This is a genomic window from uncultured Erythrobacter sp. (assembly GCF_947502395.1).
In the GTDB taxonomy this organism is placed as follows: domain Bacteria; phylum Pseudomonadota; class Alphaproteobacteria; order Sphingomonadales; family Sphingomonadaceae; genus Erythrobacter.
On the sequence record NZ_CANMZM010000003.1, the window covers coordinates 398,096 to 455,766 of the forward strand.

Sequence of the window (57,671 nt, forward strand, 5' to 3'; positions counted from 1 at the left end):
TCCTTCACTGCGTTGATCATACTACAACTTGAGCAGGAAGGGCGATTGTCGATCAGCGATCCCGTCGTCCGACATATCCCCTACTTCAGAACTTCCGATGCAAAGATATCGAACAAGATAACGATACGGAACCTGATGAACCATCGTAGCGGCTTATCCACCCTGGACGGGAATCGGTATCAAACCTCACAGTATCGCGGCAAAGATGCGACCGAACGGGCTGTCAGATGGTTGAGTGAAGCTTATCTGGAAAGTGCTCCAGGAACAAACTTTAACTACTCCAACGCGAATTACGCAACCCTTGCCCACTTAATCGAGACTATTGAGCAAAAGCGGTATGAAGATGTTGTGCGCGAGCGGATATTTTCCGAGCTAGGTATGGAGAATAGCTATGTCCAATTGCCTGACCAAGCAGGAGTAAAGGAGGCGAAGGGACACCTTCTTTGGTTTGGCCATCCGTTTGAAGACCACTTCATCGCAAGTCGAATGATGGTAGCCTCCGGCGGCGTTACGACGAGCATTGAAGATCTTGCTATATATCTTATCGCGGTATCTGAAGGTGATCCACGGATTGTCCCACGATCATTGACCAGATCGTGGATTGAAAATCGCAAACGAGCTTATGAATTCGGATGGGAACATGAGATTATTGATGGCCAGCACATCATATTTCATGACGGGGCAAACCCCGGATTTAGAGCCTTGATGATGTACAATTTTGACGCGAGAAAGGGCGCCGTCTTTGCAATGAATGCATCGGGTGCATTGGACGGCAATCTGCATTATGGTGTTACGCGATTTGCGCTAGACTTACCGAGCGTAGATATATCTCCATCCAAGCTTTTTACATATCTGTTGTGGGGATCAACGGCGATGCTGATTGGTCTCTCTATTGCGTGTGGTTTCTCAATTCGCAGACTTCTGAGATTAGTTTCGCAGCCATGGCGACCGGGTCGCATTCTCAGATGGTCAACAATGATCATTCCCTCTTTGGCGTTGGCTGGATACGCGTTTGGCCTATGGTTCTATGTTCCGAGATCTTTTGGAGTGAACTTCAGCGCAGTTAACTTGTTTACACCGGACCTTGGGCTGTTGCTCATGCTTCAAATAGCCATTGCTTCGGCTTGGGCGGTCCTAAGGTTTGTGGCCCTGTTAAGGCGGCTCAAAACGCACAAAACTGAGACTTCTCCTATTCAAGACCGGCAAATCTCTTAAGTTTGCTTGCCCATTTGAACCGCTCTCGGATCAATTTCTTGGAGAGTCTATACGAGCAGCTCTTGGTGACCGAAAGTGGGCCGGTAGCCGACCAGCTGCTGTCCAACGATCACATCCATTCAGTTGCCAGCAATGGTCTTTCTTTAGTCACACGCAATGTATCCGGACTAACTAGGGAGAGGCATTTGCAACAAAAATACTGGCTGAGCATGGGACTTATGATGTCATTTGGCCTTGCGCCTTTGGCAAGCGCTGCCAATCCAGTTGAGAACGAATTCGAGACGTCGCTGAGTGGGTTCAGTTGCGATCGGCAGATTGTTGGTGATGCTATCAAAACGGCCAATGATGGCGGTGGGCGTATGAGCATCGGCATTGATAACGCCAGGATTGTCAATCAGGCGGGCGTCATCATTCGCCCACTCAGCTACGATGTTCGGCTCGAGCGTTACAAAGACCTGGTCTTCATCACCGACCAAAACCAGAAAATCGGCCTGCTCGACCTTTGCGATGACGCGATAGTAACCGCGCCGAAGTTCGATCAGATTTCGGGATTCTCGAGCGATGGCTTTGCTATCGCCTTCACGCCAACCGAATTCACAGCTCTCGATGCAAGTGGGGCTGAAATCCCGCCACGCCGGTTCAAGCATCAGTTCACCTTGAGCACGTTCAACGCCTTTCCCAAAGCTGGGTGGGGCGATAGCTGGAAGTCCCAACGAGGATTGATCCCGTTTTCATGGGACGGCGAAAGCTGGGGATTGTACGATCTTAACGGACGCACAATCCGCACGGAGCCACAATTCGAGGCGATTTACCCAGATCGCAGATATGGAGGCTTGCGCGATGATGATCCATTGTATTTCAAAGTAGTAGACGGCGACAAACAGTCATTTATTGACTCGTCTACCGGCACGTTGGCGCTCCCATTTATATTCGTAGAAATCGACAAGATCGTTGCGTTCGGCGGGAAAAGGTATGGGCTCGGTTCGCTCGGACCGAAAGTCGTTGGGCGCGGAAAGCGCATCAATGCCTATGATATCGCGAACAACCGCTTTCTGCTCCCTCTAGACAGCGAGTTTGACCAGATCAGGCCAATCGATTCCTATGGCCTTAGTCCTCGCTTGTGGGCGGTTGGACGGTACATTCAGGATCAAATGTCGCTCGGGCTGTTCGAAGAAGATTCAGGCAATTTTCTGATCCCGCCAGCAGCGTTTCAGGGTGATCGTATCCAATGGTTGAGAGATGATCTGTTCATCTTCAGCCGCATTAACGATCGCTCGAGTGCAGTCTTTAGCGCAACCGACGGCGCACAGCTTACCGGCTATGATCAAGGCAGTGGCTATCAGGGACTGAGCTTGGCGAAGAACGGAGCGAGCGTTCCCTTTCACGTCCTACATAATAAGATGCACAATACCTTTTGGATCTATGGATCTCAGCACACGCTGATACTTGAGGGCATTACGGGCGACGATCCGGAACCGCGCATCGAGAACGGTCTGTTTGTGTTTACCGAGCGCCCTTCCAGGAAAAGGTATGAGCAACGCACTACCTGCCTCAATTCTGATTACCAAATTGTCGGCAATCGATTTGACTGCAATCCAGAACTTGTCGGGACGAGCTCCGTCCCTCAGCCAGAGTTTGGTTGGGTCGCGTCGCTTCCATGCGATCACAAGATGTTCAACAGGAAAAAGAACATCGCTGCTCAAGCACATATTGACGTTTCGTCGACTTATTGTGATTCCACCGGCTGCTATGATGAGCGAAGTTTGGTCGATGGAGACCGTAGTGACGAAGTGGGTTTTGCAACCAGTTGGGCGAGTGATGGTCAAGATGGCGGGTTTGTCGAATTCAGTTGGCGGCGGCCATACCAAGGGATGGAACAGATCTATTTTGTAGGATCATGGCAAAAACGCGTCGAAAATTACAAAATCGAAGTAAGCACCGTATCGGGTTGGAAGACAGTCGCTGATGTACAGAAAAATGATGACAATAAGGTTTGCCATCGTTTCCCGCCAACAGACGTGAGTGTTGTCAGAATTTCTGGGACTGGTTCCGATGACGATTCCCGCCGGTTGCGATTGAATGAAGTGGTCATTCGGTAACCACAGAGCGAATAGTGAATTACTTGAGTAGTTAAGGGTCTAATATTATGAAGAAAAATTCAGTACTCGTCTTGGTAGGAGCCTCACTGTTGGTGTCAGGATGCCTATCAACCGCAGAGAGCATGTTTGATGGAATCGCAGGCGGAGTTGCCAATGTCGGATCGAGAACGCTCTTGAGCGTCAACGAAGACGATTGCGGAAACTACAGCACGCTCGCAGACAAAGGCATCAAACTGGATTTCAGCGAAGCGCGAACTTACGATCTAGTAAGCAACAAGTGCCAAGATCAGTTTGGTATTGCAATTGATCAAGAGAGCTTTTCGGATCGCTATGAATGGCGCCGCGATCTGTTTTGTCGGAAAGCGGCAGAAGAAGACGATTTTATTGCTCAACGGGAAGTCTGTCAGTAACTCTCGTGATCGCGACTCTATGTTGAGCTCGCAGTGTCGTGATCACAGGCTTATGCTCTATTTTGAACGTAGTTGAAGTTGAAGCCGTCCGCTTTCGCGCCCGAGAGCTGCTTTATCTCCGCCTAAGCAAGCGCACAGGTTGCGGGTTGGCAGCTCTTTCGGATACAAAGCGATTAGCACTCCAGCAAGAAGCGGCACAGTTTCCGAAGTATGCTTGGGCAGGATCAGATGTTGGGAATAGCTAGAAAATCAGTTGCTTGTTGATATAAACACTCTTGCGGGAAAGGCGTCCAATCTTACCTAAAAGCAATGCAGACAAAAATGATCCAATTCGTTCGTTTTGCACGCATCATTTCAGCTTGGCTCGTGACTGTTGCTCCCACAATCGCCGGAGCTGTCACTTTCAATTGTAACACCACTGGAAATCAGAACTCAAATTTGCAGTTTTCCATTCCCGATCAACCGGCAGTGTTGGAAGGGGTGATCAAACTTCGAAGGGCGGGAGAGGACAAAGAGTTTCCTGCATACGGCCTGATGGAGATATCTGCGGGGCCAACATCGCTCAGAATAACAATGCATCGAACTGAAGATACGGAAAAACAAAAATTAGATTTTTATTAGACCGCAGCGGGACCGTCAGCGAACTGGAAAGCCCCCATCTAAATTATCATTCAAAGTAACTTGGCTACGCAATTCTGCTCAAAAAGGATGCACCAATGGTGATCCACTTAGACAGGAAGACCGTAGTATTGGAAAATCCATTTTCCTCCACTGTTGACGTGACACTAAAGTGCGCAGGTTCGGGCAATTTTCGGATGTAGCAAGGCACCGTGTGGTTACGGGAGAATACGCAGCTGGGTTTTTGAGCGCACCGTATCCCTCGTTGGACGGTAGATGGAAAACCACCTTCGGCAGCCACTTTGAATCTGGGGAGTGATGCCACTTGCAAGCTGTGGTAGCCTGACTGGTTTGCTCTAGCTACGTCAAGATGAGATGATTAGAGATTAGACCGCTCATCTCTATCTATATTCGTAATCTGGCGATGTCCGTTCCCACCCCCAACAACCGTCATGACATGCTTCCGATGGTACGCTTAGTAGCGGACAAGTTGCGATCTGGCTTGCATCGCGCTGACTGGACTGAGTTTGCCCGGAGCAAACCAGCTCGGCTGTTCCCTCGTCTTGCAGGCTTTACAAACGCTCTCCCAAGCCTTCAATTGGAACTTAGGGAGAGCAAATAGATGACCAACCCACTCGATTTCACTGGCAAGCGCGTCGTCGTCATCGGCGGATCAAGCGGCATCGGCAATGGCATGGCGCAAGAGTTCCGCAAGGCCGGAGCCGATGTTCTGGTCACTGGAACACGGCCAGATAGTGGTGATTATCTGGAAGCCGAGGATAGCGATTTCACCAGTCTCTCCTATGCCCAGCTTGATCTGAATGATCGTGATGCTGCGGAGGGCTTGGCGGCAAAACTCGGGCCCGTAGACATCGTCATCCAAAGTCAAGGCACGGTACGCTATTCTCGCGGTGAATTTCAGCGCGAAGGCTGGGACGCGGTCGTTGATGTCAACCTCAATTCGGTGATGGATGTCGCGCGCGCCTTCCACCCAAAACTGACCGAAGCGGACGGGTCAATGATCGTCATTTCATCGGTCGCCGGGTTCAAAGCCAATATCGGTAACCCTGCCTATTCCGCCTCCAAAGCGGGCGCGGTGAGCCTTGTGAAAACGCTCGGCGCGGCATGGGCAAGAGACGGCATTCGCGTAAACGGTATCGCGCCGGGGCTCGTGCCAACCAAGCTCACCACCGTCACAACCGATCATCCCGAACGGCTGGAAGGCGCGTTGAGTCAAATTCCATTGCGCCGTCTAGGAACGGCTGAGGATATGGCGGGCGCAGCGATGTTCCTGGCCTCACCTCTCGCTTCCTACATGACTGGGCAGACGCTGGTGGTGGATGGCGGCCTTACGCTGTCCTAGGCGCGAGATTTCTTACCTCGGGTGCACTTGCTAAGTGTTCGAGGACATGCGAAAAATTGTTCAAACACGAGGTCTTTCGAGCCCGCAATTCTGGAAGTTGACACACGGCAACCTCGTTCTGTCGCATTTACGCGGATAGATCAGATATTTGCTGGTCTATCGTTTTTTGCCCAGAACAGCGGGTTCGTTGTGTCAAAAGGGAAGAGAACGCCATGAAATTTTCGCGCCTAGGAGACTCCGGCCTCACCGTTTCGAAGCTTTGCCTGGGCTGCATGAGTTATGGCGACAAATCGCGCGGGTGGCACGGCGATTGGCTGCTCGATGAGGGCGAAAGTCGGCCTTTTTTTCGCCAAGCGCTTGAGGCTGGCATAAATTTCTTTGACACCGCCAATGGCTATGCTGGCGGGTCATCGGAAGAGATCACTGGCAAACTGCTGAAGGAAATGGCGTTGCGCGACGAAACTGTCGTGGCGACCAAGGCCTTTATCCCGTGGCGCATGGCTCCCAACGCCGGGATGCTGTCGCGCAAAGCGCTGTTTCAGGCGATCGATGACAGCCTCACACGGCTCGGCATGGATTATGTCGACCTGTTTCAGATTCACCGCTGGGATGACGCAACTCCCATCGAAGAAACTATGGAGGCGCTTCACGATATCGTGAAGGCGGGTAAAGCGCGCTATATCGGGGCTTCTTCCATGTACGCGTGGCAATTCGCCAAGGCGCAGGAGACCGCGCGAGCCAATGGTTGGACGCGGTTCATCTCGATGCAAAATCAGCTCAATCTTCTCTACCGCGAGGAGGAGCGCGAAATGCTCCCTTTGTGTGAGGATCAAGGCGTGGGCGTGATACCGTGGAGCCCGCTGGCGCGCGGGCGGTTGGCAAGACCCCTGGGCGAGACGACTGTTCGCAGCGAGACCGATGGGGTCGGCAAATCGCTATACAGTGATGACGATGCGGCAGACGCAGCGACTATCAACGCGCTTGCCAAACTTGCTGAGGCGCGTGGTGTTTCGATGGCGACGCTTGGTCTTGCTTGGCACTACACCAAGCCGGGTGTTTCCGCCCCGATTATCGGCGCAACCAAGCCTCACCATATCGCCGACGCGGTGGCTGCAATCGATGTGGAATTGACCGCGGAGGAGGTCGCCACGCTGGAGGAGCCATACCGGCCCAAATGGCCCACAGGTCTCGCCATGCCGTTGCCACCAATGAATCAAGTATCCGTGCTGGGAGAGGGATGAATAGGATGCCAGCGTCCACTTAATGCAGCGTACACCAAGGGCAGGTCATCGTGTCCGCTTGCATCAGATAAAAGGCTGGGCTGTAACACGCTCGTCAATTACGCTAGACAATAGCTGTGTCTCTGGAGAGGGCAGGAATGATTCTCGTGGGTGCGAACCGAAATATGGTCGCCGTAATCTTGGCTGTGTTTGCAAGCACTTCGCTTGCGACCCCCGCTTTGGCCGATGTGCTTGAGGTGGGACCGGACGGTGCACGCTGGATCGCGGGCGGTCCGCAGCAACCGATGTCGCAGATCGAACAGTCAGCGAGCCAAGCGCCGGTCGAATTGGCTCGTCCTTTGGTGCCGGAGCAAATTGTAGGCAACACACAAGCGCATGCGGCTGGTATCCCACCTGAATATGTCGCCAAAATTAGCGAGCTCGCTCAACGCTTTGATCTCAGCCCCGCGCTGCTGGAGGCGGTGGTCTGGCAGGAAAGCCGCTGGCGCGAGGGTGCGGTGTCGCCTGCGGGCGCAAGGGGCCTTGCACAATTGATGCCGGGCACTGCGCGCGACCTTGGTGTGGACCCCGATGATCCCATGCAAAACCTTGAGGGCGGGGCGCGATACTTGCGCGCGCAACTCGACCGGTTTGATGGTGATCTTGAAAAAGCGCTCGCTGCCTATAACGCTGGGCCCGGTAGGGTCGAGCGCGCTGACGGTATTCCGAACATCCGCGAGACACAGCATTACGTTGCGGCTATCTTGGGCCGTCTCGCCAACCATTCGCGCCCAATCACGCGGCCTGCGCCTGTGAGCCCCATAAACCTGCCTGTGCAACGCTAGGGATCGCGGGAATGAATGAAGCGCATCGTCCAAAAGACATAAGGGATATGAGAAACAGAATGAAATCGCTCCTTCACTTGCCTGTCCATATGGCTGCTTTCCTGGCATTTTTTGTGATGCCAAGCGCGGCTTTCGCGCAAAGCACCAATCAAGGCGGTGACCCGATCACCAGTGCATTGCTCTTTATGCAGAGCATCCTGCTAGGCCCCATCGCGACCGCATTGGCTGTTATGGCTGTGGCGGGAGTGGGCTTTATGATGCTCACTGGCCGGATGAATTGGCGTTATGGCGCGACGGTTATCATCGGTGTTTTCATCATCTTTGGTGCGCCGCGTCTGGTGGCCACAATTGCTGGCGGGGCAGGGGTTTGATCCGTTGAGCGATCTAATCCGCCATCCTGTGCACCGCACGCTTACCCGCCCGCAGATGTTTGCGGGTGTGACCATGAACTTCTTCATCATTAACATGATGGTGACGACGATAGCTTTTCTGATCCTGGCGGATTTGATGACCAGCTTCTGGATGGTTCTCGTCTTTCTTCTGGTGCCGATCACCATGCATGTGATTGGCTATTTTGCATCTCTGCGCGAACCGCGCATTTTTGACCTTTGGATCACCAGCGTGTCAAAATGCCCGCGCGTCCCGAATTACAGGCGGTGGAGCTGCAACAGCTACGCGCCGTAACGGCTTGAATTTGAGGCCTTTGAAGGAGGGCCTACGCGAATGGTGAATTGGATCGGACCTGCTGCTTGGAGCGCCAAAGAAGCGCTGGCTGGCGATCGCCTGCCGTATGAGCGACTTATCGATGAGAGTACGGTTCTGCTTCGCGATGGCTCGGTGATGAGTGCGATTCAGGTGCCGGGCCTTCTGTTTGAAACCGAGGACTCAGATGCGCTCAATTCGCACGCAGCGACCCGCGAGGTGGTGCTGCGCTCGACGCTGGATGCGCGCTTTGTGCTCTATCATCATGTGATCCGCAGGCGGGTGGAGGTGGAGCTTGATGCAGAGTTTCCCGACGCGCTCTCCCGACACATCGATGCACGCTGGAAAGAGCGGCTCGCGGGTGGCGCACTGTTCATTAATGATCAGTTTGTGACCCTAATTCGCCGCCCGGCGCGCGGGAAAACGGGACTGCCAGAGCGGATCGCAAAGTTTTTCTCGCGTCATCGGCAAGAGGAATTGGAAGCCGATCCCAAAGATATTCGCAGCCTTAAGGCGGCGGTCACGGGATTAACGGCTTCACTGTCACCCTATGGCGCGAGCGTGTTGGGCGATTACAACGCGCCAGCTGGAGGCACCAATTCGGAAATGCTCGAGCTGCTGTCGGCGCTCTACAATGGCGAGATGCGACCGGTGCGTCGCCCAGCGGACGACACCGATATCGGCCATATGCTTCCCTATCGCCGGGCGAGCTTTGGGCTCGACGCTATGGAGCTGAAAGGCTCTGGTCAGCCGGAATTTGCGGCCATGCTAGGGCTCAAGGAATATCCTGAGGCGACCTCACCTGGCCTCCTCGATCCGCTCCTTCGCTTGCCGTTCGAGATGATCGTGACCGAAAGCTATGCACCCAATGAGCGTACCACGGCGCGCGAGAGGATTGACTTGGCGCTTCGCCGTTCGCGTTCGGTTGATGAAGAGGCTGCGGCTGAACGCTCTGATATGATGGCGGCGCGCGATGCTTTGGGGAACGGCGCGGTTGGCTTTGGCGATCATCACCTGACCGTGCTCGTGCGTGAGCGGGCGCTGGATCGGCTCGATGACGCGTGTGCGTCTGCCGCAGCAGCGCTGGCCGACACCGGCGCGATTGCGGTGCGCGAAGACACCAATCTGGAGCCAAGCTTCTGGGCGCAATTCCCCGGAAACGAGGATTATGTGGTGCGCCGCGCGCTGATCTCCTCTGCCAATATGGCAAGCTTTGGCAGCTATCATGGCTTTGCTCTGGGCCAGGCTGCGGGCAACCATTGGGGTGATGCGGTGACATTGCTGGAGACAACCAGCGCGACCCCGTTCTTCTTCAACTTCCACCACGGCGACCTTGGCAATTTCTCGGTCATCGGCCCATCTGGCTCGGGCAAGACCGTAGTGATGAACTTCCTCGCGGCTCAGGCGCAAAAGTTCAAACCGCGCACGATCCTGTTCGACAAGGATCGCGGCGCGGAGCTGTTCATTCGTGGGATCGGCGGGCGCTATGACAGGATCAATCCGGGTCAGCCTACGGGCTTCAACCCGCTCGCGCTGCCCGATACGGCGGCGAACAAGGCCTTTCTGCGCGATTGGCTTGGCGTGCTGCTCGATGCCAATGGACCAGAGGAATATGCGACGATTAGCGCAGCGGTGGATGCGACCTATTCCAATGATCCTTCGCTGCGCCGCCTGCGGCATTTCAAGGAGCTGCTAGCGGGTGCGCGCCGTCCGGAGCAGGGCGATCTTGCGGATCGGTTGAGTGCATGGATTGGGACCTCATCGGGTGAAGGTGGCGAGCACGCCTGGCTGTTTGACAATGAGGCTGATGCGCTCGACCTCGATAGCCGCGTGTTGGGCTTTGACATGACGCAGCTGCTCGAGAATCCGCGCCTTCGCACGCCAACAATGATGTATCTCTTCCACCGCATTGATGAACGGCTGGATGGCGAGCCCACCATGATCCTCATCGATGAAGGGTGGAAGGCCCTCGACGACGAGGTGTTCGCAGCGCGTATTCGCGATTGGCTGAAAACACTGCGGAAACGCAATGCGCTGGTTGGGTTCGCGACGCAGAGTGCCAAGGATGCGCTCGAAAGCCGTATCTCAACCGCACTGGTTGAGCAGACCGCAACAATGATCTTTATGCCAAACAGCCGTGCACGTCCTGAGGACTATTGCGACGGCTTTGGCCTGACTGACCATGAGCTCGCGCTGATCCGCTCGCTCCCGGCGCATTCGCGTTGTTTCCTTGTGCGTCAGCCCGATGCGTCTGTGGTGGTGCGTCTTGACCTCTCAGGGGCACCTGAAGTGCTGACTATCCTGTCGGGCCGGGAGGCAGCTGTGCGCCGTCTTGACCTCTTGCGTGAGGCCGTCGGCGATGCGCCTAGTGAGTGGTACCCGGCTCTGACCAACACAGTGTGGCCTGATGGGTCTGGTGAGATCAACCAAGACGGCACTCCCGTGTGGCAGGCGGCGGAATGACGACAGCTTGCGATCTTGCTGCCGAGGAGATGGGCTCGGGCGTTGCTGGGGCCCTCACGGCGGTTGACTGCATCGCCAGCGAGGTGAGCGAGCAAGCGTTCGAGCGGCTCGATGGCGAATTGGGTACGGCCTTGGTGATCGCGCTCACGCTCTACATCGCCTTCTTCGGGATTGGCGTCATGCTGGGCCGTTCAAACCTTTCGGTTCGAGCCGTCATCCCCAAGATGCTGACGATTGGCCTCGTCATGGCCTTCGCCACCAGCTTCGCTGTCTTTTCGACCGTGTTCTACAATCTGTTTGTGGCGACACCCGATTTTCTCGCCGGAGTGATCACCGATAGCGACGGCTCAGCCACCGCGACCTTTGCACTCAAACTCGATATTGTCTTCCTTGCGATTCAAGATGCGAGCACGGGGATTGAAGACATTAGCGCATTCTCACCGCCGGGCATGATGTGGATTGGAGCGATGTTGCTGCTGATTGGCACCGTGGGGCTTTTGGTCACGGCTCGCATTGGTTTGGCACTCTTGCTCGCCGTGGGTCCGATCTTTGTGGTCTTGGCATTGTTCAACGGTACGCGCGGACTGTTCGTCGGCTGGCTCAAGGGCATGGTGATGCTCGCACTCGCCCCGCTCTTCGCAGTGGTGGGTGGGTCGCTGATGTTGGAGATGGCAGTACCGATCCTATCGGCTTTGGTTGCTTCACCCGGACAGATCGATCAACAGGCAGCTATGGCGTTTTTCCTCGTGGGCTTTGTCCACTGCATGCTGATGCTCATGGTCCTTTACGTTGGCTCAAAAATGGTGAGCGGCTGGCAGGTCTTCGGCTTGGCGACGCCAGATGTTGCCACCGCACCCAATTCAGAAAATTACCGTGCAGGTGCTCCGGCTCCGCTCGCACCCATTCCCGTTCGCTCTGCGCAAACTGCGCAAACCGCATTCGCACAGGGCGGCCAGCGGCGTATCGATGTGACTGTGCCATCATCGGTTGCAGCCAATGATACGGGAAGCAATTCGGGTACAAACACAGTTCGTGAGACCAAGGTGTTCGCCACCAGTTCTGGCAACGGTCAAAGCTCGCCTGCGTCCCCTAGCGCCTCGCGGACCAGGGGCATTGGCAATCGCTTCCGTTCGGCCGCTTCGACAAGCGCTGCACCCAAATCGGAGACTCATTCATGATCCGTGCCGACACTCTTCGGCTCTCTCTTTTCGCTTGTGCGTTTGCGCTTGCAGCGCCGGTTGCCGCTCAGGATGATGAGCTCCAGCCCATTGCTGATCCGCGTCTTGTTACCCAGGTTTTTGATGAAACACAGGTTTACACGGTAAAGGGCCGAGTGAAGGTTCAGACCACTATCAAATTCGCTCCTGACGAGGTGATCCAGAACGTCGCAATCGGGGACAGTGGCGCTTGGCAGGTTCAACCCAATCAGGCGCAAACCCTGCTATTCGTCAAGCCGCTTGCGACCAATGCGCAGACCAATATGACGGTGGTGACAAGCCGCCGGACCTACCTGTTCGACCTTGATGCAAGTCCCCGGAACGCGCCGCTCTATGTGCTGCAATTCCGTTATCCGGCACTGGAGCGCGCAGCGGAGGAGGCCGAGATTGCTGCGGCCGCTCAGGCAGAGCGAGAAGCGGCCAGTGCCCTGGAGCTGGAAGCGGCGAATGATCCCTTTGCTGTGGTGGATCCTGCAAGGCTCAACTTTGAATGGGCGCCTGCGGGAGAGAGCGATCTGTTCCCGGCGCGTGCCTATGACGATGGCGAAGCCCTCTTCCTCACATGGCCAGCGGGCACGCCTATTCCCGCCATTTTGGTGACCAATGAAGAGGGCGATGAGGGGCCGGTCAACTTCACCGTGCGTGGCGAGACAGTTGTAGTCGACAACGTGCCCACGCAAATCATTCTGCGCTCAGGAAAAGAGCGCGCAACGCTCACCAATCTGGGCCCCACATCCTCACGCAGTGCCAGCGCCAATGGCGAACGCGCGCGCGGATCATAAGAGGGAGATGACATAATGCGTCTTGCAATGCGACTTCCGTCCAAACCCGGCGACAAAGCGGGATCAGATATCGACCCGCGCGAAGGCGAATCCGCCGAGGTTATCGATCTTGCAAGCCGCAATGGCTTCTCCGCTGTTGCGGAGCGCAAGACCGCAACGGAAGGGCTCGGTCTGGCTGCTGGTGTTGCGCTTGTTGGCCTGCTTGGAGCAGTAACGTTTTGGGCAATGAACGCGGCGCAGTTGCCCGAAGGCGAAACGGTCGCAACCACTGTGCCAGAGCCTGTGCCGGCGGCTGTTCCACCTGCTGGTCCGGTTCAGGTGACAGCACCGGTGCCCGTTGCCCCGCTAACCGATCCTGCACTGGCGCCTGTCCTCGCAAATCAGCCTGCGTCCGTCGTCGGGCCCGCGACCAATCCATACGCGAGTCCGTCGCTTGTGTTCGATGCAAGCGCGGCTGCGCGTCAGGCGACAGATGCAGCGGAAGCGGTGGCCGCGCCCACTGCTGCAACGGCAATCAACGCAAACGGCGCGGGAAGCGCTGCGGCTCAGTTCGCCAGCCGGATTGGAGGAGTGGGAGGTGCACCCGCTCAGGCTCGCGCAATGACCAACCCTTCAACCACTGTCACTGAAGGCACGATGATCCCCGCGATCCTTGAGACCGCGATCAACACCGACGTGCCCGGCTATGTCCGTGCAGTGGTGAGCCAGGACGTGCGCAGCTTTGATGGCACAAAGGTATTGGTCCCGCGTTCCTCGCGCCTGATCGGTCAGTATCAGTCCGGCGTGCAGCAAGGGCAAAAGCGCGCCTATGTCATTTGGACGCGGCTCATCAGGCCCGATGGCGCATCTGTGAATATTGCATCGCCTGCTGTCGGCTTCGACGGAACAACGGGCCTTGCAGGTGATGTGAACAATCACTTCTTCCGCCGCTTTGGTTCGGCCATGTTGCTTTCTGTGATCGGCGGGCTTGGCACGATCGCTTCTGGCGGAACCTCAGTGGTCCTTGGCGGAGCAGGGCAGAGCGCTGCCTCGATTGCTGCTCAGCAGGATGGTCAAATCGGCCCGACCATTCGCGTCCACATGGGTGAGCCGATCCGTGTCTTCACCGCGCGCGACCTGGACTTCACGGCTGTAAGCGAGTGAGTGCGGACATCCATCCTATAGCCTCCGGGGCGGGACCGGATGACGCAAATGCGGATGATGTGATCGCTCATGACAACCTCATCAGCGGTGAGCGTAGCGTCTATCTTGAGGCCTATCTCGCCCCTTTCAAGCGTTGGTTAGATCGCGACACGGTGACCGAGATTATGGTCAATCAACCTGGAGAGGTTTGGATCGAAGATGCCCTCGATCCCGGCATGAAGAAGATCGTCACGCCCGAGATCGACGATCGGCTTGTGCAGCGGCTGGCAGAACAGGTCGCACGGGTGAGCCATCAGGGCATCAACCGCGAGCACCCTCTTTTGGGCGCAACACTGCCTGCCAAAGGTAATGAGGGTGGCGCGCGCATTCAGTTTTGCGGTCCTCCGGCGAGCCGACAGCACTGGGTCATGGCGATCCGCCGTCACCGCAGATTGGACCTGCCGCTCGATGCTTATGACACCGGTCCTTTAACGGGCGAGGCATCGGTTTCGATGCCCGATGCCAATGAAGAACCTATCGCGTTTCTTCGCGCGGCGATCCAGCATCGTCGCACCATCCTGATCTCGGGCGGGACCAGCACGGGCAAAACCACCTTCCTCAACGCCATGCTGGGCGAAATCCCCCGCGAAGAGCGTGTGGTGATGGTGGAAGACACACCTGAGCTTAAGTTCCCGGGCGAAAACGCGGTCGGTCTTGTGGCCGTGAAAGGCGAACTGGGTGAAGCCAAGGTAACACCTAATGAGCTGCTTCAGGCTGCTTTGCGCCTACGGCCTGATCGGATCGTCTTGGGTGAGCTTCGCGGGGCGGAGAGCGTCTCATTCTTGCGTGCGATTAACACCGGTCATCCAGGCAGCTTCTCGACCATCCACGCCAACTCCTTGCGCGGTGCGCTTGAGCAATTGTCGCTGATGGTGATGCAGACTGGCATTGGTCTTACTCGCCAAGACACGATTGAGTATGCCGCGAGCGTGATCGACGTGATCGTGCAGTTAGGCCGGGATGAAACCGGGAAACGCGGAATCAGCGCCATTGCGGACAGCAAGTCTTTGCTTTGACTTTCCCGAGACAATCGCCATTTGGGGTTGTGCAATAGGTGAACAGCAAAGCGATGAGCAGTCCAGAGATCATTGATACGGATGTGGTGGGGTCAAGCGAGCACCCGTCTGTCTCTGCTGCGAGCCCACCCTCTGTCCCTCAACGTATCTCGGCCCCCGAGGGTGAAGCCTATTTTAACCGCGAGCTTTCCTGGCTGGCGTTTAATGAGCGTGTTCTCGCTGAGGCTTCGAACGAACGCTATCCGCTGCTTGAGCGGCTGCGCTTCCTTTCGATTTCTGGGAGCAATCTTGATGAGTTCATGATGATCCGCGTTGCGGGTCTTGTGGGTCAGGCCCAGCGCGGCATCGCCAGACCCGCCATCGATGGTCGCACCCCGACTCAGCAATTGGCGGCGATCCGCGAAAAGCTTGCAGCAATCTCTGCCAGGCAACAGAACATCTTTCGTGAGCTTCACGAACTGCTCGCTGATGCTGACATTCACATCGCCGATGAACAAAGGGTCAAACCGGCAGCGCATCAATGGCTAGAGGCGTTCTTCCTTGAAGAGATTTTGCCAGTTATCACCCCGCAGGCGCTCGATCCGGCGCATCCATTCCCCTTCGTGCACAATGAAGGCATGGGATTGCTCTTCACCCTCACGCGTGATGCAGATCAAGAACAGATCATTGAGATGATCCTGATCCCGACTGCTTTGCCGCGGTTCGTCCGCGTGCCGGGCGATATCGCCGGGGCAGGTGAGGCTCTGTATATCTCGATTGCGAGCCTGATTCAGCGCTATGCCAAGAAGCTCTTCCCCGGTTTCACCATTGAGGGCGACGGCCTTTTCCGGGTCCTGCGCGATAGCGATATTGAAATCGAGGAAGAGGCCGAAGATCTGGTCCGTACTTTCCGCAGCGCGATTCAGCGCAGACGCCGCGGCCAAGTGATCCAATTGGAACTTGAAGATGATTTCGATCCTCAGGCAGAAGGTATTCTGCTCGAGCAATTGGGCGTGCACGAAGCGGCCGTGATCAAAACCGATGGCATGATCGGGATCGATGGTCTTTCCGAGATTGTCGACGAAGACCGGCCTGACCTCAAATTTGACGCGTATTCTCCGCGCTATCCCGAACGTGTGCGCGAACACGATGGCGACGTTTTCTCTGCCATTCGCGAGAAGGACATCGTCGTTCATCACCCTTACGAAAGCTTCGAAGTGGTGGTCGATTTCATCCGTCAAGCTGCGGCCGATCCAGAGGTGGTGGCGATTAAGCAAACGCTCTATCGCGCAGGCGCTCAATCCGCCGTGATCAATGCTCTGATCGAAGCGGCAGAGAGCGGCAAGTCAGTCACTGCCGTGGTCGAGCTAAAGGCCCGCTTTGATGAAGAGCAAAACTTGAAATGGGCGACCAAGCTTGAACGGGCGGGCGTGCAGGTGATCTACGGCTTCACCGACTGGAAGACCCACGCAAAGATCGCAATGGTGATGCGCCGTGAGGACAATGGATTCCGCACCTATTGCCACTTTGGCACTGGCAATTACCACCCGGTCACAGCCAAAGTATACACTGATTTGAGCTTCTTTACCGCTGATCCGAAGCTGGGTCAGGATGCCGCGAAAATGATGAATTTCGTGACCGGCTATGTGGAGCCATCAGGGTTAGAGCGCATCGCAATCGCGCCTCTGAATCTGCGCGAAACCATCTACGAACGGATCGATGCCGAGATCGCCAATGCAGCCAGGGGTAAGCCCGCTGCAATCTGGATAAAGTGCAATCAGATCACCGATCAGGGAATGATCGATAGGCTCTACGCGGCAAGCGATGCGGGGGTCTCGGTCGAGCTGGTGGTGCGCGGGATTTGCTGTCTCAAACCCGGCGTTCCGGGACTGTCTGAGAATATCCGCGTCAAGTCGATTATTGGCCGCTTCCTAGAGCACAGCCGTATTTACGCCTTTGCTAATGGCGAACCGTTGCCCGGTCCCGGTGCGCGTGTTTACATCGGGTCGGCCGATTTGATGGGACGTAATCTTGATCGTAGGGTGGAATCGCTCATCCCCATCCTAAACCGCACTGTCCACGATCAGGTTCTGCAACAGGTGCTGCTCGCCAATATGCTCGACGTGGAGCAAAGCTGGTGGCTGCATGCGGATGGCAGTTATGCACGGGTGGAAAACGCGCCCGAAGGTGACATGAAACCCTTTAACTGCCACAGATATTTCATGACGAACCCAAGCTTGTCAGGTCGAGGAGGGGCGCTTGAAGCGGGCGGTGTGCCCAAGCTTTCCCTGCGCAAGGGCAGGGCCGGATAGGGCCGCGCTGGATGAAGTCTGGCAAGAATCGCGCAGACCGCGACGGAACCTTTGCAGGCAACACGCCAGGCCGCGCGATTATTGATATTGGCTCGAACACCGTTCGTATGGTGATCTATGGCGGTACAATGCGCGCGCCGACCATACTGCTCAATGAAAAGGTCACGGCGAAGCTTGGTCGCGATATTGCGAGTAAGGGCGTGCTGGCCGACGAAGCGATTGAGCTGGCGATGCGCGGTCTTAGTCGGTTTGCTCTACTGCTGCGCGATCTGAAAGTCGATGACGTTGAGACGGTAGCCACTGCCGCAGTGCGTGAGGCGAGCAACGGTAGCAAGTTTATCGGTAAGCTTCGCAAGCTAGGCTTTGAGCCAACGATTATCACCGGTGAGGAAGAAGCTTGCCTTGGCGCCAATGGCGTTATGGGCGCATTCCCCGATGCGCAAGGGACGGTCGCGGATCTGGGCGGAGGAAGCCTCGAACTCGTCCGCCTCACCGATAAGGGCCCGAGGAACGCGGTTTCTCTGCCCCTTGGCACATTACGGCTGCCCGACTTTCGCGGAAAATCGCGTGGTGGAATGCGTAAGGCGATCGAAAAAGCGCTCGGGAAAGGCGCACCCAAGATCGAGAAAGGCGAACCGCTTTACCTCGTTGGGGGAACGCTCAGGACGATGGCAGTCTACGCCATGCAGGAAGAAGGGCATCCGCTTTCCGATCCTCACGGGTTTGAACTCAGTCCGAGCGATGCGAGGCGCTTCCTTGGCAAGGCTCTCGCTAATGAGACGGTCGAAAGCCTCAAGCAACGTGATCGAATCTCGTCGATGCGCGCCGAGAAGCTTCCCGATGCTTCGGTCTTGGCAGAAGCCATGCTTTCGCGATTTGAGCCCAGCCGCATCATCTTTTCCTCATGGGGTCTACGTGAAGGGATCCTCTATTCCTCGCTCCCCGATCACAGCAAGAGCCGCGATCCGCTACTCGCGGGTGTCTCGGTTTTCGCAGCCCAGAGGGGTGCACCTGCAACCTTGGCCACACGGATCGCGAGTTGGACCGTGGACGCAGCGCCATCCCGCAAACATGGCAGTGAGAAGTTGCGCATGGCGGCAACAATGCTGGCGCTCGCCTCGATGCAGATCGAGCCCAACATCCGTTTGCCTCAAGCCATCGATTGGGCGCTCCACAAGCGTTGGATAGCGGTGAGCGGCAAGGATCGCGCCATGCTGGCCGCAGCAATTGCAGCGAATGGCAACGTGCTGGACCTGCCCGATGAAGTCACCTCTCTCGCAAATTCCGATGCGCTGGACGAGGCGATTTGCTGGGGCCTTGCTGTGCGTCTTGCCAGGCGACTTGGTGCAGGTTCACGCCGCTCACTTCAAGAGAGCCGCCTAGGTATCGAGGGCAAGACCCTCACATTACGTTTGGCGAAGAGTCAGGGCGCGCTCTTTGGCTTCTCAACTGAGAAGGATATGAAGCTTCTGGCGGGCCGCCTAGGCCTTGATTGGACGGTTGAAATTGTGCCCGATGATGGGCTTCGGTTGAAAGGATCAGACTAGGCTTTCTTGGCCGAAAAGGGCGAGAAATCGGTGTCCGTGTCGAACAGATCGACTCCCTCTGCCTTCTTAAGCTTGCCCACCACCAAATAGGTGATCGGGGTCAAAGCCGCTTCCCACAGGACTTTCAAAAGCCAGTTGGTGATCATCACCGTCACAACTGCTTCCGTGGTCCAAATGCCAAGAAACGCAATGGGGTAGAAGATCAGGCTATCAACCCCTTGGCCTACCAAAGTAGAGCCGATGGTGCGGGTCCAAAGCGCTTTGCCTTTGGTCCAGACCTTCATCTTCGCCATGACATAGGAGTTAACAAACTCGCCCGCCCAGAACGCCGTGATGGAGGCAACGACAATGCGCCAAGTGCTTCCAAAGACGGAGTTATAGGTCTCCTGACAGATCGCTCCGGTGGGCCCATTTGGGTCGGTTGTTGAGGTAAGGGGGCCTTGCCCGCCAAAGCCGCTTGCTCCGCAAGCCCAACCCTCAAAGGCCGGGAGGCTCACCACCACATAACTCATAAACGCCAAGAAGATCATCGCGGCAAAGCCGGTCCAGATCACACGGCGCGCACGAGCGAAGCCATAAATCTCGGTTAGAATGTCACCGATGACATAGCCGAGTGGGAAAAACAGGATTCCAGCGCCATAGATGAAGACACCGTCTGGTGCAGGCCACATTCCTTGCGGCCACCAGCTGACTTCAACAAAAGTCAGCTTGGCTGCACCGATAATATTCGAGAGCAGAAGGATCGCCACGAAGGCGGCCATGACGAAATCGTAATAGCGGAAAGTAGCCGGCGCATGGCTGGTCGCTTGAATACCGTCATCGGGATTCTGGTCGAAAACAGCGGCCGGATTAGAGGGGATCTCAGATTTTTCCATCGCGAAGCCGTTAGCGTGATTTGAATGCTGCGAAAAGCACGCTATTGGCACCCGCACGCGCCCTTAGCTCAGCTGGATAGAGCACGGGACTTCTAATCCTGAGGCCGCAGGTTCGACTCCTGCAGGGCGCGCCATTCCATCTTCTTGGCTTTTTTGATTCTCAGCTCAACTTGTGAGCCTTTTGTGCTGGAGGAAACAGTTTGGCCCACACCTTCCCCCCAAGGTGTGGGCCAGGCGCCGGAGGGCTGCACCGCCCTCCGCTCGGGTCGCCTTCGGTTACCCCCATAGCGTGTGCATTCTCTAGGCGCTTTCACGGAGGCGTTCTGTGATGGCCATCACTGTTTTGTCATTTACCTGAATCGGCAGTCTAAGAGATGAGGCGATTGCCAAGTTGCATGCCGGATTGCACCCCGGTGCGTGAGCAGGTAATCTTGCGTTCTGGGGGGCAAATGGAAACGCTCGATTCAATCATTGATACACTGGCACCAGACAGTCTGCTGCGCGCACTTTCGCGGGTGCAGTTGGAAGGATTGCTGGCGAAGTCCAATCGTCGCGAGCTTAAGAAAGGCGACGTTCTGATCAATCAGGGCGATGAGGAGGGCGACTTTGCGGTCTATCTTCTTTCTGGCGCGCTCAAGATCAGCTTTGTGAGTGCCGGGGGCAGGGAGATCATCCTCAACTATTGCGCGCCCAATGAGCTGGTGGGAGAGATTGCACTGCTTGATAGCGGGCCGCGTACGGCAACGGTGACCGCAGTCGTCCCCTCAGCCGTTCTGCTCCTGCCGACCCAGGCCTTTCTTGAGACCGTGTCGAACAACCCGGCGTCTGTCGTTGGCGTGATGCGCGAACTTGCCCGGCGGGTGCGGCAATTGAACCTAGTTGTTGAGAGCGATCGCACCTTCTCGATGGGACCGCGGTTAGCGCGCGCTCTGGTGCGGCTGATTGACCGCAACAGAGAAGACGGCGAGCTGATCTATAACCCAAGCCAGAACGACCTTGGAGCTTTCGCGGGGCTCGCGCGCGAGAATGTCAGCCGGCTCCTAACCGAGTGGGAGGCGCAGGAGGTGATAGAGCGGAAAGGCCGCGCGCTTGTGGTGCGCGATATCGAGTATCTTGAGCTTCTGGCTGAGTTCGGCGATGATGGCTGAAGAGGTCTAGCGGTTCTGTCGTCCCTCAATCAGACGATCCACCAAGCTTGGGTCTGCAAGCGTCGACGTATCGCCCAGTGAACCATAGTCGTTCTCCGCTACCTTCCTCAAAATCCGCCGCATGATCTTGCCCGAGCGGGTCTTTGTCAGACCATCGGTGAATTGCAGGTGGTCAGGTGTTGCGATGGGGCCGATCTCTTTGCGCACATGAGCGCGTAGCTCAGAATAAAGCTCTTCCGACCCTTCCTCGCCTGCATTCAAAGTGACGTAGCAATAGATACCTTGCCCTTTGATATCGTGCGGATAGCCCACCACGGCAGCTTCCGCGACGAGTGGGTGAAGCACCAATGCGCTTTCCACTTCAGCGGTTCCCATGCGGTGGCCTGACACGTTGATCACATCATCGACCCGACCGGTGATGCGATAGTATCCATCCTCATCGCGTTTGCAGCCATCTCCGGTGAAGTATTTGCCGGTGTAAGTGCTGAAATAGGTCTGAATGAAGCGCTCATGGTCGCCATAGACGCTGCGCGCCTGGCCGGGCCAGCTGTGTGTCAGGCACAGGTTCCCTTCATTGGCACCGTCCAAGGTCACGCCATCATTGTCGACCAGTTCAAGCCGCACGCCGAACATTGGCAAGCCAGCGCTGCCTGGTTTCATATCATGCGCGCCGGGGAGGGTGGTCAGCATGCAGCCTCCCGTCTCGGTCTGCCACCATGTGTCGATGATCGGGCAACGTCCTTCGCCCACGACATCAAAGTACCAACGCCATGCTTCCGGGTTAATCGGCTCACCCACTGTGCCCAGCAGACGCAACGAAGAGCGGTCACGACTGGTCACGAAATCATCGCCTTCGCGCATCAAAGCACGGATAGCGGTGGGTGCGGTATAGAGGATGTTGACCTGATGCTTGTCCACCACATCCCAGAATCGGCCATGATCAGGATAGTTGGGCACCCCTTCAAAGATGATCTGTGTCGCCCCATTCATCAGCGGCCCGTAGACGATGTAGGAATGTCCTGTGACCCAGCCTATGTCCGCCGAGCACCAGAAGGCCTCACCCGGCTGGTAATCAAATATGTAATTGAACGTGGCTGCCGTCCATACGCCGTAACCACCGGTTGTATGCAAAACGCCTTTGGGTTTTCCAGTCGAGCCGGAGGTGTAGAGGATGAACAGCGGATCTTCCGCGCTCATCACTTCGCATGGTACGGGCGTGTCGGACTTCGCGTCATCAAACCAATGATCACGCCCGGCTTGCATTGCGACCTCAGTGCCGGTGTGCTTTACCACAAGTACGCCTTCAACCCCGCTCGCGCGCCCGATTTGGAGCGCGGCGTCAACATTGGTCTTGAGAGGGATGGGTTTGGAACCGCGCAGGCCCTCATCGGCGGTCACCACAAAGCGCGAGCCACAATCTTCGATCCGACCCGCCAGCGCTTCAGGAGAGAATCCACCAAACACGACCGAGTGGATGGCGCCTAGCCTTGCGCAGGCGAGCATAGCGGTCACACCTTCGATCACCATCGGCATGTAGATGGTCACGCGCTCACCCTTGGTCACACCAATCGCTTTGAGCGCATTGGCCATCGCGATGACCTCGCTCTGAAGCTCTGAATAGGTGAGGATGCGGCCCGGCGTGTTTGGATCGTCGGGCTCAAAGATCAGCGCTGTTGTGTCGCCGCGGCCCGCTTCGACATGCCGATCAACGGCGTTGTGACACAGGTTGAGTGCACCATCCTCAAACCATTTGATTTGGACCGGATCGTAGCTCCAATCGCCACCCTTGGTGGGATTTGTTGCCCAATCGAGACGTTCTGCCTGCTCCAGCCAGAAACTGTCCGGATCAGCGATGGAGCGCGCATACATCTCGTCATACTGTTCGGCCGTGCAATGCGTTGCTCTGCCTGTATGCGGGCGCTGGACGGCCTGCGTCATTGATCCGTTGCTCCTATGATCGTCTCTTCAAAACGATCAATAGGCACAATCGGGCTCTTTAAGAAAGGCTAGAATTTGCTCTGATTGTATTAACCTGCGCGGACCTCTTTGAAGAAGCCAGCAACTCAGGATCGTGGGGACGCTGCTTGCTGATCGAGTGCAGTCGCGTTGGACAGATCATCGCAAGCGGCGACCTGCTCTGTGCCCCGTTCCACAGGGTCGTGAGCTATTGGTGCGACATGCTTATCGAGCCATCTTGACCAAAGGATTGTTCGGCCTGGTATCTGTCGTCATGACACCAGCGCGAGGAATGGAGTTTTTCGTCTGCGCCTCAATCAGAGTGTCTACATCTGACGCAGGCATGGCTTTGTGAAAGAGCCAACCTTGGATCTGATCGCACCCTGCCAAGCGAACCAAGGCCGCCTGATCTTCGGTTTCGACTCCCTCTGCAGTCACGCCCATGTCGAGCGCACGCGCAACCGCAATGCTGGAGAGCATCATCGCGCGGCTTCCCTCTTCCTCGCTTGCTTGGACTACCAAGGTGCGGTCCAGCTTGAGCTTTTCAAATCTGAACTGGCGGAGAAAGCCAATCGAAGCGTATCCGGTTCCAAAATCGTCGAGTGAGACTTTGACCCCGAATTTGCGGATCACATCAAGGCTTCGCTCGGCGACAACGGGATCGAGCACCAGGCACGTTTCAGTGACTTCCAACTCTAGCATGTGTGGCGGATAGCCGGTCTCCTCCAGGAGCTCCCCCAGTTTGATAGGGAATTCGGAATTGCGTAGCTGCGCCGCCGAGAGGTTGACTGAGAGGGAGATACCTTCCCAAGCTTTCGCTTTGCTCATGGCGGTGCGCAGGACCCACAGGCCAATGGGATTGATAATACCCGATTCCTCCGCGACCGGGATGAAGACATTTGGGCTGATTTGTTCCCCATCGCTTCTGTTCCAGCGCAGCAGAGCTTCAACCGCGACGATATTGCCCTTCTCGGCATCAACCAGCGGCTGATAGGCGAGTTCAAATTCGTTCTTCTGGAGCCCTGTCCTTAGACTTGCTTCAAGGTCGCGTACGGCTTCGCGTCGCTTGTCAAAATTCGGATTGAACCAAGTGCAACGCATCTTGCCGCCACGTTTCGACATGTACATTGCCACATCTGCTCTGCGCAGCATCTCGGAAGGGGCGAGACAATCTTCTTGTGTGCTGTGAGCAAGGCCTATGCTAGCGCCTACTGCTAACTCGCGACCGCCGAGTTTGATTGGGACTTGGAGTCGATCGAGGATCCTGCGGCACAGGCCTTCTAGAATTGTGCCTGCAAGGTGTCCTGTTGTGATTGCGGCAAACTCATCTCCTCCCAAGCGATAGCACCGTGCCTCTTCGCCGAGGATATCGCGCAGCAAAAGAGCGCAAGTCTTGATCAGCTCGTCACCCGTAACGTGACCAAAATGATCATTGATTTGTTTGAAGCCATCAAGGTCGAGCAGAGCAAGAGCGTGTTCATCACCGCATTCTACGCATCCTTCGAGATCATCGATAAGCGCCTGACGGTTGGGCAAGCTGCTCAGCGGATCGACACGTCCCAACAGCTCAATCTCGCGCACATTGGCAAAACCGGAGCGGGTGAGGAGGAACATCGTAGCTGCATAGAAGAGCACTCCTGCGATCAAGAGTAAATCTGGATGCATGAGCGACAACGCATCGCTAGCGATAACAGCCAATGCAAATGCGGTCACGGCAAGGGAAATTATAGCAATTGGGAGCAAAACCAATCCCGTCGGAGTCAAACGAAATGGCTTGTTTGGTTTGGACACAAAGGTTCCTTTATTGGCACTAGGGCGCAGATTTGCGACTTCAAACTCGCTAAAGCTCAATGGCTAATGTTCGGTAAAGTCACGGCATTCTCTGGCCAGATTTGGACAGAAGGCGCCATCACTCGGAGTTCTTAGAGAGGGGCAAGCGCTACTTCGTGTTGGTTGGCCTTGGCCGCTCCCCCAAGCTCGAAAATGCTGGCACGCTTGCCAGACGGGGCGAAGGCACTTGTGCGCGCAGAAGCCGTCTCACCGGCGCCCAGCATGAGATACCCATCACCCGCGAGCGCACTTGCGAGGCGGTTAAAGATAAGGGAGCGCGTCTCGGCATCGAAATAGAGCAACACATTGCGACACAAGATGAGATCAAACTTGCCGCGGCGTGGCGGCGGGGTCAGGAGGTTATGCTGTTCAAACCTACTGAATCGTTTGACATTGTCGCGAAGCTGCCAACCATCGGGTGCCTCATCGAAATGACACAGCATTTCGGTGACCCCCAAACCACGTTGGACTTCGAACTGGCTGTACAGTCCATTTTTCGCCGTACGGATCGCCTTTTTCGAGATATCGGTCCCGAGAATTTCAATGCTCCATCCTGCCCACAGGTCCTTTTGTTCATCGAACAGCATTGCGAGGCTATGGGCTTCTTGACCTGTTGAGCATCCGGCACACCAAATCGAAAGTCGGCGCAAGCGCGCGCGACGTTCGCGCAGGATTGGCAGGATTTCTTGTGGGATTTGATCGAACGTGGGCTTGTCGCGAAAGAAGTAAGTTTCGTTGTTGAGCAGTGCTTCGACCACCTCATTCGCCAAATTGCCCGGTTGCGATGGATCCGATGAAGCATCGAGTAAGCACACAAGCTGATCGATATTGCTGATCCCGTGCTCGCGAAACACGCCAGACAAGGCCGAGGTGAGGCGCCACTTGCGATTGTCGGTTAGCTGTTGCCCAGTGCGAGCTGCCAAGAGCTCTGCGATAATCTGGTATGAGGCTTCACTGAATTCCATATGACATGTGCGCCGCGGTCAGCCGGCAACACTCCTTGCATCAGCATATTGGTTCATGATCGACTGACCCAGTTTTTCGGGTGGAGCGATCATGCTTGCCAATCCGCCTTTGGCGACAGCACCCGGCATTCCCCAAACAGCACAAGTCTTAGCATCTTGGGCCCACACAGCCCCGCCTGATTCGACCAATTCTTCAGCGCCCTCAAAGCCATCACGGCCCATCCCCGACAGGAGAATAGCTAGCACGCGGCCATCGCATGACTTGGCAAGGCTTCTAAGCATTGGATCAACCGAGGGGAGACAACCGCTCGAAGTCGGTTCGGACGAAGTGCGCACCACTAATCTGCCTGCAATTCGCCTTACGCACATGTGGCCGTGACCAGCTGCGATTGCGATTTCGCCCCTCCGAATTTCTATCCCGTCTTCGGCGATCTTGGTGGGGCGACCGCTTGCAACCTCAATTTGCCTTGCGAAGACCGGGATGAAATTGCTCGGCAGGTGCTGGGTGATCAGAATTGGCAAAGAGCATTGTGACGAGAGTTCGCGCAGCATCAGATTGAGCGCGTGTATACCTCCAGTGGATGCTCCAATTGCGATTACATCGGGTCGCTTTGTAGGTCGGTCATTGAGGGGCGCGTGAAACTCAGCGGGCTGATCTTTTGTGGTTTCCGCCTCAGCGACTTTGTGATCAGATTGAGTTGAGCCATCAGAAAGCTTGGGTGCACGACCCAGAGCCTTGATCTTGCCTAGCAGCTGACTTCGATACTCTTCTGTAAAGCCACCCGGACGCGGTTTTTGAAGCGTGTCCGCTGCACCGCCAGAAAGCGCCTTGATTGTCGCTTCTGCACCATCTTCGGTTAGAGATGAGACAACCAGAATTTGCGTTCCTGGTGACGCGTCGAGGAGTGCTGGCAAGGCGTCGAGCCCTCCCATTCCCGGCATTTCCAGATCGAGCAGGACCACATCAGCCGGCTCATCCTTAATTTGGGCAATTGCGCGCTCACCACTGCTCGCAGTTCCGGCGATTTCCATGGAGGTTTCGCTTTCCACCATGCGCCGAAAGATCGTGCGCACTGTAAGAGAGTCGTCCACGATCATCACCCGGATACGGGGTTTCAGCAGGGTACGTGCACGGCCCTTTCTGAATGGAGAGCTGGCAGGGGCATTCATGGGAAGCCTACAAGCTGGAGCTTGATCTGAAGTGTTTCGTGGTCAAACGGCTTCATCACATATTCGTCCGCGCCAGCGCTAATTGCTTCGCGAATGTGAGAAACATCGTTTTCGGTGGTGCAGAATACGACCTTGGGCTTATCGCCGCCGGGACTTTTGCGAAGGTGGCTGATAAATTCAATGCCAGTCATGACTGGCATGTTCCAATCCAGCAGGATAACATCTGGCATCGCCGTATCGCAGGCTTCCAGACCCAATTTGCCGTTCTCGGCCTCCTCCACGGCGAAACCCAGAGTTTCAAGGATGTGCCTCGAAACTTTTCGGATCACTTTGGAATCATCCACGACCAGACAGGTTTTCATTATTATAGTCCCCGACTCTTAAGGCGATAGAGTTAATGTTAGAAGGTAAGGATTGCCTTAAGCGGCTTCCCCCAAAGCCGTTTCACCTTCGATTAGCGAACCAAGGTCGAGCAAGAGCGTCGGCCCTACATGTGTCTCAACCAGACCCTTTGAAACATTGGCCCATTGCGCGCCAAATCCTCCGGGAATGCTGCCCGGCTCGCTCACAGCGGTGCCAATGTCCTCAATTGCATCGACCCGAAGCGCGTAGGCATCGCCCTGATGGCTTGCGACGATTGCGCGGTGGTCGAGTGGAAACTCGCTTTCGGTAAACCCGATGGCTGTTCGACAGTCCAACACTGTCAGTGCCTGACTGCGCATGGCGGTGAGCCCCTTAATGAAGTCCGGAGTGCGCGGTATTGGGGTAATCGTCCCGATCTCAATAACTGATTGGACATCAGGTGCAGGGAATGCACAACGGCGCCCTGCGATCAGTGCCATGACCAAGAGTGAGTTCTTCATGCTTGACCTCCTGTATGGCGGACCTGTCTTAGGGCTTTGACCAGCCCGTCGCGATCGTATCGATAGATGGTGGGCGAGCCTTCCACGGCTTCGGGCGCATCGCGCAGCCGGACCACAGGAGCCGGAAAACTGGTGTCGAGCGCAGCTGCAGCTTCGTATTCATCATCGAACCAGATCGTGACGTCTTCGACCGCATCCGGCGCAGAGACGATGTCATAGCCTGCGGAACTGACCAGCGGCGCGAGGATTGTGCGCGCCCACTCGCCTTCGGGCAGCCGACAAAGTGGTTTGTCAGTCGCCTCCGGTGTCTCGCCATAGCGGGCGAACAGTTCGTGACCATCAATGAGACTCACAGTTTTGCCGTCCACCAAGGTAACGGCCTCAATCATATCCTCATCGCCAATCGGCCTTAGCGGGTTCGACAGCACAACTGCTTCTTCGACTTCGCGAACGGCGTGAAGCAACTGACCAGATCCATCGCTAAGCCGAAGGAGGCGAAGTTTTTCGGTTTCAATTGGCTCATTGGGAAGTCCAACGAGTGGAAGAATGGCGCTGTCGATCACTGCGCGTGGGTGAGATCCCGAACAATCGACGGCAGTGGTTTGGATCGTTTCGATGCGTTGGACAAGCTCCAGGCGAATGGCACAGCGACGGCCGGAGAAGTCAGTGAACAACATGGCGCGACTAATGCTTGCCGCTTCAGTTTGGCCCGCTTGAAATTCATCATGTATGACCCGGCTGCTCAGGTCTGAGGCAAGGTTATTCTCTGCGGCAATGCTTGTCACATCGAGCAACAGAACGGGCTGACCATCATCAAGCAGGGTGGAGCCGGCATATATTCCTGCCTTCATTACAGCAGGAGCGAGCGGCTTGACCACGATGTCGCCATGCGAATGGATTGCTTCGACTGCGAGCGCGAAAAGATCTCCATTGGCAAGCCGCAGCATCACCATTGTGAATTCATCTTCTGCAAACTCACTCCGCGGCAGATCGAGTGCATCGCTGAGCACAAGGCATGGCACGCGATTGTCTCTAAACGTGACAAGCGCTGTTTCACCAACCTGAGTGAAATCAAGCGCCTTTGAAGAAGCGTGGATGATCTCTTCGATATAGCTTTGCGGGATAGCGAAGCGCTGATCGCCTGTTTCAACAGTCAGGGCGGCAATGATGCTGAGGGTCAGGGGGATTTGCAGAGTGAACTGTGACGCCACTCCTTCGGTCGATGATACCGAAATCGTGCCTCCAACGCGCTCCAGATTCTGACGCACAACGTCAAGCCCGACACCGCGGCCGGATACATTGCTGACCTCTTCCGCGGTCGAAAAGCCAGGCTGAAAGATCAATTGAAGGACCTGGTCGCGGCCCATTTCTGCGCGCTCAGCTTCGGAGATCATGCCCAGTGCAACCGCTTTATCGGCAACCTTGGATTCGGTGAGGCCGGCTCCATCATCGCTCACCACTATCGAGATCATATTGCCCGATTGGCGCGCTGTGATCGAGAGGAAGCCGATCTCACGCTTGCCGAGCGCTAGGCGATCTGACGGCTTCTCAATACCGTGATCGATCGAATTGCGAATGATGTGGGTGAGCGGATCGCGGATCATCTCGATCATCTCGCGGTCGAGCTCCACATCACCGCCTTCAACATCGATCATGACCTGCTTGCCAAGCTCATGCGAGAGGTCACGCACCAGTCTTGGGAAGGCGCTGAAAAGGGTCCCGATACGTTGCATCCGCATACGTGTGATCGCATCGCGCACATCGTTGAGAATGGTCGTGAGCCGCTCGAAAGGCCCATCGATGGTTGGCTGAGTGCCCGCTTGACGCAATCTGTGCGCCAGATCGTTGCGGGCCAGGACCATGTCGGAAACGCCGCTCATTACCCGGTCTAGCAGATCGACAGGCAACCGGATGGAGCGCTGCACAGCTGTGGGCTGTGAGCTTTGAGCGGGCGCGTTTTGGTCTGAGGCGGTGTCGTTGCTTGAGTGTCCGTGGGTCACTGCCGCATCCAGTGCATCGATCTCGCCAGCCTCAAGCGCTGCGATCAATTCTTCATCGCCGCCTTCGGGAAATTCCTCTCCCGCTTCGATCACATCAACCATGACGATGATCCGGTCGATAACCGCAAGCACTGCGGTGACGAGTTGTCTGTCAGGTTCGCGTCGTCCTGCCCGGCAATCGGCCAGCGCGTCTTCGGCAGCGTGGCTGAGCTTGGCGAGGCGAGGAAAGTCGAAGAAACCGCAATTGCCCTTTACCGTGTGGACAAAGCGGAAGATGCTGTCGAGGCGCGCAGTGTCGGCTGGATTGGCTTCCCAGGCGACAATCTCGCCTGAACTTGCCTCCAGCATCTCGCGTGTTTCTGCGACGAAGTCCGCCAGCAAGTCGTCCATTCTGCGCGTGCCCCTGTTGCCATTCCAGGCCGATTTAACCTCAGCAGCGCTTATGAACGGGGATGGTTAACGAATGCCTACTTCGCCGTCTGTATGTCGGGGGCGTTGCGGGCAAGCAGCCAGTAAGCAAGCGCTGCTCCAGTCAGGCCGCCAAAGATATTGGCCGCAAGTTCGGCTGAGAACACTGCTGCGCTCCCCCAGTTGGGTAAAAGAAGCCAACCGAACGGCAGCATCACAAGGAACACGCGCGCTGCAGATTGACTCAGCGCGTAGGACGCTCTGTCGATCGAGTTCAATATGCCGTTGGCGACAATCAATATGCCAAAGCCCGCATAGCCCCAAGCGGCGATGTTGATGTACAGAACGAACTGCTCGATAATAGCGGGGTCATCCGTGAAGAACCCGGCAAACCAGTCGGCCATCGGCACGAAAAGTACCACTAATCCAAGGCCCCAGACCAAGCAAAATCCGAAGGCATAGAGCGCCGCCTGGCGGGATCTGCCATACTCCCTTGCGCCCCAATTCTGCCCGACGATCGCACCGATTGACCCGGATAGGGCGAGCAGAGGAACCGTCGCGAGGCCTTGCAAACGCCCTGCTGCGCCAAAGGCAGCCACCGCTGCCTCGCCCTGTGTCGCGATCACCGCAGTGAGGACGGACAAGCCAATAGGATTGATCGAATTTGAGAATGACGCGGGGCCTGCCACCCGCAGGATCGCAACCGCCGGATCAATCCAGCTGCCCTCGCGAATGAGCGCAAGATTGACCGGCAGATCTGTCTGGCGCAACAGCACAAAGGCGAGAACCGCACCAATCGTGTAGCCAATGATTGTTGCATAGGCTGCGCCGACAATCCCAAAGCCTTCAAAACCAAATGCCCCGGTGATCAGAATAGGGTCGAGCACCCAGTTCGCCGCAGCGTAGGTGATCGAGATGTAGCTCGTCTTCTTTGCTTCCCCTTGACCGCGCAGCACGCCGTTGAAGCCCATAATGGCCAGCACTAGCGGAAAGCCAAGCGCGTAAGGCTGCATGTAGTCCAGAATGAGCCCGCGCAAATGTGCCGGCGCATTCATCAATATGAAGAGCGGCTCAATCGAAACATAGAGCAGCCCGCCAATCACGACGCCAACCATAACGGCGAACACCAGCCCGAAATTTGCTCTCCGGGCACAGCGCTCGGCATCGCCTTCGCCAAGTGCGCGGGCAACGACCGAATTGATCCCGACCATTACCCCCACGCCAATCGAAGCAAGCGCAACGGTGACCGGGAAGATAAACGCGATCGCAGCCAAGGCCTCTGATCCGAGCTGGCCGATAAAATAGGCGTCGACGAGACCGATCGACATCACAGCTGTGACACCCACGATGGCGGGAAGTGTCTGTCCTACCAGATGGCCAATGACACTGCCTTTGGTCAGCTTTGCGGATATGTGTGCAGGCGGGGCAGCGGGGGATTTGCTCATCAAGCGGCGGGCTTATCCGCAGTCACCCTTTGGCGCAAAACAAATCCCCTTTTCCCATGCCAAGCAAAGCCTCTCACATGAAACGCATGCCCCGATACATTCGCTTGAAGCGAAGGGCACATTAGTGCGATAAGGAGTGCAAACAGATTTGCGAGAAAGGGATAGTTCCATGGCAACCCAGTTGAAGCCTTCAGACAGCCTTGAAGGGCAAGTGAGTAAGGAAGAATGGCAAGCGCGCCTTGATCTGGCGGCATGTTACCGAATCTTCGATCACCTGGGTTGGGGCGAATCGATCTATAATCACATCTCACTGAAGGTGCCGGGTGAGGAGGGAACCTTCCTTATCAACCCATTCGGCCTTCTCTATGATGAAGTGACCGCTTCAAACCTCGTCAAGATCGATGTCGACGGCAATAATGTTGGCGGTTCACCTTACATGGTGAACAAGGCAGGTTTTACGCAGCACGCGCACTTTCACAAGCATCTGGGCGCGCGCGCCGATGCGATCTGCCATGTCCACACCACCGCAACCATGGCAGTATGCAGCCATAAAGAAGGCTTGCGCCCGATCAGCTTTTACGCCTGCAATTTCCAGGACCAAATCGGATATCACGACTTTGAGGGCGTGACCGTTCGCGCGGAAGAGGGCGACCGTCTGGTTCAGAACCTTGGCAATCATACGATCCTTATGCTGCGCAACCATGGCCCAGTTGTGATGGATGGTAGCATTCAAGGCATGTTCCTGAAGATGTGGGCGCTTCAACGGGCTTGCGAAATCCAGATCGCAACACTTTCCCAAGGTGAGCCCACTGTGGTTCCGCAAGAGGTGATCGACGTGCATCAGCGCGACCTTTCGGTCATGTCCAGCCAAGGCGGAGCAGGGGTCTTCGATTTCGAAGCGTGGAAGCGCAAGATCGACAAGATTGACGACAGCTGGCGCAACTAAGACTGAGTAAAAGATAGGCCGCGCCAATGCCGCGTATGACGATAAATGGACGTCCGGTTGAGTTTGATCTCGATCCGGAAATGCCGCTGCTTTACGCGCTGCGCGAGGCGGCCAACCTTACCGGCACCAAGAATGGCGGCGGAGGTTCCACCTGTGAATGCGGCGCGTGCACTGTGCTCGTCGATGGTGCTGCTTTGCGCTCCTGCCGGATCACGTTAGCCGAGGCAGAGGGGCGCTTTGTCACAACGATCGAAGGGCTTTCGCGCGACCGCTCCCATCCGTTGCAACAGGCGATGGTAGCGGAGCAGGCAATCCAATGCGGGTTCTGTACGCCAGGCATCGTTATGGCAGGAGCGGCGCTGCTTTCGCGCAATGCTGCGCCGACGAGTGCGGAGATCGAAGAGGCCATTCAGAATGATTGCCGCTGCGGGGTATATCCGCGGCTGGTGAGCGCGATTGAGCGCGCTGGTCGCGTGACCCAGCGGCGCGAAAGCATCAGCGCCGCACCTGCACCGGCGATTGATGCGGAGGATGCCGCTGCCGCTGTGCCGGCTCTGCGCGTCTTACCGACTTCCGATGAGCCTCAGGAATAAACGAAGGCTCTCCCAATCGAGAGGTGATTGGTGGAGCCTTTGTCGTTTTCTCAAGTAAGTGAAGGGGCCTTAGAACCGGCCCGTGACAGTGAACTGCGCGTTGAGCGGTGCGCCGACTGTGAGGTTGTTCGCTGTGTGAGCGTTGGGGAAGTAGTCCTCATCGAACAGATTCTCAATATTCACCTGAAGGCGCACATTGTCCGACACATCATAATAGGCCGACGCATCAAAACGGATGAAGTCAGGCAGCGTCACATTGTTGCCGGTGTCCGCGAAGCTTTCGTCCTGATAGGTGAAACCGCCGCCAATGCCGAAGCGATCAGTAACCTGATAGGTCGACCAAAGGTAAAACGTGTGTTCCGGCAATTCGCGCAAACGCAAACCGTTTTCCTCGCCCTGCGCAATGGCAATTCCGTTCACCACCGTATCGCTGGTGGCGACCTGGTCACCCTCAAGGTAGCTATAACCTGCCGAGACAAACCAGCGATCGGTGATGTTGCCTTGCAGTGAGGCTTCGATCCCGCGAACTTCGGAGTCCACCACGACGAGTTCACCCGCATTCGCATCGATCACCAACCCGGAAACGGGGTCAATGATCGGAGCAGCCTCCTGCGGTGAGCTTTGTTGAATTTCAAAGATGGCTGCGGTGAAGCTGAAGCTGTCCATGAAATCCCATTTCAGGCCAAGCTCCAGATTCTCGAAAGTATTGGGATCGAGCGTGTCGTCGTCAGGCGTTGCGGGATCGTCTGGAAGGTCAGCAAATTGCTCACCCGAACGCGGGAGGAAGCTCTCACTGAAACTGCCGTAGATCGAGATATTCTCTTGCGGCTTCAGGATAACGCCCAAGCGAGGCGAGAAGTCAGAATCGCGTCGCGAAGTGATATCCGTGGTACCGGTCTCGATGAATGTCTCGATATTGTCGACCGTGATATCAAAGCTGTCATAACGTCCGCCGATGACCAGATTGAGCCAGTCGGTGACTTCGATCTCATCCTGGATATAGATGGAGAAAACCTCGACATCCGCTTCGGTGTCATCGTTTAGGTCAGAGAAGGTGTTGACCGTGGCGTTGCCTGAGGCGTTCACACCTACTCCGTTGGAAATGGTGATCGGACGCTGAGCCGTAAAGAATTCAACATCATCCTGCGTTTGATCAAAGAAGGCGTTGAAACGGTCATTGTTGTTGACCGTGTCGATGTATTCACCGCCAATCAGGATGGTGTGCTTGATGCTGCCGGTCTCAAAATCACCGATCAGATTGCCCGAGACGATGAAGTTTTCGCGCTGTGTGGTGTCGATATAGCCATCCAGCCCCACGACATTGGTCGTTGGGTCAAAGCTGACCGGGAAAAGGTTTGAGTATACCTTGTCGTAATCACCGTAGGAGACGGTGAGGTTGCCTTTTATGTTCTCGGAAAAGCCGTGCTGGATCGTTGCACGCAAGACATGCGCTTCGAAATCGAGGAAATTGTCTTCCTGGTCGCCAAAGGTGATGTCTTCAAGCTGCTCTGCCGGGACACCATTTTGTGAAGGGATGCCGCGATCGATGAAGCGGTCGTGATTGGCGTATTCATAGGAAACATCGATAATCGTATCGGGGCCGAGCTCTGCGCGGAAAGTGGGGTTGATACCGATCCGGTCACCATCAAAGAAATCGCGGTGATTGTTGAGGTTCTCATAGGCCGCATTGATGCGCAGTGCGCTGCTTTCACTGGTGGTGAGATTGAGATCAACCTGACCGGTGAACGCGCCGAATGTGTCTATTGAACCCAGATAGCCGATGAATTGATCGCCAATTACGCCCTTCTTCGTCACTCGGTTCAGGACACCGCCCGTTCCGCCCCGTCCAAACAGTAATGCGTTCGGACCGCGCAGGATCTCGACCTGTTCGAGGTTATAGAGCCCGCGGTAGTATTGAACATCATCGCGAACACCGTCGACGTAGAAGTCAGCTGTCGAGCGCACACCGCGAAACACAATGGCATCACGGTGGCCTTCACCTTGCGACTGGTTCACACCCGGAGTGTAAAGCACGATATCTTCGAGGGCATCGAAGCCACGGTCGATGATTTCTTCATCGGTTGTGATCGAGAGCGATTGGGGAATGTCGATGATCGGCGTTGGCGTTTTGACCGCGTTGATAGCGCTCGAATAGAGAATATCACCTGTGACAAGGATATCCTCACCCTGCGTTTCCATAATGGCGCCGGCTTCAGGAATCAGGTCTGGCCCCTGTTCAGCAGGTGCTTCGGCGGCGGCTGGAAAAGCAATTGCTGCACAGCCCAAAAGAAGGGCGGCGCGGGTGAAGTGGCTGGTCAAGATAATCCCCTACGACAAGATCTGATTCACCCGCTATTGAAAACCATTCGCACCTGCAAGTGGAAAATTGCGAATTGTTCTCATTTTCGGTTCTTGTGGCAGATTTGGACCACGTGCATTAGTGCGGCGAGGATGATAAGCGGCGGATCTGTAAGCAGGATTTGGGCTCAATTGAATGAGGAAAATCAAGAATGAAAGCGACTATCTGGCACAATCCGAAGTGCGGAACTTCGCGTAAGGCGCTGGCGATTCTAGAGAATTTGAGCAAGGTCGATGTGACAGTTGTTGAGTATCTGAAAGAGGTGCCGACGCGTGACAAGCTGGCGCAGCTCTATAAGGATGCTGGGATCACGCCTAATCAGGGCCTTCGGATTCGTGGGACTGACGCGAAGGAGCGCGGGCTGCTTGAAGCGGATGCTGACACCCTTTTGGATGCGATGGCGGCTGAGCCGATCCTTATTGAACGCCCATTGGTGGAAACGGAGAAGGGCGTGGCGATCTGTCGCCCGCAAGACGAGGTTCTTAAACTCCTCTAGGGACTATTCGACAGCCGTGCGGTCCGTTGTCAGCACTTCATCGCGGGTCAGGTTGAGCCAGCTGGCAACAGTTACGGCAAGGCAGATCGCGATAATCGAGCCAAAGCCGAGCCAGTCGCTCACTGAATAGAGCCACACGCCAAGTCCCGGCGCATAAATAAAGCTCGCGCCAGCAACGCTTGCAACGATGCCGGAGGCTTGGCCTTGCTCAGCGCGTGTCACCGCAAGCGACGTGCCTGCGGTCGTGCCAGGGCGAAACAATCCGAAGCCGAGCGAGGCGATGGCAAAGCCCAAGGATAGCGTGAAGATGGTATCCGCAAAACCCAAGATGGCTGTCCCGGCTGCGGCCACAACCAAGCCCCATAAGGTCGCGGCACGCGGCCCGATTTTGAAGCGCGGTATGATGCCCCATTGCGCAAGCAGTGTCGCAAGAGCGCCAAACACCAGAACCAGGCTGACAATCGCGGTGCCTTCGGTCAGATTGTCGCGCAAGGCCAACCGGTCGAGCACCAGAAATCCGATGATCCCCATAATCATGGCTTGCGCATGGCCGCCGAACAGGCTGGCGATAACCCAATGGCGAAGCCGCGGCTCAAACCACTTGAGCCTTGGTTGATCGCCGTCTGGCAGGCTAGGCCCATTCTCATCCTCATCTTCGCTGTCGGTATCATCGTCAATCGCATTGGACGCGTTGGCCCCAGAGCTTGGGTCGCCAAAGGTCTTGCCCCGCGCAGAATACTGCGGCTCGTCATTGGGCAAGTGCAGGCGCACAAGGACGAGCACGATGATGCCTACCAGAGTGAAGAACCAGAACGGCCCTGTCAGACCAATGCCAAAGAATGGCACAATCATAAGCGGGGCAAGGACAGGGCCCACCACTGTCCCAAGGCCAAAGCTAGACGCGACAAGCGACAAAGCCTTTGTGCGCTCAGAGCGCGGCGTACGCGCAGCGACATAGGCTTGCACGGCGGGCGGGGCCGCGCTGCCAAATCCGCCATAGGCACTTCGGGCAATCGCAAACAGGATGAGGGTCCAAGTGCCTGCAAGCCATCCGGAAAGCCCCATCCAAAGGACCGCTGCGCACAGCGACATTGAAACGATAAACCCGATTAGCCCAAGAGCCATCATCGCCTTACGCCCGCGCTTATCAGACCGTCTTGCCCAAATCGGCGCACAGGCGACCCAAAGCAATGCCGACCAAGAATAGGCCAGGCTAATCCAAACATCGTTGATTTTAAGGGCCGTGCCGACCGAAGGCATGACCGAATGCATGGCCGTGTTACCGGCTGCCGCCACCAACATCACCATGAACAGCAGAGCCATGCGCCCATTGGAAATGGCGCCGTGGCTTGTCGCCGCTTCAGAATCTGGTCGGCTAGACGGGTTTGTCTTGGACATCGCCACAGCCGCTAGGCCAGTGGCGCGCGCGGATCAATCGGCGATTGGCCTTTAGGGAATTGTCCTGCGTACCAAGATCTTAGCCAAATGTGTCTTCGATCGCCTCGACGCTCGGTCCGGAAAGCTGGCCAAACATCGCGACAGCGACGGCACACAAGACCATGCCATAGATCATTCCGGTGAGGCCGCTGGCAAGGCCAAGGATCAATGCGGAAACCAACTCACTCCCAGCGAGCGATGCGACCACACCAAAGATGCCGGTGAAGATAAGGCTTGCCACAACCATGATCACGATGATCACGATCCAGAATCCCATGATCGGCCACTGCTTTGGTTTGGTCAGCGCAAAGCTCTTGGTCAGCGCAGTGATCGGGTTGAGCGTTCCATCAAGCACCAGCACCGGCATCGCCATAGAACAGCGTGCAGCAAGCCAGGCGACGAACAATACAACCGGAATGAATCCAATGAATCCGATAAACGCCGAGCCCGCGAGACCAGCCAGCAGGGAGATCGGCACGACAACAGCTATCGCACCCAGAAAATACATAACAAAGAACATGATCGCGATTGCAAAAAGGCTGGGAACCGTTCTGATCCCAGAGCCGAGAGCTTGGCCTACCGTCGGCCTGGCATCGCCCATCAGTGCAACCATTGCAGCATAGCCCGCAAATTGGAATACCACAGAAAACAGACCGCCGCTTATGAGCGGGCCAGCCATGCTTCCCATCTGCGCTGCGACCACGTCAGGATCGGCGGTAGGGTCGACAATTGCCTGCAGATCGGGGACCAGCATGTAGAGCGCCACATTCGGCAGCAGTAGAAAGACGGCCGCCACGATCAGTAACAGCGAGAAGTTGGCCTGGACCAGTTCGACCGCACGCGACCAACAGCTGTTCATATCAAAATTCATCGCGTCCCCTTGGCGCATTTACGCGCATTGACTCTTGATCTTAACCGACATTGCCCCCACGCAAACGCAATGGCAACCGCTGCTCAGATTTTGCCCCAAACGTTGAACGCTGCGAGTCTCGAATGGCAGCGCGAAAACGAGCCTGTGCCCTACGGACGGGCATTGGAGGCTATGGAGGCGCGAAACACAGCAATCTCGGCCGTGGAGGCTTGCGAACAGATTTGGCTGCTCGAACACCCGCCGGTCTACACCGCTGGCACCAGTGCTGATAAGAGTGAGCTTGTTGATCCGCGCTTCGAGGTGGTCGAGACGGGACGCGGCGGGCGCTACACCTATCACGGGCCGGGTCAGCGCGTCGGCTATCTCATGCTCGACCTTGGGAAGCGCGGAAAGGATGTGCGCTGTTTCGTCCATGCGATTGAAGGTTGGGTGATCGACACGCTATCGGATTTCGGTGTGGAGGCATGGCGGGCCGAAGGGCGTGTGGGAATTTGGTGCGAAGACATCGATGGGCGAGAAGCCAAGATTGGCGCCATTGGTGTGCGCGTGCGCCGCTGGGTGACGATGCACGGATTCTCGGTCAATCTCGATCCGGACCTGACGCATTTTGGCGGGATTGTCCCTTGCGGTATCGACGAATTTGGTGTCACCAGCCTTGCGCGGCTGGGCAAGAATGTCTCGACTGATGCTTGGGACGAAGCGCTGATCACGCGCGCGGACGGATTTTTGGGTGCGCTTGAGGCGGCCCGGCAGAGGACATGTCGAACATGAAGATTGTTCAGGGTTTGGCGCTGGCAGCGCCGCTGCTTTTGCTTACCGCCTGCGAAGAGGAAGCGCCCGAGCCGATTGCAGCGGAGACCGGCGGAGAGGCCGCTGGGGAAGTCTTAGGCGGGACGATCAGCGATGAGATGATCCCGCTGGAGGAGCTTACATCGACATCTCCCCCAGCGGAGCGCTCGGCCAGCGAAAGCTCGGACGGAGGAAGGGCAGCTCCTCAGGATGAACCCGTCGAGACGATTGCGACTGAGCCCACCGGGCCGATTACGGGTGGTCCAGTGCGCCCAGAGCCAGAAACGCCAGAGGCCGAGCCAATTGGTGATGGCCCGGCCTCTCAGTAGCTCACGCGACGCTCAAGCTGCGCTTGCGGCTGCTTTTTCCTCTTCCATCGTTGGATAGTCGATGTAGCCCTCTGGGATCGGGAAATACCAGCTCTTGGGTACGTCCTTGTTCGGGTTGAATGCGGCACCCGCCGCGATCCGTTTGTCGAGGTCGGGGTTGGAGATATAGGGGCGGCCGAAACTCACCGCATCGCAGCGCCCGCTCGACACATCATCGTCGGCTTCCTGTGCGGAGTAATCTGAATTGAGGATCAGCGCGCCGGAGTAAAGGCCGCGGATCAGCGCATCCTGCTTGGGCACATCGGTCTGACCAAAAGTACCATTGGGGCCCGGCTGGCGCAGTTCAAGATAAGCGAGACCAAGATCATTGATCACCTTGGTTGCAGCGCCAAAGATGCTTTCCGGATCGCTGTCATCGGTGCCTTGGCTGTCGCCATTGGGAGAAAGGCGGATACCCACCTTGTCCGCGCCCCAGACATCGACCAGTCGCTCGAGCACTTCGCGCATGAAACGAGTGCGGTTTTCAGGCGAACCGCCATACTCGTCTTCGCGGTGGTTGGTGCCGTTGCGCAGGAACTGGTCGACCAGATAACCGTTCGCGCCGTGGAGTTGGACACTGTCAAAACCGGCCTTCTTGGCGTTTTCAGCTGCGCGCTGATAATCATCCAGCGTGCGGTTGATATCGTCCTTGGTCATCGCGCGAGCGACATCATATTCTTGCCGTCCCACCGGCGTATGCGCTTCGCCGGGGGCCTTGGTTTCGCTGGCCGAGAAAGGGCGCTCGCCGTCGAGGAAATAGGACGAGACGATCCGGCCCATATGCCAAAGCTGCATGGAGAAGAGACCGCCTGCTTCCTTCACGCCTTCAACGATTGGCTTCCACGCTTCGGTCTGTTCATCGCTCCAAATACCGGGGGCAGATGGCCAGCCGAGCCCCTCGGTGCTGATGCCGGTTGCCTCGGTCAGGATCATGCCTGCGCCCGCGCGCTGCTTGTAATAAGTCCCCATCATTTCATTGGGCACAAACATCGGCTTTGCAGCACGGCCGCGAGTGAGGGGAGCCATGAAAATACGGTTCTTGGCTTCGAGCGCCCCCATTTTGAGCGGCTGAAAAAGAGCGTCATGCATTGGTGGATATCCTCCAGATCAGTTTCATTTGGCTATTCACTTGGAGGCGATCGGGCTAGGGCGCAAGCATGGAAACGGTTGAACGCCAAGAAGAGAAAGTTGCGAGCAAGCTTATTGCTCCTCCATCGGCTGTGCGCTCTGCCATGCTTTTCAGTGCGCTCTTGCTGGGCAATGTGGCGCTTGCTTTGGGGCCATGGCTGGTGCGGCTTGCCGATACGGGAGAGGTGAGTTCGGCCTTCTGGCGATTGTTCCTGGCGCTGCCGTTTTTGGTGCTGTTTGCACGCATGGCGGGACAGCCCATGCGGGGCCTGCCGAAGAAGACGCTGATCGTGGTGGCGATCGGCAGCATTGCCTTCGCAAGCGACTTGGCCAGTTGGCACATCGGGATTGAGATGACGCGGCTGGGCAATGCAACGCTGTTCGGCAATGGCGGCTCGATCATCCTGTTGTTCTGGGGCTTTATCGTCGCACGCATGATGCCCAAGGGCTTCGAATGGCTCGCGATAGTCTGTGCGCTTGGCGGGGCAGGGATCCTGCTGGGGCGCTCTTTGGAGATTTCCGCTGAGACCTTCGTCGGCGACCTGTTCTGCATCACCGCAGGCCTGCTTTACGCGGTCTATCTCCTCACCTTGCAGAAGGAACGCAGCGCATATGGATCATGGAGCTTGCTCGTCTGGGTAAGCATTTTCGCCTGCCCCTATTTGCTTGGCATCGCGCTGATGTTGGGAGAACCCGTGTGGCCGACCGATTGGACGCCGATTATCGTGCTGTTTGTGACCAGCCAGCTGATTGGGCAGGGGCTGATGGTCTATTCTTTGGGCCACTTCCCGCCGCTGATTATCGGGCTGACGCTGCTGACCCAACCCGCGATTGCAGCGGTGATTGGGTACTTTGCGTTTGACGAAGTTCTGAGCGCGCTGGATGTTGTGGGAATGCTGCTTTTAGGGAGCGCGCTTGTTGTGGCGCGGGTGGCTCAATCCAAACCCGTCACCCCAGCGAAAGGTGGGGTCTAGGGCCACAATCGGTTAAGTTTGCCCAATGCAGCGCGGCGGCTACGTCTACATCATGACCAACAAACGCTACGGCGTGATGTACATCGGTGTGACCCGCGACAAGCCGCTCGGGTCACTCAGCACCGCGAGGGCAGAGGGAGCGAGTTCACTTCAAAGTACCGCTGCACAAGCCTCGTTTAGGTCGAAGAGCACCCCACGATTGAAGAGGCCATCGCCCGCGAAAAGGCCATGAAAGCTTGGAAGCGCGAATGGAAGATCGAGGCAATAGAGAAGCAGAACCCTGCGTGGGAGGACCTCTACTTCAAGCTTTTGTCATAACCGCCCGAGACCCCAGCTTTCGCTGGGGTGACGAAAAAAAGAGAAACCGTCATGCCAGTGGAGTCATAGACGGCCGTAGGCCACCGCTGGCATCTAGGGCGCTCATACTCGTTCAAAAACAACAAAAACACCGTTTGAAACTTCTTCAAAAGCGAATGTGTAGCCTCCCCCTTCATAGATTCGGAAATCGCGGGGTTGACCATACAATGGGTCACGCAAAGAGACGGTTCTTGAGTGTTTGGTGCATACATTCCAATAGTTGCACGGCCAATGCGGCATAGCCTCGCCTTGTATAGGTGTTCCGGCGAACCGCCACCCTTTCAGGCGATTGAAAAGCGAGGCCTTTAGAGACCTCACCCCCTAAACTTCACAAAGCCCAAATCGCCCTGACCCACAGTCCCGCTGGCCATCTCGAGCATCTTGTCGAGGCTCTTCTTCGCTTGCACGCGCAGCTCCTCGTCCATTTCGATGCGTGGTTCCAGGTCGCAAAGGGCGGTGTACATCTTCTCCATGGTGTTGAGCGCCATGTAGGGGCAGATGTTGCAGTTGCAGTTGCCGTCGGCACCGGGCGCTCCGATGAAGGTTTTCTCAGGCAGCGCCTTTTCCATCTGGTGCATAATGTGCGGCTCGGTCGCGACGATCAGTGTGTCGCCTTCGAAGCTTTGCGCGAATTTCAGAATGCCGCTGGTCGAACCCACGTAATCGGCGTGGTCGACAATCGCTGGCGGGCATTCGGGGTGCGCAGCAACCGGCGCGCCCGGGTGCTGTTCTTTGAGCTTGAGAAGCTCGGTCTCAGAAAACGCCTCATGAACCACACACACGCCCGGCCAAAGCAGCATTTCGCGGTTGAAATTGCGGGACAGCCAGCCGCCCAAGTGACGGTCGGGGCCAAAGATGATCTTTTGGTCTTCCGGGATCTGCGCAAGGATCGTCTCGGCGCTCGAGCTGGTGACGATGATGTCGCTGAGCGCCTTCACCTCGGTTGAGCAATTGATGTAGGTCAGCGCAATGTGATCGGGGTTTGCCTCACGAAAAGCCTTGAACTTCTCTGGCGGGCAGCTGTCTTCAAGGCTGCACCCTGCGTCCATATCGGGCAGGATCACGGTCTTCTCTGGCGAGAGGATCTTGGCGGTTTCGGCCATAAATTTGACCCCGCAAAACAAGATCACATCTGCGTCGGTCTCTGCAGCCTTGCGCGATAACTCAAGGCTGTCGCCCACGAAATCGGCAATGTCCTGAATATCGGGCGTCTGGTAATAGTGCGCGAGGATCACCGCGTTGCGCTCTTCCTTAAGGCGCTTGATTTCCGCGTGGAGCTCTGCCCCGCTTGGCACTTTGCTTTCAAAACTCATTGATGCATCCCTGAGTAGTTGGCCTGCTAACTATCTTGCGCTTTAGATAGGCATAATTGCGGGCATTTGCGAGTGTGGATTTGATCCACACACTTTGCGAATGACTCGCGCGAATTCTGTGCTAGCCTCCTGCCCAATGGAGGGGAAATCGCAATGTATGAGCTTGATCTCAAAGAGGCCTATTGCCCGGCGCAAACCGACACTGAGTATAAAGAGCGCACGATTGAAGGCGTGCTTCGAGAGCAGGTGGAGATACGCCCTGACGCGCTTGCCCTGCGTGAATTACTGGAGGACGGCTCGGCTGGGCGCGATTGGACCTATGCGGAACTTCTCGCAGATGCAGAGCGCTGCGGACGGGCGCTTGCCTCGCGTCACTCGGCGGGAACACGCATTGCGGTGATGGGAGGCAATTGCCCGGAATGGGTGCTGGTACAGCTGGGCGCGGCGATGGCCGGTCTTGTGATCGTAACCATCAACCCCAGCTTCATCGCCCGCGAAGTGCGATATGTGCTTGAGCAGTCTAGCTCTGGCGCGGTCTATTACCAGCCGAACGTGCGTGGATCGGCCTTGCGCCCTGTGGTGGATGAGGCGGCGGCAGGCCTCGCGGCATCGGAATACATCCTCGATATGACCGATCACGGCGAACTGTTCGCGGGCGAGAATGATGGTGAGCTGCGTGAGACGCAGCCGCGTGATATTGTGATGATCCAATACACTTCGGGCACCACCGGCTTTCCTAAAGGCGTACTGCTTCACCAGCATGGTCTCGTCCAATCGAACAAGGATATCTTCGAGCGCTGGAACATCGGAGCAGGGCAGAAAGTGACCTGCCCGTTCCCACTGTTCCACACTGCTGGCAGTGCTGTGTGTGTTCTGGGGACGATTTCGCAAGGGGGCACACTGCTCTTGGTCTCGGTGTTCGATCCCGTTGCTGTCGCCAAGGCGATCGAACGCGAAGAGCCCGAAGTTCTGGGCGGTGTCGCCACCATGCTCTTTGCGATTATGGAAGCGGCCAAGGCCACGGGCACCGATGTATCGAGCGTTCAGACCGTGCTTTCAGGAGGGGCTATGGTGCCGCCAGAATTGAACCGCGCCGCGCGAGAGACTTTCGGTGTCCCGATCCTGATCGTTTACGGCCAAACCGAGACTAGCCCAGCGATCACCGCCGCATGGCCCACTGACACGGGTGCAGAGCTGATGGAGACCATCGGCCAGCCGTGCAGCCATATGGAAGTGTCAATCCGCAACCCTGCTGACAACAGCGTGTGCACGGTCGATGAGCAGGGTGAGATTTGCATGCGCGGCTTTAATATGATGGCGGGCTATAACGACAATCCGCAGGCCACCGCAGAGACAATCGACAAAGACGGCTGGCTGCACACGGGTGATTTGGGGAGCATTTCTGCCCGTGGCTATGTGAAGATCACGGGCCGGGTGAAAGAAATGATCATTCGCGGCGGTGAGAACCTCTTCCCCGCCGAAATCGAGGCGGCGATGATCGAGCATCCTGCCATCGCCGAAGTCGCTGTAGCAGGAGTGCCCGATGAGAAGTGGGGCGAAATCGTCGCCTGCTTTATGCGGCTTGCCGATGGCGCTGACCGCCCTTCGGACGATGATCTAAAAGCCTTTGTGCGCGAGCGCTTGTCTCCGCAAAAGACCCCTGCGCACTGGGTTTGGTTGAAGGAGTTCCCACTGACAGGATCGGGGAAGATCCAGAAGTTTCAGCTTGCGGAGGATTTCGCGAAGAGTATATTGACTACGTAGTAGTGCGGGGGGGAGAAAATGGGGCAGGCAGCACCTTTAAGCGCAAAAGAGAAGTTCGGTGTGCTTGGAGTTATTGTGCTTCTAGTGGTGATTGGACTCGCCGTCTCCTATGTTATTGGGGAAAATGCGTCAATTCCCCAGTATCTTCCGCTTGCAATTTCTTTGGTGTTGGCGGCCTTTACGACATTAATATTTGTGGGCTTGTTTCAAGCCGTATCAATGCTGGGTTTCTCCACATTTGTCACGTTCTTCGGGACCGGTGACGTGTCCATTGAGGAACTACGAGAAGTCTTTGCTCCCGTTTTTGAGGCTTTTGCGGGGTTGCTAGAAGGAGACTCAAGTGACAACGCTCAGTGAAAGGACTTGGAGCGTAATTGGCTCAGTTTCATGGATTGCGGCCGCAATCATCATCGTGCTTGGCCTTGTGTCTTATGCGTCAATTCAGTCGGAACTGAACGACGCGCGCGAGACTATTGCTTCGGCGCAGGAAGCGCAGAGGGAGGCGGAGCTTGTTTCGGCACAGCTTGATAGTCAGCTTGATGCGTATGACGCAGCGGCCCGCGTCATGCAGCAACACATCGCCCAACGCGGCAAAGAAGCGCTTGACAAGCAAGTGATCCTCCAACGGTTATGCCAGCGGCACTCGGCCAGCCAAAACTCTGCTGTTCAGTCAATATGCAGCAATGTGAAAAACCTTGTCACTGAAGACCCGCGACTTGAGTTTCTTACCATTCAGAACGAGGCTGTGACCGAGCGTGGTCGAGGGCAGTTTAAACAGTCATTATCGAGCTACAACAAAGCGCTGACAGCACTGAAGAGCATAGAGCCCAACTTTAGTGGGCAGAATGGTGCTTATGAGCTCCAACAAATGACTCTAGCGGAGGGTAAAGCATTCGCTCATTTCAGAGAGGGCAATTTTGCTCAAGCGCGTGATGAACTTGAAGTTGCTTTTGCGCTGGAGAATACACTGAGCCGCGCGGTGAGCGGTTTTTTGCTCTCAACCGATTTGAAACTCCGATGCATAATGGGCCTAGCGGAAGGAGAGGCAACGAGCCGCTATGAGAGCTACCTGGATCGCCTTGACGCGGCCATCTCAACCGAGGAGTCCATCCTTGACCGAAATTCGTTGGCTACTGATCGGACCCGTAAGTCTTGGATTCAGTTTCGAGAGGAAGACCGAGATTACTTTAAAGATGACAAAGAGCTAAAACTGCTTTGCAATATTCCATAAGGGCTCAGGATTCCCTCCAAACCCCAGCTGAGCACGCCGCCAACCCCCGCTTCTCAAGGTCGAGCAAGTGCGCGGTGACGCTCATCTCAGCCGCACCGATAAGCCTCTTATCAAGGCCCTTGTACATGTCCGGTATAAACTCGGCGACAGGCCGAGAGCGCTCTCCCATCAGGCGCAGTATCTGGTTCTCGCGCTGACGGCGGTGGCCGATCATGCCGCGCACGAGCTGTTTCGGCTTCGTGATCGCCGCGCCATGGGCCGAGTGGTAGACCGTGTCTTCTCGCACCATCAGCTTTTCAAGGCTCGCCATATAGTCGCCCATATCGCCATCGGGTGGGATGACGACGCTGGTGGACCAGCCCATGACGTGATCGCCGGTAAACAAAGCGCCGCTTTCTTCGAGGGCAAAGCACAGATGATTGGAGGTATGACCCGGCGTGGCGACGGCGGTCAGAGTCCAGCCCGTCCCGCGCATCTGCTCGCCATCTTCGAGCACGCGTTCGGGCGCGTAAGTGGGGTCAAATGCCTCATCTGAACGGGGCAAATCGGTTTTGAGCACCAACGGCGCACATCCCACAATGGCTGCACCTGTTGCCTCAGCCAAGGGAGCCGCAGCCGGGGAATGGTCCCGGTGGGTGTGGGTGCACATGATTGCGAGGATTTTCCGCTCGCCCACGGCTGCCAAAATCGCCTCGATATGTTCTGCCTCATTGGGCCCTGGATCAATCACGGCGCAATCTGGTCCATTGGCGTCGCCCACCACATAGGTCTGTGTGCCAGTGAAGGTGTAAGGTGAGGGGTTGGGCGCGAGCACCCGCATCACCAGCGGCTCAACCGTGTCAGCAAGGCCCGTAGGCCAAGGCTTGGGAGGAATTTTCGACATAGACGTTGCATATGCCGCAAGGGCTGGCACAAGTCGATTGAGAGTTTTGTTGGTCCTTATCCCTCAAGGCTTTACGATGCAGGGGCAGCTGCGGACAAACTCTGAGGAGAGAGTATGAGCGATTACATTCTCGTATTGGATGAGGGCACAACTTCGACTCGCGCTATGCTGTTTGCAAGCGACGGCGTGCTTGCCGCGAGCGCTCAGCAAGAAATCACTCAGCATTATCCGCAAAATGGCTGGGTGGAGCATGATGCGGCCGAGATATGGGAAAAGACGCTAGCCTGCGCGAATGAGGTTATTCCAAAGGCGGGTGGGGCGGCGCTTATCGCTGGGATCGGTATCACCAATCAGCGCGAGACTGTGGTTGCATGGGATAAGGAAACCGGAGAGCCGCTGACCCGTGCGATTGTGTGGCAGGACCGCCGGACCGCGCCGTTTTGTGAAGATCTGCGCGTAAGCGGTCATGAAGCGGAGGTGCGGGCGAGAACCGGGCTGCTCCTCGATCCCTATTTCTCCGGCACCAAAATGCGCTGGATGCTCGATAATGTGCCAGAGGTGCGCGAGGCGGCGGTACGGGGAACGCTTGCCTTTGGCACCGTTGAAAGCTGGTTGGTGTACAAGCTTTCAGGCGGAGCGAGCCACATATCCGATGCGAGTAATGCCAGCCGCACCCTGCTGATGGGGTTGGCTGATCATAGCTTTGATGAAAGGTTGTGTGATCTTCTCGGCGTGCCGATCTCCGCGCTTCCGCATGTGGTCGATATGTCAGGAGGGCTGGCGCTGACCGATTCAGCTCACTTTGGGCGGACTATTCCGATCACCGGACTCGCTGGCGATCAGCAATCGGCGACGATTGGCCAAGCCTGTCTTGAACCCGGTGAGACCAAAGCGACTTTCGGCACAGGCGCCTTTGTGCTGACCAATCAGGGGGACAAAATCGCTAAGTCAGATAACCGACTTCTAAGCACCGTCCTTATGCAAATCGCGGGCAAGCGTACCTATGCGATCGAAGGATCAGTCTTTGTCGCGGGCAGCCTCATTCAATGGTTGCGTGACAGCCTTGGGATTGTTGAGGTTGCGAGCGAAACAGAAGCGCTGGCTCGCTCAATCCCCAACAGCGGCGGAGTTACGATTGCGCCCGCGCTGTCAGGCCTGGGTGCGCCGCATTGGAGAGCTGATGCTCGCGGGGTCATCACGGGGCTCAGCTTTGCCAGCGGCAAGGCGGAGATTGCGCGCGCAGCACTGGAGGCAATGGCGCACCAAACGTTTGACTTGGCAGAGGCTTTTCAGGCCGATGGAACCGGTTGGGAAACTTTGCGGATCGATGGCGGAATGTCGGCAAATGACTGGATGGCTCAGGATCTTGCAGACATGCTGGGCATAGCGGTTGAGCGGCCCGTGTTTGTCGAAACCACGGCGCTTGGGACTGCGATGTTGGCGGCGGCTGGTGCTGGGCTTTACGGCGATTTGCCCGGGGCTGCACAGGCTATGCGCGGCGATCTCACCACTTTTGAGCCACAGATGGACGAAGCCACGCGCAGCGAAAGGTTAGCGCGCTGGCGAAAGGCTCTCGCGGCTGCGTGACTCAGTGCTCGCTAGCGCCAGCACCACAGCCATCTCAATTCACATGCTGAAATCGCTGAGCCGACGTTCGAGGCGCGAATGGATGGCACGTGCAGGCGACGCCATTTCAAACCCACTGCGCCAGGCTTCGTCAAGCCGGGCAATACGCTTATGCAGTTGCTCAGTTTCGGCAATCAGATCACGGGTCGCTGGCTCAAGGGTTTCGAGCGCCTTTTCATCTGAAGGACGATCCGCTGGAAGAGTGCCGTGCAGCCGTACCTGCTCTTGTGTGAGGTCGCCTGAGAAAAACGCACGCTGATTGAGCAGCCATGCGAGAACGTGCATCATCCGCGTTGTAGTCTTGAGCCCCTCTGTCGAGAGAGCCAGACGTGTCATCGTATCTTCGCCGATCTCGGGCTCATGCGTGCCACGCGCAAACACGGCGCGCACTTCATCGGCCAGCACTAAAGCTTCGGTGTAAAGCGCTTCCACAATCGGGCGTGATAAGTTCGTTGCGTGTGTCATTACTGATTCAGCTACTCGTGTGGAGGGCGGTATACCAGTCAACTATGGTTACTATCCCGGTATGATTTGTTCGTGTCTCTTTAGGGGACGATAACGCGTGTATGCTTACCCATTCAGGAAAGGCCCCTAGGCATTGCTACGCATAAGGAGGCCTACGTATAAATCTTGCGAAAGGCGTGCGATGCCATGTGCTTACGTGCGAAACAGAGCTAAGCGATGATGTCAGGAAGCAGTGTGTCCTCAATGATCGCGATCTGGTCTTTGAGGCGTAGCTTGCGCTTTTTGAGACGCGCGATTTGCAGCTGATCTGTGGAGCCGGCTTCGTTCAAAGCAGCGATGGCCGCATCAAGGTCGCGGTGATCGATCTTCAAAAGCTCAAGTCGTTTTAGCAGCTCTTGCTCGTTCATGACTTTCTCGGACCCACTCACTTTTTGCGAAGCACTTTGCGGTTCGAAACCGCCACATTCGATGCGCGAGCAATGGCCCGTAAGCAAACGCACTGCAAGTGTCTCGCTTTAATGGAGTGCCCTCTAAGGGCTGCGCACGCGTCGATGGGCACGGCTGATCACGCATAAACCCATACTCGTCGTTTCAGAATGGGTCAGAACTTTGCAAGTTACTCCAAGATATGATTTGATCCCAAATGCAGCTCGGAGCCCTTAGTCCGAGTCGCCATCCGGGGGCGCACCCCCGACGAACATAGGAGATAAAGCATATGGCATCGTCCGCAGCATCATCACACATGAATGCTCTCCAATCCAAGCACGCAGGGTTAGAAGCCCGTCTACGCGACGAGATGGCTCGCCCCGCGCCCGATACGGCGGCGGTTCAAGCGATTAAACGAGAAAAACTGAGGCTGAAGGAAGAGATCGCGCGCGCCTGAACAGCTCACGCTTCCTGCTCAATTCAACCTAAACTGTTCGGCGAGACTTTAATCGCCGGACTGGCTTTGCGTCATTCTGTTAAATGAGAGCCTTTACCTTGGCGATCAGCGTCTTGGTCGCTACTGTCCCGAGTAACAATGACCGCAGTTGACGCAGCCCGACAGATTTTGACGCGCCTTCACGATGTGATGGCCTCGCGTCTGCGCGCGCAAGGGAAGCTCGATCAGGTCGTCGATGTTATTGGCGAAAGCCTCTCATCAGAGGTATGCTCGATCTATCTCCTTCGCGAAGGCATGCTTGAGCTGTTTGCGACGCGTGGCCTCAACAAAAGCGCTGTTCATGTCACTCGGATGGCGATTGGCGAGGGGCTTACCGGTAGCATCGCCGAGAAAGTCGAGACGCTGAACCTTGCCGAAGCCAAGGCGCATCCGGACTTTCAATACAGGCCGGAGACGGGGGAAGAAAAATTTCACTCTTTCGCTGGCGTCCCCATTGTGTATCGCGAGCGGGCAGTTGGAGTCTTGTGCGTCCAGCACCTCGATCCGCGCCGGTATGAAGCGGTTGAGATCGAAGCGCTTCAGACGACTGCCATGGTCTTGTCGGAGCTTATCACCAACGCGGAATTGGTTGACGAGGAAGAAGCGCTGGGCCTCACGCCGGAGCAATCCGGACCGCAAGTTATCAGTGGGCTGACTCTGGTCAAAGGGCTCGGCGCAGGCTTCGCCGCCTATCACCAGCCGCGCGTCCAGATCACACAAGTCGTGGCCGAAGACACAGAGGCGGAACGTCACCGGGTGTACAACGCCTTCGACAAGATGCGCGAGCAGATCGATGGTCTTGCAAGCCAAGCCGAATTTGGGGTGGGCGGAGAGCACGAAGAGGTGCTGGCGACCTACAAAATGTTCGCCTACGACGAAGGTTGGTCACGGCGTATCAACGAGGCGATTGACTCAGGGCTCACCGCAGAAGCTGCGATTGAGCGGGTGCAGCAGCACACACGCATGCGCATGCGTGAGATCGACGATCCTCTGTTGGCGGACCGGATGCATGACCTGGAGGATCTTTCGAACCGGCTCTTGCGGATCGTGGCTGGCCAATTGGGCACTGCCGCTCAACAGGGTCTACGCAAAGACACAATCCTGATCGCGCGCAATTTGGGCCCGGCAGAATTGCTCGAATACGACCGGCGGCGGCTGAAAGGTGTTGTCCTCGAAGAAGGCTCGCTCACCGCGCATGTGGTGATCGTCGCGCGTGCGATGGGAGTGCCGGTTCTCGGCCGGGCCAATCATGGCAATGGCGGGCTTCGTGGAACAGTGCGCGACGGCGATGAAATCCTGCTTGATGCGACCGCTGCAACAGCGACCGTCCGCCCCACCGCACCGGTCGCAGATGCCTTTGGTCAGCGTTTTGCGAAGTCCAAGGAGCGTCAGGCCGCCTATGCTGAACTGCGTGATGTCGAGCCTTTCACCAAATGCGGATCGCGGATTCAGGTGATGATTAACGCAGGGCTGCGCGACGATATCAGCGCGCTCGCAATGACTGGCGCAGACGGGGTTGGTCTGTTCCGCACCGAGTTCCAATTCCTTGTGTCCGCCACCCTGCCTCAGCGCGAGCGCCAGCAAAAGCTCTACCGGGATGTGATGGACGCAGCGGGCGAGAAGCCGGTCATCTTCCGTACGGTTGATATCGGCGGTGACAAATCCGTACCCTATCTCGCATCAGATATGGCGAGCCAGGATGAGAACCCCGCAATGGGTTGGCGGGCCTTGCGCCTCGCGCTCGAACGGGAAGGTCTTATGAAGGCGCAAGCACGCTCTTTGTTGGAGGCTGCAGCAGGACGCTCGCTTTACGTCATGTTCCCCATGGTTTCGGAAGTGTGGGAGTTTGACGCGGCCAAGGCGGTTTTTGACGAACAACTTGCGTTCTTGCGCACCAAGAAGAAGATGGTCCCCGAGGCGATCCATTTTGGTGCCATGCTCGAAGTGCCGGCGCTCGCCGAAGTGCTCGACCTGCTCTTGCCGCGTCTGTCATTCCTCTCGATCGGCACCAACGATCTGACCCAGTTCCTTTACGCCGCAGACCGGGGCAATCCGGCGCTTGCGGAACGCTATGATTGGTTGTCGATTGCGATCCTGCGCTTCCTGCGCCGCGTAGCCCAACAAACGGTGGGCAGCGGCGTGGACATCGGCGTGTGCGGCGAAATGGGTGGGCGTAGGCTGGAAGCCCTGGCGCTTCTTGGCATTGGCTATCGACGTCTTTCAATAACTCCGGCTGCGGTTGGCCCGATCAAGGAGTTGGTGCGCAAAGTCGATTTGGCGGAACTGACTGATGCCATGAGTCGTTGGCTTTCTGAGCCGCAAACAAACTTGCGCAAAGAGCTCAACGCATGGGCTAAAGAGCGTGAGATTGAGGTCGACTGACTTTGCGAGCCCGTGGCGCAAAACGGGCTGGCGATACTCAGGGGCACTCTGGCTCTGGCGCGACGGTTTTTTACGATACGTCCCTTGACTTGGGCTGGATCGCGAAGCTTCTATGCGAACACAACAAAACAAACATGTCGGGCGCAATTGCGAAACGGGTTGATGGCAAGCGAAGACAAAAGCATTGATGATTTAGCTGAGGATCTAATGGAGACCGCCGGTGCGGGTGCAGGAGATCGGCTGAGGGCTGCGCGTGAGACTCGGAGGATGGAACTCTCTCACATCGCTGCGGAAACTCGAATACCGGTTCGGCATCTTGAAGCGATCGAAGCCAGCGATTTTGGCGCCCTGCCTGCGCGCACCTATGCCATTGGATTCGCGCGCACTTATGCGCGTGCAGTGGGTTTGGATGAGAAGTCGATTGCCGATGCCGTGCGCGAAGAGCTCGCTGAAGGCGGCTTGCACCCATCTGTAATGGCGGGCGGGATGGAACCGGGCGACGCAGCCAAACTTCCCTCGCGTGGGCTTGCCTGGTTCGGGGGCTTTGCTGCGGTTATCCTGGCTGTGGGAGTGGTGGCGTTTGCCAGCACTTATTTCGGCGCAGGCGTGGAATTGCCTTCGCTGATCGCGGAGAGTGATGAGACTGACACCGCTCAAGAAAGGCAGGCATCGGAGGCGCTCGCTTCCGAAGAGACGGGCGAGCAACTTTCGCCTCTCTCTAACGTGGGTCAGGTGGTCCTGACTATGACCGGTGACGAAGCGTGGGTGCGCTTTTACGAGGATGGCGGAGAACGCCTTTTTGAGGGCGTAATGGTCGGCGGTGACACTTTCGAGGTGCCGCTCGATGCGGAAGACCCCCGGGTCAACACTGGGCGGCCGAACCTGTTCAACATCACGATTGATGGACAGTCCGTTCCTCCGCTTGCCACTGAAATGGTTCCAGTGAGCGATGCCCCAATTTCGGCGGGTGCTCTGCTCGCGCGCGGAACGGGAGACGCGGACGGGTAACCCCGCCTCACCTTCTCACATCTTGTCGACCACAAGCCACATTCCCCCGTTTAGTAAGGCCTCGGGCTCGACTTGGGGGCGACGCTTGGGCAGGACTCGGACGCTATTCATCTGGGTTGCGCCAAATTCGACTTTGCTTCGCGCAATGCCAAGAAAAACCACTAGGGAGCAACGATCTGACATGCCTCTGACCCGTGCAATCACCCTTTTCAAGAAAGCCACGCCTGCGCTTTGCGCTTTGACCGCTGCGGCGGTGGTCGCGACCACGCCGGTCCCTGCCATGGCGCAAGATGACACTGAGGCACGCTTGCGCCGTGCAGAAGCCGAAATTCGCGCGCTTCAACGGACAGTGTTTCCTGGCGGTGACGGTCGCTTTTTTGAGCCATCTATCTCACCCGATAACGGCCCGGCTCCGACACGAACCACTCCGCAAACCACCGCTCGCCCATCGACGACTGCTGTGACCGATATCTTGGTGCGGCTCGACGCGATGGAACTGCAATTGCAACGCCTGACCGCCAAGTCAGAAGAAAACACCAATGCGCTCTCCGCGCTTGAAACGCGTCTTGCTGCGCTCGAAACCGCCGGGGCTCCGGAGGGCTTGCCTGAGCCATCGAGTACAGAGGTAACGGGCGAGGCAACCGAGAGCAATCTCGAAGCGATGACCGGAACGGGCAGTGGCTTCGAGACCCAAGATCCCCCTGCAACAGAGCCGGAAACCGCTGCGACGGGACCAAGTCCCGAGCGCGTTGCAGGGGTGCAGGCGATCACCAAGCCTCAGACTGATGATGCCGGGGATGACGAATATTCCTATGGCTTCCGCCTGTGGAACGCAGGATACTTCCCGGAAGCACGGCAGCAATTGGCTTCGTTTATTGAGGACTATCCCAACCATTCGCGCCTAACCTATGGTCGCAACCTTTTGGGCCGCGCGTTTCTTGACGATGGATTGCCAGAAGAAGCCGCACGTTGGTTCCTGCGCAATTATCAGGCCGACCGCACTGCTCGGCGTGCACCTGACAGCCTATTGTTCCTCGCAGAATCGATGATTGCGATGGAGGATACCCGCCGCGCCTGCATCGCTTTGGCTGAATTTGGCGAGACCTATCCGGCGGTGGCGACAGGGCGCTTGGCTGATCGCTATGAAAGCAATCTGCAAAAGGTATCTTGCGACAGTTGAGGCCTTTCCGGGAAAGAGGGGGCGCTGATTGATAGCTCGATTGATCTTGAGGCAATTGATCCCGGGCTGAACCAGCATTTCGCTGGTGCGGTTGATCGACTTTGGCCCGCAGCGGACCGGACCGGACCATTGGGTCTTGCTGTGTCTGGCGGACCCGACAGCCTCGCTCTTCTCCTGTTGGGCGCGTCGGCCATGCCGGGACAAGTCGCCGTCATGAGTATCGATCATGGTCTCCGGGCAGAGGCGGCTGGTGAGGTCGCGCTGGTCGAATCTATATGCGATGCGCTGGATATTCCGTTTACGAGCGCCAGCGTGAGGCTTGCGTCAGGCAATGTTCAAGCCAAGGCGCGTGAGGCGCGCTATGCGGCGCTTGGCGATTGGGCAACGCAACGGGGCCTTGGTGCAGTAGCGACTGCACATCACCTCGACGACGCAGCAGAGACCTTGCTGATGCGGCTCGCGCGCGGAAGTGGGCTTCCCGGTCTGGCTGGTGTGCGAGAATGGACGCACGTGCCCGGTTTTGAGGCGCTTCCGTTGATCCGGCCCCTACTTGGCTTTCGCAAAGCCGAGTTAGAGCAAGTGGTGGAAACGTGCGGCCTTACGCCAGTGCAAGACCCTTCTAATGTAAACCCCGCGTTTGACCGCGTGCGGGTTCGACAGCATCTGGCAGAGCACGACTGGCTCGATCCAGAGGCTCTGGCGGTGAGCGCGCAGCATCTCGCCGAGGGGTGGCGGGCGATTGAATGGTATGCGCAAACCGATTGGGAGGAGATGGTCGCGCTTGAGGAAACGCCCGAGGGTCTCCCGCAATACCGCTATTTCTGCAATGTCCCGCGGGCGGTCCAAATCGAGACGGTTTGCCGCATCGTGTCTCAACTGGGCGGGAGGGTCTCACGCGGCGAAGCCGGGACGGCTGCTGATCGATTATGGCACGGTAAGAATGCCTCACTTGGAGGTGTCTTGGCCCGTTGCGATATAGAGAAAGTCGCCAAGGTGGGCGTGGAAATGCGCGTGTGGCGGTTCGCTCCCGAACCACCACGACGCACGCATTAGTCGCTGGGCGACGCTCGGACTTGGCTCAGCTGTTGAGGAGCTTATCGCCGACGCCAACCATTTGCCCGCGCGTGATCACGACCTTGTCGCCGCGTTTTGCGATGGCGAACAGCTTCTCGGCAAACTCATCTGGCACCCCGACACAGCCGTGCGAAGCATAGCCATTCATTACCGGTGAACCGTGGATCGCAATCCCGCTCCATGTCAGGCGCAAAGTCCACGGCATGGGCGCGTTATCGTACTTCTCAGATACATTGTCCTTTTCCTTGGTCAGGATCGGGAAAGTGCCGAGCGGGGTAGGGTGGCTCTTTGTGCCGAGCAGCGCCACAGCCGTACCAATCTCGTGGCCATCACGGAACACACTGATGACGCGCGCATCAAGGTCGACCGTAATGACCAATTTGCCTTTGGCAGGCGCGCGGCTCTCGTCCCAGAACCACTCGCCGTAGCGGATCGTTCCTTCAACCGGCAGGATTGAATTGATCACGAAGGGATCTTCCGGTGCCTGTGCGACCACCGGAGCGGGCGCAGGGGCGATTGGGGTTTGCTCCATGGTACGCGCGGTGATGTCCGCAGGAGCGGATGGAAGCTCAGGCAGTTCGCCAGCTTGCGCCTCAATCATTCGTACAGCCGGGCCGCGAGGTGCATCCATGATGTCGTCTTGCGCATTTTGAAGCGCAACGTCGGTCAGAGCGCTAGGCGCAGAGGGAAGCTCTGGTAGCGTCTCTTCCGCGGGTGCGTAAGGTTGGGGCAGAGAAGGGTCGAACACCAGCGAATCGCCGCCGGTCGTCGGATCAATCGCTCGGATTTCATCCTCGGCTTGCATCGCGACTGCATCGATGGAAGATTGCCCGGAAACGAGCGTTGCGCCGCCGGTGAGCGCAACAAGTCCAACCACAGTTGCAAGGCGAAATTTGCCGAATGCCATAATTACATGTCCCTTTAATATACGGGGTATTATGCCGCGTTTGGGGCGTAACTGCCAGTGGCTAACGCGCGAGCGTCCCTAGGGGGGACGTAAATGGGTGCAAAATCTTAACGCGTATCAACGTCCGAAAGCTCTGAATGGTCAATCACCCATGCGCGCCAAACTGATTGGCAATCGCCACAGAGAGCCGAAGCATCAGTGCGTAGGCCCGCTCAATCGGGTCAATATAGTCGCGGGTGATTGCGTCGTAGCCTTCAGTCTCCGCATCAGGATAATCCGCAGGTGCATCCATCGCAAAGTCGGATGGAGAGGGAAATTCCACGGGGAATGCCCGCCGCAGCTGGGCCAGTGCGTCATCAATGCGCAAGCTAAACACCATCTCAAGCACATCTTCGCGGCTGATGTCATTGGCCCGGCTGAAGGCCGGGACAGAAACCGCCCGCAAGAACATATGCTGCATCAACGCCAGCCTTAGCGCTTGCGCCGCGCCAATCATTCGCCGTGTGTCCTGATCAAAGCCAAACCGTTCCTCATCAGGCAATTGATCGAGCAGCCGGTGCAATTTGAGCGCATCGACGCGAAGCCGTGAGGCGAGACGGCGAAAAACCCCGGTGCGATCATCTTTGGTGAGATATTCGGCAAGCACTTCGCAGGCACCTGACAAATGCGGTTCGGTCCCGCGATAAGGACGGCTTGCCCAATAGGCGGAGTTAAACAGCTCCCCTTGCGCGGCGACAGTCTTGATGCTCGCCAGAGCATTGGAAGTTTGCGCAAGACGCATGAGTTGCCGGCCCCGCTCGCTCTGCACAAGCAGGGCCGACAGCTCTTCATAATTGCCATCCGCCGCACTGCCGATCCCAGCGATAATATTCACCGGATAACCCAGTTGTTGGAGGATGGAGTTATGTGGGATTGCGCGAATTTGCCGCAGGTTCATATCGCGGTCAGCGCTGATATCGCTTTGACGG

51 protein-coding genes, 1 tRNA gene and 1 pseudogene (2 of these 53 running past the window's edge) are annotated in these 57,671 nt (G+C 56.8%); 34 read left to right on the forward strand and 19 right to left on the reverse strand.

What is annotated here, in order from left to right; genetic code table 11:
* The 16 genes from Q0778_RS13195 to Q0778_RS13270 all read left to right on the forward strand — a co-directional run.
* Positions 1-1,215, forward strand: the 3' portion of a protein-coding gene (locus Q0778_RS13195; protein ID WP_298336691.1) for a serine hydrolase domain-containing protein. It extends 237 nt beyond the left edge of the window; only the last 1,215 of its 1,452 coding nucleotides appear in the window; its start codon lies off the left edge, out of view; its stop codon occupies positions 1,213-1,215.
* 185 nt (positions 1,216-1,400) lie between these two features.
* Entirely contained in the window at positions 1,401-3,314 is a 1,914-nt protein-coding gene (locus Q0778_RS13200; RefSeq protein WP_298336693.1) for a WG repeat-containing protein, read from the forward strand.
* Between the two features lie 47 nt (positions 3,315-3,361).
* Complete coding sequence (locus tag Q0778_RS13205; RefSeq protein ID WP_298336695.1) at positions 3,362-3,724, forward strand: hypothetical protein; 363 nt, start codon at positions 3,362-3,364, stop codon at positions 3,722-3,724.
* A gap of 309 nt (positions 3,725-4,033) precedes the next feature.
* Positions 4,034-4,345 carry a hypothetical protein gene (locus Q0778_RS13210; RefSeq protein ID WP_298336697.1) on the forward strand — a complete coding sequence of 104 codons (312 nt, stop codon included), beginning with the start codon at positions 4,034-4,036 and terminating at the stop codon, positions 4,343-4,345.
* A 619-nt stretch (positions 4,346-4,964) separates the two neighbouring features.
* Positions 4,965-5,705: an SDR family oxidoreductase gene (locus Q0778_RS13215; protein ID WP_298336699.1), complete on the forward strand. Its 741-nt coding sequence runs from the start codon at positions 4,965-4,967 to the stop codon at positions 5,703-5,705.
* 212 nt (positions 5,706-5,917) lie between these two features.
* Positions 5,918-6,946: an aldo/keto reductase gene (locus tag Q0778_RS13220; RefSeq protein ID WP_298336701.1), complete on the forward strand. Its 1,029-nt coding sequence runs from the start codon at positions 5,918-5,920 to the stop codon at positions 6,944-6,946.
* A 137-nt stretch (positions 6,947-7,083) separates the two neighbouring features.
* Positions 7,084-7,770: a lytic transglycosylase domain-containing protein gene (locus Q0778_RS13225; RefSeq protein ID WP_298336703.1), complete on the forward strand. Its 687-nt coding sequence runs from the start codon at positions 7,084-7,086 to the stop codon at positions 7,768-7,770.
* A gap of 59 nt (positions 7,771-7,829) precedes the next feature.
* On the forward strand, positions 7,830-8,141 hold the full coding sequence (locus Q0778_RS13230) for a TrbC/VirB2 family protein (RefSeq protein WP_298301306.1): 312 nt from the start codon (positions 7,830-7,832) through the stop codon (positions 8,139-8,141).
* Between the two features lie 4 nt (positions 8,142-8,145).
* The gene (locus Q0778_RS13235) at positions 8,146-8,454 is read left to right on the forward strand and encodes a VirB3 family type IV secretion system protein (protein ID WP_298301309.1); all 309 of its coding nucleotides are present in this window, start codon (positions 8,146-8,148) and stop codon (positions 8,452-8,454) included.
* Between the two features lie 39 nt (positions 8,455-8,493).
* Positions 8,494-10,935: a VirB4 family type IV secretion/conjugal transfer ATPase gene (locus Q0778_RS13240; protein ID WP_298336705.1), complete on the forward strand. Its 2,442-nt coding sequence runs from the start codon at positions 8,494-8,496 to the stop codon at positions 10,933-10,935.
* A complete protein-coding gene (locus Q0778_RS13245; protein WP_298301314.1) occupies positions 10,932-12,113 on the forward strand; it encodes a type IV secretion system protein in 1,182 nt (393 codons plus the stop codon). Before Q0778_RS13240 ends, Q0778_RS13245 begins: the two co-directional genes overlap by 4 nt.
* The gene (locus Q0778_RS13250; protein WP_298301316.1) at positions 12,110-12,934 is read left to right on the forward strand and encodes a TrbG/VirB9 family P-type conjugative transfer protein; all 825 of its coding nucleotides are present in this window, start codon (positions 12,110-12,112) and stop codon (positions 12,932-12,934) included. The genes Q0778_RS13245 and Q0778_RS13250 overlap by 4 nt, the downstream gene beginning before the upstream one ends.
* A 15-nt stretch (positions 12,935-12,949) precedes the next feature.
* Complete coding sequence (locus Q0778_RS13255) at positions 12,950-14,077, forward strand: TrbI/VirB10 family protein (RefSeq protein WP_298301318.1); 1,128 nt, start codon at positions 12,950-12,952, stop codon at positions 14,075-14,077.
* A 59-nt stretch (positions 14,078-14,136) separates the two neighbouring features.
* Positions 14,137-15,132 carry a P-type DNA transfer ATPase VirB11 gene (gene virB11 / locus Q0778_RS13260; RefSeq protein WP_298337673.1) on the forward strand — a complete coding sequence of 332 codons (996 nt, stop codon included), beginning with the start codon at positions 14,137-14,139 and terminating at the stop codon, positions 15,130-15,132.
* 53 nt (positions 15,133-15,185) lie between these two features.
* Positions 15,186-17,423 carry an RNA degradosome polyphosphate kinase gene (locus tag Q0778_RS13265; protein ID WP_298337676.1) on the forward strand — a complete coding sequence of 746 codons (2,238 nt, stop codon included), beginning with the start codon at positions 15,186-15,188 and terminating at the stop codon, positions 17,421-17,423.
* 11 nt (positions 17,424-17,434) lie between these two features.
* The gene (locus tag Q0778_RS13270; RefSeq protein ID WP_298336707.1) at positions 17,435-18,970 is read left to right on the forward strand and encodes a Ppx/GppA family phosphatase; all 1,536 of its coding nucleotides are present in this window, start codon (positions 17,435-17,437) and stop codon (positions 18,968-18,970) included.
* On the opposite strand, the gene Q0778_RS13275 is transcribed toward Q0778_RS13270, so the two are convergent.
* On the reverse strand, positions 18,967-19,845 hold the full coding sequence (locus tag Q0778_RS13275) for a queuosine precursor transporter (RefSeq protein ID WP_298336709.1): 879 nt from the start codon (positions 19,843-19,845) through the stop codon (positions 18,967-18,969). The two genes, Q0778_RS13270 and Q0778_RS13275, sit on opposite strands and share 4 nt — an antisense overlap.
* Before the next feature lie 57 nt (positions 19,846-19,902).
* Between Q0778_RS13275 and Q0778_RS13280 the strand changes: the two genes are divergently transcribed.
* Together Q0778_RS13280 and Q0778_RS13285 are read left to right on the forward strand one after the other, a co-directional pair.
* Positions 19,903-19,979: transfer RNA gene (locus Q0778_RS13280), tRNA-Arg, on the forward strand.
* Positions 19,980-20,294: 315 nt separating this feature from the next.
* Positions 20,295-20,993 (forward strand): Crp/Fnr family transcriptional regulator, encoded by a 699-nt coding sequence (locus Q0778_RS13285; RefSeq protein WP_298301326.1) that lies wholly within the window; start codon positions 20,295-20,297, stop codon positions 20,991-20,993.
* A 6-nt stretch (positions 20,994-20,999) separates the two neighbouring features.
* Here the strand turns inward: Q0778_RS13285 and acs are convergent, their stop codons facing one another.
* From acs to Q0778_RS13325, 8 genes are all read right to left on the reverse strand, one after another.
* Positions 21,000-22,931: an acetate--CoA ligase gene (gene acs / locus Q0778_RS13290; RefSeq protein WP_298336711.1), complete on the reverse strand. Its 1,932-nt coding sequence runs from the start codon at positions 22,929-22,931 to the stop codon at positions 21,000-21,002.
* A gap of 243 nt (positions 22,932-23,174) precedes the next feature.
* Positions 23,175-24,662, reverse strand: coding sequence for an EAL domain-containing protein (locus Q0778_RS13295; protein WP_298336713.1), 1,488 nt, complete (start codon positions 24,660-24,662; stop codon positions 23,175-23,177).
* A 209-nt stretch (positions 24,663-24,871) separates the two neighbouring features.
* Entirely contained in the window at positions 24,872-25,744 is an 873-nt protein-coding gene (locus Q0778_RS13300; RefSeq protein ID WP_298336715.1) for a protein-glutamate O-methyltransferase CheR, read from the reverse strand.
* Positions 25,745-25,762: 18 nt separating this feature from the next.
* Entirely contained in the window at positions 25,763-26,842 is a 1,080-nt protein-coding gene (cheB, locus tag Q0778_RS13305) for a chemotaxis-specific protein-glutamate methyltransferase CheB (protein ID WP_298337679.1), read from the reverse strand.
* Positions 26,843-26,910: 68 nt separating this feature from the next.
* Complete coding sequence (locus tag Q0778_RS13310) at positions 26,911-27,276, reverse strand: response regulator (RefSeq protein WP_298301338.1); 366 nt, start codon at positions 27,274-27,276, stop codon at positions 26,911-26,913.
* 57 nt (positions 27,277-27,333) lie between these two features.
* A complete protein-coding gene (locus Q0778_RS13315; RefSeq protein WP_298301340.1) occupies positions 27,334-27,777 on the reverse strand; it encodes a chemotaxis protein CheW in 444 nt (147 codons plus the stop codon).
* Positions 27,774-30,167: a chemotaxis protein CheA gene (locus Q0778_RS13320; RefSeq protein WP_298336717.1), complete on the reverse strand. Its 2,394-nt coding sequence runs from the start codon at positions 30,165-30,167 to the stop codon at positions 27,774-27,776. Before Q0778_RS13320 ends, Q0778_RS13315 begins: the two co-directional genes overlap by 4 nt.
* 77 nt (positions 30,168-30,244) lie before the next feature.
* The gene (locus Q0778_RS13325) at positions 30,245-31,630 is read right to left on the reverse strand and encodes an MATE family efflux transporter (protein ID WP_298336718.1); all 1,386 of its coding nucleotides are present in this window, start codon (positions 31,628-31,630) and stop codon (positions 30,245-30,247) included.
* A gap of 169 nt (positions 31,631-31,799) precedes the next feature.
* On the opposite strand from Q0778_RS13325, the gene Q0778_RS13330 reads away from it, so the two are divergent.
* Positions 31,800-32,576, forward strand: coding sequence for a class II aldolase/adducin family protein (locus tag Q0778_RS13330; RefSeq protein ID WP_298301347.1), 777 nt, complete (start codon positions 31,800-31,802; stop codon positions 32,574-32,576).
* A gap of 26 nt (positions 32,577-32,602) precedes the next feature.
* The gene (locus Q0778_RS13335) at positions 32,603-33,169 is read left to right on the forward strand and encodes a (2Fe-2S)-binding protein (protein WP_298336720.1); all 567 of its coding nucleotides are present in this window, start codon (positions 32,603-32,605) and stop codon (positions 33,167-33,169) included.
* A 69-nt stretch (positions 33,170-33,238) separates the two neighbouring features.
* Here Q0778_RS13335 and Q0778_RS13340 read toward each other — a convergent pair whose 3' ends face one another.
* On the reverse strand, positions 33,239-35,488 hold the full coding sequence (locus Q0778_RS13340) for a TonB-dependent siderophore receptor (RefSeq protein WP_298336722.1): 2,250 nt from the start codon (positions 35,486-35,488) through the stop codon (positions 33,239-33,241).
* A gap of 191 nt (positions 35,489-35,679) precedes the next feature.
* Between Q0778_RS13340 and Q0778_RS13345 the strand changes: the two genes are divergently transcribed.
* The gene (locus tag Q0778_RS13345; protein ID WP_298336725.1) at positions 35,680-36,024 is read left to right on the forward strand and encodes an arsenate reductase family protein; all 345 of its coding nucleotides are present in this window, start codon (positions 35,680-35,682) and stop codon (positions 36,022-36,024) included.
* A 3-nt stretch (positions 36,025-36,027) separates the two neighbouring features.
* On the opposite strand, the gene Q0778_RS13350 is transcribed toward Q0778_RS13345, so the two are convergent.
* Positions 36,028-37,422, reverse strand: a complete 1,395-nt coding sequence (locus tag Q0778_RS13350) for an MFS transporter (protein ID WP_298301354.1) — start codon at positions 37,420-37,422, stop codon at positions 36,028-36,030.
* 79 nt (positions 37,423-37,501) lie between these two features.
* Positions 37,502-38,332, reverse strand: coding sequence for a hypothetical protein (locus tag Q0778_RS13355; protein ID WP_298336727.1), 831 nt, complete (start codon positions 38,330-38,332; stop codon positions 37,502-37,504).
* 69 nt (positions 38,333-38,401) lie between these two features.
* On the opposite strand from Q0778_RS13355, the gene lipB reads away from it, so the two are divergent.
* Together lipB and Q0778_RS13365 are read left to right on the forward strand one after the other, a co-directional pair.
* Positions 38,402-39,103, forward strand: a complete 702-nt coding sequence (gene lipB, locus Q0778_RS13360) for a lipoyl(octanoyl) transferase LipB (RefSeq protein WP_298336729.1) — start codon at positions 38,402-38,404, stop codon at positions 39,101-39,103.
* Positions 39,100-39,450 carry a hypothetical protein gene (locus tag Q0778_RS13365; protein ID WP_298301362.1) on the forward strand — a complete coding sequence of 117 codons (351 nt, stop codon included), beginning with the start codon at positions 39,100-39,102 and terminating at the stop codon, positions 39,448-39,450. Before lipB ends, Q0778_RS13365 begins: the two co-directional genes overlap by 4 nt.
* Before the next feature lie 12 nt (positions 39,451-39,462).
* Here Q0778_RS13365 and Q0778_RS13370 read toward each other — a convergent pair whose 3' ends face one another.
* Entirely contained in the window at positions 39,463-40,578 is a 1,116-nt protein-coding gene (locus Q0778_RS13370; protein ID WP_298336731.1) for an alkene reductase, read from the reverse strand.
* A gap of 68 nt (positions 40,579-40,646) precedes the next feature.
* Between Q0778_RS13370 and Q0778_RS13375 the strand changes: the two genes are divergently transcribed.
* Both Q0778_RS13375 and Q0778_RS13380 read left to right on the forward strand, forming a co-directional pair.
* Positions 40,647-41,591 carry a DMT family transporter gene (locus Q0778_RS13375; RefSeq protein WP_298336733.1) on the forward strand — a complete coding sequence of 315 codons (945 nt, stop codon included), beginning with the start codon at positions 40,647-40,649 and terminating at the stop codon, positions 41,589-41,591.
* Positions 41,592-41,616: 25 nt separating this feature from the next.
* Positions 41,617-41,909, forward strand: a pseudogene (locus Q0778_RS13380) (GIY-YIG nuclease family protein).
* Positions 41,910-42,262: 353 nt separating this feature from the next.
* On the opposite strand, the gene nadA reads toward Q0778_RS13380, so the two are convergent.
* Positions 42,263-43,261, reverse strand: a complete 999-nt coding sequence (gene nadA / locus Q0778_RS13385) for a quinolinate synthase NadA (protein ID WP_298336735.1) — start codon at positions 43,259-43,261, stop codon at positions 42,263-42,265.
* 153 nt (positions 43,262-43,414) lie between these two features.
* Here nadA and Q0778_RS13390 point away from each other — a divergent pair, with 153 nt between their 5' ends.
* From Q0778_RS13390 to Q0778_RS13400, 3 genes are read left to right on the forward strand one after another with little or no spacing between them, the layout of a single operon-like run.
* Positions 43,415-45,025, forward strand: a complete 1,611-nt coding sequence (locus tag Q0778_RS13390; RefSeq protein ID WP_298301373.1) for an AMP-binding protein — start codon at positions 43,415-43,417, stop codon at positions 45,023-45,025.
* Positions 45,026-45,043: 18 nt separating this feature from the next.
* A complete protein-coding gene (locus Q0778_RS13395; protein WP_298301376.1) occupies positions 45,044-45,382 on the forward strand; it encodes a hypothetical protein in 339 nt (112 codons plus the stop codon).
* On the forward strand, positions 45,366-46,256 hold the full coding sequence (locus Q0778_RS13400) for a hypothetical protein (protein ID WP_298336737.1): 891 nt from the start codon (positions 45,366-45,368) through the stop codon (positions 46,254-46,256). The genes Q0778_RS13395 and Q0778_RS13400 overlap by 17 nt, the downstream gene beginning before the upstream one ends.
* Before the next feature lie 4 nt (positions 46,257-46,260).
* On the opposite strand, the gene Q0778_RS13405 is transcribed toward Q0778_RS13400, so the two are convergent.
* Positions 46,261-47,139 (reverse strand): MBL fold metallo-hydrolase, encoded by an 879-nt coding sequence (locus Q0778_RS13405; protein WP_298336739.1) that lies wholly within the window; start codon positions 47,137-47,139, stop codon positions 46,261-46,263.
* Between the two features lie 114 nt (positions 47,140-47,253).
* Between Q0778_RS13405 and glpK the strand changes: the two genes are divergently transcribed.
* Positions 47,254-48,726 carry a glycerol kinase GlpK gene (gene glpK / locus Q0778_RS13410; RefSeq protein WP_298336741.1) on the forward strand — a complete coding sequence of 491 codons (1,473 nt, stop codon included), beginning with the start codon at positions 47,254-47,256 and terminating at the stop codon, positions 48,724-48,726.
* 39 nt (positions 48,727-48,765) lie between these two features.
* Here glpK and Q0778_RS13415 read toward each other — a convergent pair whose 3' ends face one another.
* Entirely contained in the window at positions 48,766-49,230 is a 465-nt protein-coding gene (locus Q0778_RS13415) for a DUF1465 family protein (RefSeq protein ID WP_298336743.1), read from the reverse strand.
* 209 nt (positions 49,231-49,439) lie between these two features.
* Positions 49,440-49,637, reverse strand: coding sequence for a DUF465 domain-containing protein (locus tag Q0778_RS13420; RefSeq protein ID WP_298301387.1), 198 nt, complete (start codon positions 49,635-49,637; stop codon positions 49,440-49,442).
* A 308-nt stretch (positions 49,638-49,945) separates the two neighbouring features.
* Here Q0778_RS13420 and Q0778_RS13425 point away from each other — a divergent pair, with 308 nt between their 5' ends.
* The 5 genes from Q0778_RS13425 to tilS all read left to right on the forward strand — a co-directional run bounded on the left by Q0778_RS13425 (position 49,946) and on the right by tilS (position 55,775).
* Positions 49,946-50,113, forward strand: coding sequence for a YdcH family protein (locus Q0778_RS13425; RefSeq protein ID WP_298336745.1), 168 nt, complete (start codon positions 49,946-49,948; stop codon positions 50,111-50,113).
* A 138-nt stretch (positions 50,114-50,251) separates the two neighbouring features.
* Positions 50,252-52,534 carry a phosphoenolpyruvate--protein phosphotransferase gene (gene ptsP, locus Q0778_RS13430; RefSeq protein ID WP_298336747.1) on the forward strand — a complete coding sequence of 761 codons (2,283 nt, stop codon included), beginning with the start codon at positions 50,252-50,254 and terminating at the stop codon, positions 52,532-52,534.
* Positions 52,535-52,696: 162 nt separating this feature from the next.
* Positions 52,697-53,542 carry a helix-turn-helix domain-containing protein gene (locus Q0778_RS13435; RefSeq protein ID WP_298336749.1) on the forward strand — a complete coding sequence of 282 codons (846 nt, stop codon included), beginning with the start codon at positions 52,697-52,699 and terminating at the stop codon, positions 53,540-53,542.
* 280 nt (positions 53,543-53,822) lie between these two features.
* Entirely contained in the window at positions 53,823-54,722 is a 900-nt protein-coding gene (locus Q0778_RS13440; protein WP_298337682.1) for a tetratricopeptide repeat protein, read from the forward strand.
* A gap of 141 nt (positions 54,723-54,863) precedes the next feature.
* The gene (gene tilS, locus Q0778_RS13445; protein WP_298336751.1) at positions 54,864-55,775 is read left to right on the forward strand and encodes a tRNA lysidine(34) synthetase TilS; all 912 of its coding nucleotides are present in this window, start codon (positions 54,864-54,866) and stop codon (positions 55,773-55,775) included.
* A gap of 25 nt (positions 55,776-55,800) precedes the next feature.
* Here tilS and Q0778_RS13450 read toward each other — a convergent pair whose 3' ends face one another.
* Positions 55,801-56,703: a L,D-transpeptidase family protein gene (locus tag Q0778_RS13450; protein ID WP_298336754.1), complete on the reverse strand. Its 903-nt coding sequence runs from the start codon at positions 56,701-56,703 to the stop codon at positions 55,801-55,803.
* A 145-nt stretch (positions 56,704-56,848) separates the two neighbouring features.
* On the reverse strand, positions 56,849-57,671 hold the final stretch of the coding sequence (locus Q0778_RS13455) for a phosphoenolpyruvate carboxylase (RefSeq protein ID WP_298336755.1). 1,958 nt of this gene lie beyond the right edge of the window; 823 of the gene's 2,781 nt are visible here — the last part of the coding sequence; its start codon lies off the right edge, out of view; its stop codon occupies positions 56,849-56,851.

Coding starts and splice junctions, on each gene's coding strand:
- Q0778_RS13345 (WP_298336725.1), top strand. CDS start 35,680: ATGAAAGCGACTATCTGGCACAATCCGAAGTGCGGAACTTCGCGTAAG.
- Q0778_RS13225 (WP_298336703.1), top strand. CDS start 7,084: ATGATTCTCGTGGGTGCGAACCGAAATATGGTCGCCGTAATCTTGGCT.
- nadA (WP_298336735.1), bottom strand. CDS start 43,261: ATGAGTTTTGAAAGCAAAGTGCCAAGCGGGGCAGAGCTCCACGCGGAA.
- Q0778_RS13205 (WP_298336695.1), top strand. CDS start 3,362: ATGAAGAAAAATTCAGTACTCGTCTTGGTAGGAGCCTCACTGTTGGTG.
- Q0778_RS13390 (WP_298301373.1), top strand. CDS start 43,415: ATGTATGAGCTTGATCTCAAAGAGGCCTATTGCCCGGCGCAAACCGAC.
- Q0778_RS13210 (WP_298336697.1), top strand. CDS start 4,034: ATGCAGACAAAAATGATCCAATTCGTTCGTTTTGCACGCATCATTTCA.
- Q0778_RS13450 (WP_298336754.1), bottom strand. CDS start 56,703: ATGGCATTCGGCAAATTTCGCCTTGCAACTGTGGTTGGACTTGTTGCG.
- Q0778_RS13245 (WP_298301314.1), top strand. CDS start 10,932: ATGACGACAGCTTGCGATCTTGCTGCCGAGGAGATGGGCTCGGGCGTT.
- Q0778_RS13315 (WP_298301340.1), bottom strand. CDS start 27,777: ATGAAGAACTCACTCTTGGTCATGGCACTGATCGCAGGGCGCCGTTGT.
- lipB (WP_298336729.1), top strand. CDS start 38,402: ATGGCAACCGCTGCTCAGATTTTGCCCCAAACGTTGAACGCTGCGAGT.
- Q0778_RS13330 (WP_298301347.1), top strand. CDS start 31,800: ATGGCAACCCAGTTGAAGCCTTCAGACAGCCTTGAAGGGCAAGTGAGT.
- Q0778_RS13350 (WP_298301354.1), bottom strand. CDS start 37,422: ATGTCCAAGACAAACCCGTCTAGCCGACCAGATTCTGAAGCGGCGACA.
- Q0778_RS13335 (WP_298336720.1), top strand. CDS start 32,603: ATGCCGCGTATGACGATAAATGGACGTCCGGTTGAGTTTGATCTCGAT.
- Q0778_RS13230 (WP_298301306.1), top strand. CDS start 7,830: ATGAAATCGCTCCTTCACTTGCCTGTCCATATGGCTGCTTTCCTGGCA.
- Q0778_RS13395 (WP_298301376.1), top strand. CDS start 45,044: ATGGGGCAGGCAGCACCTTTAAGCGCAAAAGAGAAGTTCGGTGTGCTT.
- Q0778_RS13425 (WP_298336745.1), top strand. CDS start 49,946: ATGGCATCGTCCGCAGCATCATCACACATGAATGCTCTCCAATCCAAG.
- Q0778_RS13255 (WP_298301318.1), top strand. CDS start 12,950: ATGCGTCTTGCAATGCGACTTCCGTCCAAACCCGGCGACAAAGCGGGA.
- Q0778_RS13275 (WP_298336709.1), bottom strand. CDS start 19,845: ATGGAAAAATCTGAGATCCCCTCTAATCCGGCCGCTGTTTTCGACCAG.
- Q0778_RS13265 (WP_298337676.1), top strand. CDS start 15,186: ATGAGCAGTCCAGAGATCATTGATACGGATGTGGTGGGGTCAAGCGAG.
- Q0778_RS13375 (WP_298336733.1), top strand. CDS start 40,647: ATGGAAACGGTTGAACGCCAAGAAGAGAAAGTTGCGAGCAAGCTTATT.
- Q0778_RS13310 (WP_298301338.1), bottom strand. CDS start 27,276: ATGAAAACCTGTCTGGTCGTGGATGATTCCAAAGTGATCCGAAAAGTT.
- Q0778_RS13300 (WP_298336715.1), bottom strand. CDS start 25,744: ATGGAATTCAGTGAAGCCTCATACCAGATTATCGCAGAGCTCTTGGCA.
- Q0778_RS13420 (WP_298301387.1), bottom strand. CDS start 49,637: ATGAACGAGCAAGAGCTGCTAAAACGACTTGAGCTTTTGAAGATCGAT.
- Q0778_RS13250 (WP_298301316.1), top strand. CDS start 12,110: ATGATCCGTGCCGACACTCTTCGGCTCTCTCTTTTCGCTTGTGCGTTT.
- Q0778_RS13405 (WP_298336739.1), bottom strand. CDS start 47,139: ATGTCGAAAATTCCTCCCAAGCCTTGGCCTACGGGCCTTGCTGACACG.
- glpK (WP_298336741.1), top strand. CDS start 47,254: ATGAGCGATTACATTCTCGTATTGGATGAGGGCACAACTTCGACTCGC.
- Q0778_RS13355 (WP_298336727.1), bottom strand. CDS start 38,332: ATGAATTTTGATATGAACAGCTGTTGGTCGCGTGCGGTCGAACTGGTC.
- Q0778_RS13365 (WP_298301362.1), top strand. CDS start 39,100: ATGAAGATTGTTCAGGGTTTGGCGCTGGCAGCGCCGCTGCTTTTGCTT.
- Q0778_RS13370 (WP_298336731.1), bottom strand. CDS start 40,578: ATGCATGACGCTCTTTTTCAGCCGCTCAAAATGGGGGCGCTCGAAGCC.
- Q0778_RS13215 (WP_298336699.1), top strand. CDS start 4,965: ATGACCAACCCACTCGATTTCACTGGCAAGCGCGTCGTCGTCATCGGC.
- Q0778_RS13320 (WP_298336717.1), bottom strand. CDS start 30,167: ATGGACGACTTGCTGGCGGACTTCGTCGCAGAAACACGCGAGATGCTG.
- Q0778_RS13240 (WP_298336705.1), top strand. CDS start 8,494: ATGGTGAATTGGATCGGACCTGCTGCTTGGAGCGCCAAAGAAGCGCTG.
- Q0778_RS13415 (WP_298336743.1), bottom strand. CDS start 49,230: ATGACACACGCAACGAACTTATCACGCCCGATTGTGGAAGCGCTTTAC.
- Q0778_RS13435 (WP_298336749.1), top strand. CDS start 52,697: ATGGCAAGCGAAGACAAAAGCATTGATGATTTAGCTGAGGATCTAATG.
- ptsP (WP_298336747.1), top strand. CDS start 50,252: ATGACCGCAGTTGACGCAGCCCGACAGATTTTGACGCGCCTTCACGAT.
- Q0778_RS13285 (WP_298301326.1), top strand. CDS start 20,295: ATGGAAACGCTCGATTCAATCATTGATACACTGGCACCAGACAGTCTG.
- acs (WP_298336711.1), bottom strand. CDS start 22,931: ATGACGCAGGCCGTCCAGCGCCCGCATACAGGCAGAGCAACGCATTGC.
- Q0778_RS13270 (WP_298336707.1), top strand. CDS start 17,435: ATGAAGTCTGGCAAGAATCGCGCAGACCGCGACGGAACCTTTGCAGGC.
- cheB (WP_298337679.1), bottom strand. CDS start 26,842: ATGATCGTGGACGACTCTCTTACAGTGCGCACGATCTTTCGGCGCATG.
- Q0778_RS13325 (WP_298336718.1), bottom strand. CDS start 31,630: ATGAGCAAATCCCCCGCTGCCCCGCCTGCACACATATCCGCAAAGCTG.
- Q0778_RS13220 (WP_298336701.1), top strand. CDS start 5,918: ATGAAATTTTCGCGCCTAGGAGACTCCGGCCTCACCGTTTCGAAGCTT.
- Q0778_RS13440 (WP_298337682.1), top strand. CDS start 53,823: ATGGCGCAAGATGACACTGAGGCACGCTTGCGCCGTGCAGAAGCCGAA.